The following is a 57,157-nucleotide window of genomic DNA, read 5'->3' as shown; positions in this document are numbered from 1 at the left end:
TCGAAAACCGCGCGCGTCGCCTTCGGGCGGCATGGGCTCGAGTTTTCGGCTAGCCTCCGGCTGGTAGACCTACCTCGGTTAACCGGTGCAAAACGGACGGTAACAAGCAGGTTGGGCCGGCATTGCCGCCGGCCCGAGACATATTTTCAGGCCGCCGCCGGGCCCGTTCGCGGTTCCGCGAACGGGCCGAGACAGAGATCCTTCATCAACTGGGTGCCTCGCGTGGCGTCGGCTGGCCGCTGGGCGCTGGCGAAAATATTCGTCGGATAGTTGCTGGGTTGGACGAGAACCACGTCGATGCCAAACTTCGACAACTCATAGCGGTAGCTGTCGGTTAATGCTTCGATTGCGAATTTCGACGCGCCATATACACCGAAAAACGGGAAGGTCACCCGGCCGAGGATCGATCCGATATTGACGACCAGGCCGTCACCCTGTGCCCTGAAAGCCGGCAAGACTGCCCGCAGGGTCCGTTGGATGCCGAATACGTTGACGTCGAAGAGCGAGCGTAGCGCGAGAGAAGACAGCTTCGCTTCTGTCGATCAACGTGGTGGCCAAATAACCGATGGTTAGCCCATTTCGACCTTTCGCTAAATGGACTTAGGAACTGAAGTCGAAAGCGAATCTGCATGTCCGACGCGGGTAAGGTGGAACGTGCGGCGCAATTCGAAGCCAAGCCGCTCGTACAACCCAATCGCGGAAATGTTGTCACTGAACACATGGAGAAACGGCGTTTCCCCGCGTTGCTCGATTTCTTTACGCAGGATATTTACGAGCCGGCCAGCAAGGCCTTTTCCCCGATAGTCTTCATCGACGCAAACGGCGCTGATCTCGACGTATCCGTCGACGCACATCCGTTCGCCAGCCATCGCAATTAGACGCCCCCGCTCGCGAATCCCAATGTAGTTGCCCATCTCGCGAGTTCGCTTGCCGAAGGGGCCGGGCTTGGTCTTCTGGACCAGGTCGAGCATGTCGTTCGCATCCGCGTCACCCATCCGGCTTACCGCGCGGTCGTCCGTGCCGCTTGCTTCGCGGTGCCGGGCGATCATTTGATGGATCTCTCCCACGCGCGTCATTTGAAGCCCGTCGATTGGACCGATCGGTTCATCGGATTGCAGGACAGCTACCTGCTCGTGAGGCAACAGAAGCTGAAGGAGCGCCTGGTATGCCGCAGGGGTTTCGAATGCCAAGGCAGCGAAGGGCGCCACATCGGGGTGGTATCGACGGGCAAGCGTGTCTCCGTATCCAAGGTGCGCCTGCTTCGTTGCGAGGGCCGTCCAGATCGGACGGTCGAGGTCAGCTTGTATCGAACCACTCATATCTTCTCCTTTTGCAAGCGCAGCTATGTGCCAGCGGATTGCTTGAATGTTCAACCGGCGCAAGCGCATTACCGCGGCCGCATTGCTGTGCAGTCTAGACGTCCGATCCGAGCGGGGCTATAGTCGCAAATGACATTAATAGAGTTATTTGCGACATGAGACTCGTCATCTTCGCGCTTGACGGCCTATTCGACACCGGGCTCACGGTACTGCTGGATACTTTCGCGACGGCCAACGAACTGGCCGCCGCCCAGGGGTTCGCCGCACCGCCCTTCGATGTGAGGCTCGTTGGCGTACGCAGACGCATTCGTACCGCGCATGGATTGTCGACTCCAGTCGAACCGGCAAGCAACGTTCCCCGCCCGGATTGGGTGGTGGTGCCTGCGCCGAATGTCAGGCAACCGGAGCGCCTGATCGAGGCGCTGGGGCGTCCCGACGTGCGCGAGGCGATGGCGTATCTTCGTAACTGGCATGCTGACGGCGTCGGCATCGCGGCCGCCTGCATCGGTACTTTCCTGCTGGCCGAAGCCGGGCTTCTGCATAATCGCGAAGCGACGACCACATGGTCGCTGGCGCCTTTCTTCCGCCAACGCTATCCGGCCGTCAATCTGGATGATTCACGCATGGTCGTCGCGTCGGATCGCGTGGTGACGGCGGGTTCCGCGATGGGCCATCTCGACCTTGCGCTATGGTTGTTGCGTCAGGCAAGTCCCGAACTCGCGACGCTCGTTGCCCGCTTCATGCTCATTGACAAGCGTTCATCCCAGGCCGAATACATCATTCCCGATCACCTCGCCCACGCCGACCCATTGGTCGCGCGATTCGAGCGATGGGCTCGCGACAATCTTTCCTCGGGGTTTTCGCTTCAGGCGGCAGCGGCTGCATTGTCCGTCGGACCCCGCACGTTGCAACGCCGCACCGAGGCAGTGCTGGGTAAGTCGCCACTGGCGTTCTTCCAGGACCTGCGAATCGAGCGGGCGCAAAACCTCGTTTCGATTGGCTACGACCTCGAGAAAATTGCGAGCGAGGTTGGCTACGCCGACTCGGCGACATTGCGGACTTTGCTGCGTCGTAGGCTCGGCCGTGGGGTACGCGAGCTTCGCGCCGAAATGCGTTAGCGTCCCGAGCGGATCACAGCGGACATATGTCGACCAGCCGCGAGCGGTGCAAGCGGGTCGACCTGAGGCGGCCGTCATCCGTCAGAGTGCGACCGCTCTGCTGGACCTTCCTATGTGCAACCCGGCACGCCAATAGTCATCATGTACCCGAGCCTTCGCTATCGCCCGCTGGGTGGCTCTTCACATGATCGATGAAGGCGCGCAGTTTCGGCATGATCTGCCGGCGGCTTGGATAGTAGAGAAACACGCCGGGTATCATCGGCGCGAACGGTTCCAGCACGTGCACCAGTTTCCCCGTTCTCAACCCTTCAGCCGCCATCGGCTCAGGGAGTTGCGCAAGGCCTACCCCTTCGACTGCCGCGCCGAGCAAGGTGGGAAAATCGTGGGCGATGAGCGGGCCGGATACGGCGATCTCGATCGGCTGGCCGTTGCCGTTGAAAGACCATAGCGCGAGCGCGCCGCTGGATCGCCGCCATCGCAAACATGCGTGTTGACGCAGATCGTCCGTGTGCATGGGCCGGCGGCGCGCCGCAAAGTAGGCAGGGCTGCCGACGACGATGAGGCGTAACGGTGGCGTCAACGGTACCGCGATCATGTCGGCGTCGACGAACTGACCCAGCCGGATACCGGCGTCAAATCCTTCCGCCGCAAGATCGACCAGCTCCTTGCTTGCGGCGATCTCCACTTCGACCTCGGGATAAGCGTGGCAGAAGGAGGCAATCAGCGGTTCCAGCAGGATTGGCACCACCGCGCGCGGCACGGAAAGGCGTAACAACCCGGCGGGCCGCTCGCCAAGTCCGCGCGCAACTTCACTAGCGGCGACAAGCGCCTCGAAGGCGGGCTGTGCGTGCGAAAGAAATCGTTCGCCCGCTTCGGTCAGGCCGACGCTACGCGTGGTGCGTATGAAGAGGGCGGCGCCAATGCGTGCTTCAAGTACACGCACAGTCTGGCTGACGGCCGACGGCGTCACTCCGAGTTCAGCGGCCGCCCGGCGAAAACTGCGATGCTGGGCAACGCTCAGAAACACCTCCACGCCATCGAGCGCGCCTTGTCTGACTGTGAAGTTCTGCTTCATAGCCCGTCAACATTGTGAGGAATAGTTGCTCGCGAGAGGCCATGGTACACCTACGCCTGCAGATGAGGACTCGGGCCGGTGTCGGCTCGCGAGCCCTGAACAATCCGCTGAGATCGTGGAGGAACCTTGCAATGACTGATGCACTTGATGGCGTACGAGATCACTATTACGCGACCGGCCTGACCGACCGGTTGAAGATCGCGCTCGCAGTTTTTGGGCCGGAGGATCAGCAACTCACGCCGCAGCAACTAGGCGCCCTTGACCAGTTTCACACCCGTGGGCTTGCGGCCACCGCCGAACTTGCCAAACTCGCCGGGATCACCGCCGACATGGCGGTGCTGGACGTCGGTTCCGGCGTTGGCGGGCCGGCTCGTTTTCTGGCTGCAACCTATGGCTGCCGGGTGACGGGTATCGACCTGAGCGAACCGTTCGTGGATGCCGCACGCTATCTCACCCGACGCACAGGGCAGAGCGAACAGGTGTCGTTCCATGCCGCCAGCGCGCTGGACCTTCCCTTGGACGGCAGCCGCTTCGACGCCGTATTGCTGCAGCACGTCGCGATGAACATTGCCGAACGCGCACGGCTTTATCGGGAGATCCGACGCGTGCTGAAGCCATCCGGCCGGTTCGCGACGTTCGATGTCGTCGCAAACGGCAGCGAACCGTACTACCCGGTTCCCTGGGCGCGCACGTCGACAACAAGCTTTCTCCTGACTGCCGATGCAACGCGCGAGGCGATTGAACAGGCAGGCTTCCGCACGCTGGCATCGCAAAACGACACCGACGCCGCAAAGGCCTGGTTCACCCAACTGCGTGCGTCAGGACCACCGCCCTCGCCAAATCTCGGCGTGGTGATGGGGCCGGACTTCGCGCAGCTTTCCACCAACCTGGCGCGAAATCTCCTGGAAGGCCGACTCGGCATTCTCACCGCGGTGTTCGAGGCTGCATTGACCACGACCCGAATCAACCTGGAGAACCACTGATGACCGCCGCCTCTATTCCCGCCGGCATCGTCCTGCCGCGTCCCGCCTGGCGCAGCCTGCTTTGGCTGGTTCCGTTGACCGTGCTGTGGATTGCGTTGATCTACTGGAAGCCGATTATCCCAACCAGCGGCGTTGCGATCACCGCTCATCAGTTGATGGTCCATGGGCTTATTGCAGTCGGTTTGTGGCTCGGGCTCGAAAACGCGGAACTGACGCCGCGCCAACGCCGCACGACCTGGCTGGCGGTCATGATTCCAGACACGCTGTGGTTCGCTGTTGTCTGGAGCGCGGCGATCAATGGCGTCTTTCGCACGAGCGCCTCGGCGTTGCCGTTGTTGCCGTTGGCGATCTTCCTGCCCGTTATGCTCGGCGCGCCGCTGCTGCTGTTGTCGAGGCGGGTCGGGCAGGTGCTCGATGGAATGCCGGCGACCTGGCTTGTCGCTCTTCAGCTTTATCGGGTATTTGGCGGTTGGGCTCTCGCCGCCTGGCTGCATGGGGCGCTGCCAGGCGTGTTCGCGTTGCCGGCGGGCGTCGGCGATGTCTTGACCGGCCTGTTCGCCGTGCCGGCGGCAATCGCCGTGGCGAGCGGCACAGCTCAAGGGCGGAAGGCGGCGATCGGCTGGAACATCTTCGGCCTCGCCGATTTCGCCGTCGCGATTACCTTGGGGATGATCACTTCGCCTGGGCCCTTCCAGTTGCTCGTTCCGAGCGTGACGAGCATCGGCGCCGGCACTTATCCGGATGTGCTGACCCCTGCTTTCGTGGTCCCAGTTTCGATCCTGCTGCACGCGCTGTCGCTGCGGCAGTTGGTCCGACGACGCGCCGGCTGAGCTCCCGCCTGTCAGGTCGATAGATGCGGCAACTTGCCGGGCTCTCTAGATGTTGTGCGAGCCCGGTCCTGCTGTAGCAATGGGCATCCGTTCGTCCGTACGGTCAAACACCTTTTCCGGCTCGTCCGCCTCTTCCGGAGTCTCTTTATCCAGGACCCGGCGCATTCTGGGTTCGTCCAGTTCATGGGTCCACTTGGCGACCACCAACGTAGCCACAGCATTGCCGATGAAATTCGTCAACGCGCGCGCTTCGGACATGAAGCGGTCGATGCCGAGGATCAGCGCAAGGCCTGCAACGGGTACATGTCCGACCGCGGACAGCGTTGCCGCCAGCACGATGAACCCGCTGCCCGTAACGCCCGCAGCGCCTTTGGAGGTCAGCAGCAAGACGGCCAGCAAAGTGATCTGATGCGTGAGGTCAAGCGGCGTATTCGTCGCCTGGGCGATGAAGACGGCAGCCAGGGTGAGGTAGATCGACGTGCCATCGAGATTGAAAGAGTACCCGGTTGGAATGACTAGTCCGACCACGGACTTCTTCGCGCCGAGATTCTCCAGCTTCACCATGACACGAGGCAACGCTGCTTCCGACGAGGAGGTTCCAAGAACGATAAACAGTTCTTCCTTGAGGTATTTGATCAACTTCCACACGCTGAAGCCATGGAACCGGGCAATCAGTCCTAGCACGACGAAGATGAAGAACAGGCAGGTCGCATAGAACGTGAGCATCAGCATTCCAAGCGAGACCATGCTGCCGATGCCGTATTTGCCGATGGTAAAGGCCATCGCGCCAAAGGCGCCGATCGGCGCCGCTTTCATGATGAAGCCGACGATGCGGAAGAACACATGGGAGATCTTCTCGACGAAGTCGAATATCAATGTGCCTCTACCGCCGAACGAGTGCAACGCGAAGCCGAACATGAGCGCGAACAACAGAACCTGAAGTATCTCGCCCTTGGCGAACGCGTCGACCACGGTCGAGGGGATGATGTTCATCAGGAAGTCGGTCGTGCTCTCCATCTTCCGCCCGCTGGTGATCGTAGCCACGGCCTTCGCGTCCAGCGTCTTCGGGTCCACGTTCATGCCGGCGCCGGGCTGTACCAGGTTGACGATCACCAATCCGACCACCAGCGCGAGAGCGCTGACGATCTCGAAGTAGAGCAACGCCAATCCCCCGGTCTTGCCCACCTTCTTCATGTCTTCCATGCCGGCGATGCCGACGACCACCGTGCAGAAGATGATGGGGGCGATGATCATCTTGATCAGTTTGATGAAGGCGTCGCCGAGCGGCTTCATCGCCTCGCCAGTGTGCGGGGCGAAAATTCCCAACACAACGCCGGCGATGATCGCGACGATTACCTGAAAATAAAGTGATCGGTAAAGCGGTTTGTGCGAAGCCATTTGAGCTCCAAAACAATCACTTCAGTCGTCAATCAGAGCATTGTTTGATACGCCAGCGTGACCCGTATGACGGCGGGGAAGTATCCCGGCGCCGAACTGTGCGGCGCGTCGTGACACCTGTGCATCCTGCGCAGATCGCGGGAACGGCTGGCTTATCCGGCAACCTGCGAATAACACTTACCAAAGTATTACAAAGCCTATGCTTCGCATCCGTCCGCGGCAACCGGGCAAACCCGAGCGTGCAGCGCAGCAAACCGTTTTGTGATCGAACGCTGTAACTGCGCCGGGGTTGATACGGGGCGAGGTTGCGAACCTCTGATTCGCGTTTCAGCGCGCCATCGGAACGGGCCGGGGGTGAATGGCCGTGTCCGGCGTTCGTAGTGGGCCCGCAAGCGGTCGTTAGCGGCGGAGCGCGCTCGCAGCCGTCAGCGCTTGTCGGCGGGATCGCGTTTGAAGCCGGACAGCATCGCGCCGATCAGATTGTCACGTGTCCAGATGCTCATGACGACGGCCGCGAAGATATGGACGCACACGCAGACTTGCAGTGCGATTGACAAATACGTGTGAAGCTCATGCGGCCAGTCGTCACCCCAGAAGGCGTCGAGGCGCATCAGCCAGCCGCTTGCCGCCAGTGCGAGAATCAGCAGCCAGAGTGCGATCGCCATCAGGCCGCCGAGCGGATTGTGCGACAGATGACGCAGTGGCTTGCCGGCGCCCAGCGAGCGCACGTAGTCTTTCACATGCGCCGGCGTCGGCCACCAGGCGGAGAATCGCGCGTACGGCGTGCCGATAAACCCCCACACGATGCGCCACGTAACGAGACCCGCAGCGATATATCCCAGTACCCGATGTGTCTGATCAGTCGGCCCGAACAGATTCCACACGACGATGCCCGCAACGGTCCAATGCGTGAATCGCACGCCCATGTCCCAGGTTTTGACGGGCATCGCGCGCGCCAGAGCTTAGTCGATCTCGGACTTCACGACGGCAAGCGTCTTGGTGTCGTAGTAGATCTCGACCTTTTTGCCCTCTTTGTTGTGGCCGTAGATTTCGTAGCAGTTGCCGTCGACCTTGAACTTCTTGATCTTATAGCCCTCTGCTTCGAGTTGAGCGCGCGCATCCGATTCCTTCATCCACTCGCTCTTCGGATGGGCCGGGCAATCGGCTTTAGCGAACGCCGTGCCGGAAACACCCAATGCGACACATAACGCCAGGAACTTAAGCATCCATCACCTCATCTGCTGATTTGTCGAGCGCTCACTTTACGTCCAGCCAGATTGGATCGCAAGCTTATTGTAGGCTTCGAATGGGAGCTAACTAGCGTGGATCAAGGAAGCGCGGGGGTAGCGAGAAACACAAGTAACGGCTGCTGCTCACGCCCAATAGACTATGTCTAGCTCACCAACCAACAGGAGGATTGACTATGAAACTGACCGACTTCGATACGCTGACTTTCGACTGCTATGGCACGCTGATCGACTGGGAAACGGGCATCTTCGAAGGCTTGCGTCCTCTGCTCGAGCGCGTGAGTCCGCCGCTGACGCGGGATCAGGTTCTCGAAGCGCACGCGCGTCACGAGTCGTCGCAGCAGGCCTACACGCCCGCCAAGCGTTACCAGGAACTGCTTCCTATCGTGTACAAGCGACTGGCCGAAGAATGGCAGGTGCCTTTCACGCACGAGGAGTGCGTCGCCTACGGCAAGTCCATACGTAACTGGCCGGCATTCGAGGACTCGGCGGCTGCGCTGCAGTACCTGAAGAAGTACTACAAGCTGGTGATCCTGTCGAACATCGACAATGAGAGCTTCACGCACAGCAATGTGAAGCTTCAGGTCGAATTCGACGCGATCATCACCGCGGAGGACGTCGGCTCCTATAAGCCGTCCCCGCGTAACTTCGAGTACATGCTGGACAAGCTGAGCGCCCGCGGTATCGGGAAGGAGACGATTCTCCATACCGCGGAAAGTCTGTTTCACGACCACAAGCCCGCGAACGCGTTCGGGCTGGCATCGTGCTGGATCTATCGCCGCCATTCGCAGACCGGTTTCGGCGCGACGATGAACCCGGGCGAACAACCTGCCGTGAACTTCCGCTTCAACAGCATGGCAGACCTCGTGAAGGCTCACCAGGAAGCGCTGCTGCAGAAGTAAGCGGCCTCCGTCATGCACCGGCGTTCATGTCGGTTTGATACGCCGCGCCGGTGGCGGCGATCTTCATTGCTCGCGATTTCACACTCGAAGAGATTCAGGGCGCCGCTTCGACGTTCGAGTTGGCGTGGCGCGTTTTACGCAGCGAGCGATGCTCAGATATCCTCTATGAGTTGGCAATCTCTCCGATTATCCACTCGCGAAAAGCAGCCACCAAGGGTCCATAGTCTCCATCGGGCAAGACCAGATGATAGGCATAGTCCTCGGGCCAATCAAAATCCCAAACCTTGACTATCCTGTTGTCGCCGAGGGCCGGCGCTGCCATCGCCGCGGGGACGAGACCAGCCCCTTGTCCAGCAACAATCGCGGTTAGCATCATGCCGCAGTCATCGAACGCCGTTCCGCTTGGCAGGCTCATACCTTGCACGGATTGCGACTGAAACCAGAGATGCCAGTTCATTCGCTCGACCTCATGTAGGAGCGGCCAGCGCGTCAGATCCGAAGCCGTTTCGGGCATTCCGAACTGCGCGATCAAGGTCGGACTGGCGACCGGAATGAGATCCACCGCGCACAGCCGCTCGCGGTAGAACTTCCCGTGCTGCGCGGTGCCATGACGGATCGCTACGTCCATCACGTCGTGGGCAAAGTCGACGGGTTCCTTGCCGGTCATGACCCGAAGGTCGATGTTGCGATGTTTGTCGTGAAAGCTTTGGAGACGAGGAATCAGCCAGTAGGAGGCGAACGACGGCGTCACGCTGACTGTGAGCGTCCCCGTTTCCGCAATTTTGGCGATACGGCGAGTTGCATCGCCAATCTGTTTGAACGCGTTTCGAATTGCCGGTAGATAGTCGACGCCCGCTTGGGTCAAACGAATACCCCGGTTGGCACGGACGAACAGCGCGACTCCAAGATAGCTCTCGAGGCCCTTCACCAGTTGGCTGACCGCTGCGGGAGTCACACACAGTTCGTCGGCTGCCAGCTTGAGTGACAGATTACGCGCTGCTGCTTCAAACGCGCGAAGCCCATTCAATGGCGGTAGCCGCTTTTCCATAGATAAGAATTTCTAATCATTAACCTTCAGAAATGGTAACGCGTGACGGTTTCTGCCGCGAGTACAATTTCACCACGAAATCGGGAAAATTTCTGCTTCAAACGCATGGTGAGACGTAGGCGCTATTACGCCGGCGTTGGATCAGATTTTCTAATGAAAAAGAGAAGTTTGCCGAAACCACTTGCGGAGCGGGTCATCGGCGCAAATGAGGGTGCCCATGATCGGGTGTGGACGTCGCAAACCCAGGCGGCTTAACTGAAGAGGTAGGCGCAGCGTTTAGTGCCGGAGGATGAAATTTTCATGTCGTTGCGAGTGATACAAAGTCCCATATCGGGGAGTGCTCAGATAGATGGTAAGAAGATCATCGTGCTCGGCTCCAACAACTACCGGGGTTTGGCAAACCACCCCGTTGTGCTGGCCGCGTTTCATGAGGGCTTGCGGCAATATGGCGCCGGCACCGGGATGAACCCGCCGCTTGCAACCACGAACGCGCATCGGCGACTCGAAGAGGCTTTGGCCGAATTTCATCAGGCCGAGGCGGCGATGGTCTTCAATTCCTGTACAGCAGCGAATCTCGCTCTACTCGACACCGTTACAACCGCGGGTGATCTGATTTTCAGTGATGAGTTGAACCACGCGAGCATCATCGACGGGTGTCGATTAAGTCGGGCGCGAGTCGTGAGAGTGAAACACCGTAGCGTGGCGAGTTTTTCGCAGGCATTGGAACAATCGTCTTCAGGTGAGCCGCAGCAACGCAAACTCTTTATTACCGATGGTGTTTTTAGCATGGAGGGATACACCGCGCCGCTACCTGAGTTTCTTGAAGCGACGACCCGTTCCAACATTATGTTCGCCCTCGATGAGAGTCACGCGGCGGGAGTGGTGGGCAACACGGGCCGAGGCAGTGCCGAACTCCATGACTGCATGGTCAAAATTGACTATGTCACAGGGACGCTCTCGAAGGCGTTTGGCGCCGTCGGGGGAGGCTATATCTGCGCGAGCAATGAGCGCATCGCGGAACTCAAAGGGAAAGCGCGCTTGGCGCTTTTCAGCAGTTCGATAAGTCCGGCAGCGGCAGAAGCGGCGGCGGCCGCCGTTTCGCTGGCACGCTCGGATCTGGAGTCGCTGGAACGTATGCGCTACGTTGCCGAGAAATTTCGCAGCGGCGTAGCGCAACTCGGATTCAAGACGGTGAACAGCGAAAGCCCGATCACTCCGGTGCTGATCGGAGACGCCGAAATGACACAGGTGTTCTCGCAGTTGCTTGAGCAAGGGGGCGTCTACGTTCCGGCTTTGGCGTTTCCGGTCGTGCCCGAGGGTACTGCTCGCCTGCGCGCGCAGACTTCCGCGGCACACACGGACGACGATATTGACTTTGCGCTGAGCGTTTTCGAGCGCGTCGGCCGCGATCTGCGCCTCATCTAGCCGTAGAGGAATTCGATGCCCATTCAGACCATATCTTTATACAAAGGTCGTACTCCAGCGGAAAAGCGGCTTATTGCCGACTGTATTCAGGACGCGCTTTCTTTCGCTGGTTATCCCAGCAATGATCGCTTTCAGAAAATCCACGAGTACGAAGACGACGACTTCATTGTTGATCCCGTTTTCCCGAACTTCTCCGCGACACCCCGGACTCGCGACTTCGTGCTGGTTCAAATCTGGATTAGCACGGGTCGTCCTGACTCGATGAAGCACGACATGATCGAACAAATTCAGCACAACCTCGGCACTCGCGTTGGCTTGAACGCGGCCGACGTCATGGTCGTTCTCCAGGAAACGGCACGGGAGAATTCATCGCTGTATCGAGGAGTACCGCCGGAACTGTTGCCGCGTATTGTGCCGAGGGCCGGTAACGCACAGTAGTGGACTGTGTGCTGCGTCGAGTTGATCGACGACATCAATACGGCGCTAGAAGGCGCGGAGCGCGCGCTGTAAGCGGCGAAACGCGCCGGCAGGAACCGCGTCGTCTCGCGTCGGCAGCGGATGATTGAGTTTCACGAAGCGTAGCCAGGCGCGCGTGCGCCTCTAGCGCCGCCGCTCGCCGCGATTTCAGCGCGACAGCAGCGACACCGTCGCGATGCCGAGAATGGTCATTAGAAGCGAGGCGGCCACGTGAATCACGATCTCGCCCGCCGCCCAGCCGAGCCGGCCGTCCTGCAGGCGCTGCACCACTTCCGCTGAAAAAGTCGAGAAAGTCGACAGTCCACCCATCAGGCCGGTGATGACGAAGAGCCGCCATTCGGGCGCGATCTGCGGCGCCCGCGCGAAACCGGCGACCGCGACACCGATGACGTAGCCGGCAATGACGTTGGCGGCGAATGTGCCGAGCGGCAAGCCGCTGAAGATGCCGTTCAGGCGGATGCCCAGAAACCAGCGGAACAACGAACCGAGCGCGCCGCCGATGCCGACAGCGAGAATGGACCAATACATGGAGGAGGCCTGGCAAAACCGGCGTGTCGACAAACCGGACAGAGCGAGGAGCGCGATGCCGCCTCCGCGTTCATCCGGACGAAGCAGGCATCATCAGCCACGAGGGCGGTTAAAGGAGAATGCCATCTCCAGCGCAGAAGTCTAACATTGGCAGTGCATGTGGGGACAGGTCGGCGCGGTCGCGGACGGGGCGCTGGCAGGTGCTGACCGAAGCGATGCCACAAGTTCCGCGCTGGCGAGATTCACGGGGCGGATCTCGCGCGTCACCAGCGCTCCCCGCCGAACCTCACTCCGACGTCGCCGAAATCTTGTGAATCGACAGATCGGCGCCGTTGTACTCGTCTTCCTGATCGAGCCTCAGCCCGACCGTCAGCCGGATCGCGCCGTACACGAGCGTGCCGCCGAGCGTCGCCACGACGATTCCGCCCAGCGTGCCCACCAGTTGCGCGCCGAACGAAACGCCGCCCAAGCCGCCGAGCGCGCGCAGGCCGAAGATGCCTGCCGCGATACCACCCCACGCGCCGCATAAACCGTGCAGCGGCCATACGCCCAGTACGTCGTCGATGCGCCAGCGGTTCTGCACGCAGGTGAACATATGAACGAACAGCACCCCGGCGATGCCGCCCGTCAGCAGCGCGCCGAGCGGATGCATCACGTCGGAGCCGGCGCAAACCGCCACCAGTCCGGCAAGCGGCCCGTTGTACGTAAAGCCGGGGTCATTGCGGCCCGCGAGCCACGCGGTCAGCGTGCCGCCGACCATCGCCATCAGCGAATTGACGGCGACGAGGCCGCTGATCTTGTCGATGGTCTGCGCGCTCATCACGTTAAAGCCGAACCAGCCGACCGCCAGCACCCAGGCGCCCAGCGCGAGGAACGGAATATTCGACGGCGGATGCGCGGCAATGCCGCCGTCGCGGTGATAACGGCCATGGCGCGCGCCCAGCAGCAGCACGGCCGGCAACGCGACCCAACCGCCGAACGCATGCACGACGACCGAGCCGGCAAAGTCGTGGAAGGGCACGCCGAACACGTGGGCGAGCCGGTCCTGGATGCCGAAGCGGTCGTTCCACGCGATCCCTTCGAAGAACGGATAGATGAAGCCGACCAGCACGAACGTCGCGAAGAGTTGCGGGTTGAACTTCGAACGCTCGGCGATACCGCCGGACACGATCGCCGGAATCGCGGCAGCGAACGTCAGCAGGAAGAAGAATCGCACCAGCGCGTACCCGTTGTGAGCTGCCAGCGACTCGGCGCTGCCGAAGAACTGCACGCCGTACGCAATCGTGTAGCCGATAAAGAAATACGCGATCGTCGAGACTGAGAAGTCCACCAGAATCTTGACCAGCGCATTGACCTGATTCTTTTTGCGTACCGTGCCGAGTTCGAGAAACGCGAACCCTGCATGCATGGCCAGCACCATCGCGGCGCCGAGCAGAAGGAAGAGGGTATCGGTGCCGGTTTTCAGACTTTCCATCGATGTGTCCTGCTTGTGCCAAAAAAGCGGGCAGTGAATGCAAGAAGTGGGCCAAACTTGTGCCGAAACGCGTCTATACGGTGCAAGCCGGCACCGGGATGGAATTTGGCGTGTATTTTGAGCAACGAGCCCTTAACCCGTCTGCACCTGAAACCGCACGAGAACGCACAAATAATGTGCATGAATTTTTCGTCGCGAACTGCGCGACCCAAAGCGGGGCGAATTATTCGATTTGATTTACGTTTAATTCAAAAGCCTGACGTTTTGCGTGCGCCCGTTGTGCACGTTGGCGGCGCATGCCTGGCCGATGGCGTGCCCTCTTTGTTTTCCTGCACAATCGCCGACATAATGTCCCGTCCCCGCGCATGATCTGCCGGGCCACCGACCTCCAATGCGCACGCATGAGACTGACCACTAAAGGGCTGTTGCTGATCGCGATTCCGGCCCTCTTCGAGTTGGCGCTATTGTCCGGACTGGTCAAGGCGCAAGCAGATGCGACACAGGCGGAGCGCTGGGCTATCCACAGCGAAGAGGTGCTGCGCCAGACCACCGCGATCCTCGACCCGGTGCTGGGCGAGTCGGTGGCGCTGCGCGGCGCGGTGCTCGCTAACGACGCCCGTTTCTCCACGCCGGTGACCGTTTGGATGGACGTCGACCGGCGCATCGATCAACTGGCCGAACTGGTCGCCGACAATCCGGCCCAAGTCGAACGCGTGGTTCAGGTGCGCCAGGCGGTGCAGGCTTACCGGCAATGGTCGGATCGAATTCAGGACATGCTGCATTCGGGCCGGCGGCGCGACGTGCTCGCGCGCTTCCGCGACCTCGCGCCGTCCGACGTGCTCGACCGGTTTCGTCAGCAACTCGCGGCGTTCCAGGCGGAGGAGCGGCGTCTCGACACACTGCGTTCGAATGCCGCCGACGCCGCCCGCGAACGGCAGCAGACCCTGGTGGTCGCGGCCGTGTTCGGCTCCCTGCTGTTCGTGGCGCTGGCGGTCTGGTTGTTCACGCGCGGCGTGCGCGGGCGGCTCGCGGTCCTCGCCGACAACGCCGGGCGCCTCGCGGGCAATGAGCCGCTGGCGCCGATCGGCCCCGGACGCGACGAAATCGCGCGCCTCGATCTGACCTTGCACGAGACCAGCCGGCGCTTGCTCGAAGCCGAGCGCATCCAGGCGCGCTTCCGGGCCGACCTTGCGCGCCGTACCGGCGAACTGGCGCGGATCAACGAGACCTTGCGTCAGCAGACCCAGGAAAACGAAATGTTCATTTACAGCGTGTCGCACGATCTGCGTGCGCCGCTGGTGAACCTGCAAGGCTTCTCGAAGGAACTGATTCGCTCGTGCGACGAACTGCGCGCCGCGGTGCGCGAGTCGTCGCTTGCGGCCGAGACGCGGCAGCGCATCGAACGGGTGGTCGACGAGGACATCGGCGAAGCGCTGCACTATCTGCAGACGGCGGTGCTGCGCGCTTCGCACATCATCGACGCGCTGTTGCGCCTGTCGCGCGTGGGCCGCGTGGAATATCGGCAGCAGAAGGTCGAGGTGCGCGATATCGTGCCGCGCGTAGTCGATGCGATGCAAGGCTCGATCCGCGCGCGCCGTGCTCATGTCAGCGTGGATGAATTGCCCGCGGTGTGGGGCGACCCCACCGCGCTGGAACAGGTGTTCGCGAACCTGATCGGCAACGCGGTGAATTATCTGGACCCGTCGCGGGAAGGCAGGATCGAGATCGGTACGACGCCGGCGCCGCCGGGCGTGCACTCGCTGCGGATTTTCTACGTGAGGGACAACGGCCTGGGTATTCCGGCGGTCGCTTTGCCGCGGCTATTCAACGCATTCCAGCGCTTGCACGGCAATGTGGCGGCGGGCGAGGGCATCGGCCTCGCGCTCGTGCGCCGCGTAGTGGAGCGGCATGGCGGACGTGTGTGGGCGGAGTCGAGAGAAGGCGTGGGCACGACGTTCTACCTGTCGCTGCCTGAAGCCGAAGCGCGGATCGCGCAACAGGCTGTCGGCACGCAAGCGCCACTGGAGGTGGCGAGTGTTCAAGCCATTCGCGATGCCCGCCCGGGGCTGGAAGATCGCGATCGAAAGAGTGGCAGCGGCAGCGCAGCGCATGCCGCGGATGCCCAGCCCGGCATCACTGCGCCGTAGCCGTTACGCGGTAAAGAGACGGCGTGGTTTGAGCATTCTGCTGCCGCGAATCGACCAGTAGCAGCCGCAGGCTATCAGGATCGCGACGCCCGTCAGGGCTTCCAGCGGCGCCGGGCGCAGACCGAGCAGGCCGTCCAGCGCAAAGAGGCCGCGCGCGGCGATCAGCAGCGCGGCCCATACCGAACACGCGGCTTGTGCCAGCATGCGCGTGCCTGCCAGACGACGCGCGCGGTTTTCGCGCGACCAGTTGGCCGGCGTACGTCTGCAGAAAAAGGCAATTGCCATCAACACGACGGCGAGAATGACGATCCAGTCGGTCAGTTGCATTGAAAAACTCTCCCAAGTCAGCCGGCGACTATAGGAAAGCCTTCCGCTACGTACTATCGGACTAGTCTCAAATAAGGGGAGCGTTGGCGAGCGCGACGGCGCGCGCCGATGGATCAGCCAGACGGATCAGAGTTCGATGCGCGTGCCGAGCAGAACGAGGAATTGGCGCAGCCACTCGGGATGCGCGGGCCACGCCGGCGCGGTGACGAAATTGGCGTCGGTGATCGCGGCGTCGACGGGAATGTCGGCGTATTCACCGCCTGCCAGCTTCACTTCGGGCGCGCAGGCCGGGTAGGCGGAAATGCGCTTGCCGCGGATCACGTCGGCGGCGGCCAGCAGTTGCGCGGCGTGACAGATAGCCGCGATCGGCTTGCCCGCTTCGGCGAATTGCCGCACGAGCTCGATTACCTTGTGATTGAGCCGCAGATACTCCGGGGCGCGACCGCCGGCGATCGCGAGCGCGTCGTATTGGCGCGGGTCGGCGTCGTCGAAGGTGGCGTTGAGCGTGAATTGATGACCGGGCTTTTCAGTGTAGGTCTGATCGCCTTCGAAATCGTGAATCGCGGTCTTGATCCGGTCGCCGGCCTTCTTGTTCGGACAGACCGCGTCGACCACGTGGCCGACTGCCTGCAGCGCCTGAAACGGCACCATCGTTTCGTAATCCTCGGCGAAGTCGCCGGTCAGAAACAGAATCTTCTTTGCCGCCATCGTATGCCTCCAATTGATCAACGGAACACAGCGAATGCTCTTTGACGCTCACGTCATTGACGTTCATAAGCTCAGGCAGTCTACTCCACTACGTTTGACAGAACCGCGACGGCTCACGCAATGGACACATTCGAATGGCGCGCGTTTCGCGCCGAAGATGCAGCAGCGCTCGCCGTGCTGTTTCGCGCTGCGATCAGCGCGCTTGCCGCCCCAGACTACGACGCGGCGGCGCGCGACGCATGGGCGTCGGCCGCCGACGACGTGCCGGCTTTTGCCGCGAGGCTCGCACGCGGCGTGACGCTGGTGGCTTGGCGCGAAGGCAGGCCGGCTGCGTTCGCACAGCTTTATCCAGCCGACCATGTCGAGATGCTGTATGTGGCGCCGGCTCATGCGCGGCAAGGCCTCGCGGCAGGCTTGCTGATGCGTCTCGAAGCCGCGGCGCGCGCGTCCGGCGCAACGAAACTCAGCGTCGACGTAAGCCTCAGCGCGCGCCGCAGCTTCGAGCGAGCGGGCTTCGAGATGCTCATTGAGGAGCGCGTGCAGCGCAACGGCGTATCATTGGCGCGTTTTCGCATGCGGAAGCCGCTCGACGCGGCTCACACTCAATCATGATTTCATCGATACGTTCATCTTTGCTGCGCCGTGCCGCGTTCGTGGCCATCGTGTTCGGCGGGCTTGCAGCCTGTCAGAAGAATGACGCGTCCGCCGGGCAGGTTGCCGGCAAGCTCAACGACGCAGCCCAGGTCGCCGGTCAGAAGCTCGATCAGGCCGCCAGCTACGTCGGCCAGCAGGTCGACGCGACCAAGTCCGCTGCGCAGCAGAACCTCGATTCCGCCTCGGCGCCCACGATCAATATCGACCCCAACGCACTGGCTTCGACCGCGCAGGCCAATCTGCAGAGCGCGGCGAGCGCCACCAATGCGCAACTCGGCAAGGCCGCGTCGCTGACCGGGCAAAGCCTCGAATCGGCGGGGCGCAAGCTCCAGGAATGGTCGGCGCAGAGTTCGGCATCGTCGACGAATGCTGCGGCTTCGTCGTCATCGGGCGAGTCGAGCGATGCACAGAAGCAGATGGACAAGTGATATGCCGGCCGGAGTGCGTCGTCGTTTGACAGTCGGATTAAATGTAATTACTATGGTTACACATTGTCGTCGCCGGGCGGGTTTGCTGTGAACACGAGTAGCCGGTTTGCATTCGCGGTGCATGTGCTCGCGCTGCTGTCGTTGCAGGAGGGCGCGCCGCTCTCGTCGGACATGATCGCGGGCAGCGTGAATACGAATCCCGCGCTGATCCGGCGGCTTCTGAGCATGCTGGCAGAGGCGGGGCTCACTACCTCGCAGCTCGGCGCGGGCGGCGGCGCGCTGCTGGCCCGAGCCCCTGACCAGATCACGCTGCTCGAGGTGTACCGTGCGGTAGACGACGCGCAGTTATTCGCGTTGCATCGCGAGGAGCCGAATCCGGCATGCATGGTCGGGCGCAACATCCAGGGCGTACTGCGCGGCATCATCGACGAAGCGCAGCAGGCCATGGAGGCGGCGCTCGGTGCGCGCACGCTGGCCGACGCCACAGCTGACGTGGTGCGTGCCGAGAAGCAGCGCGAACGCAAGAAGCGCTCGCACGGGTGACGTAGCAAAATAGCAGTACGGAAGGGCGCGTGGTGGTCGATCGAAGCACGCGCCTCGCAACGAACGGGGGCTCAAGCCCCTCTTTTTTCCGCGTTATATGTAATCGATGTGGTTACATATATGCTAACGACAGGAGCATTGAAAATGAGCAAACAGTTGAAGATCGCGTTGTTCGGCGCCACCGGCATGATTGGTTCGCGGATCGCCGCCGAAGCCGCCCGCCGCGGGCATCAGGTGACAGCTCTGGCGCGCAATCCGGCGCGCGTGCCGACCGATGTGGCGAACCTGAAAGCGGCGCAAGCCGATCTGCTCGACGCCGCGAGCGTCGGCGCGGCGGTGCGCGGCCACGACGTGGTGGCGAGCGCCTATGCGCCGCCGCCAGACGATCTCGCGGCGCTCGACAAGGCGACTCATGCGCTCGTCGAAGGCGTGCGCGCGGCGGGCCTGAAGCGCCTCGTCGTGGTGGGCGGCGCGGGTTCGCTCGAAGTGGCGCCGGGCAAGCAACTGGTCGATACGGAAGGCTTTCCGGACGCCTACAAGCCGATCGCGCTCGCGCATCGGAAGGTATTCGACTACTACCGCGGCGTGACCGACCTCGACTGGACTTGCTTCGCGCCGGCCGCGATCATCGCGCCGGGCGAGCGCACCGGCAAATTCCGCACGGGCGCGAACACGCTGCTGGCCGACGCCGAGGGCAATAGCCGCATTTCCGCCGAAGATTACGCGATTGCCTTCGTCGATGAACTGGAGCAGGGCCATTTCATCCGTCAGATCGCGACCGTCGCCTATTGAGCGTGAAACGAGGCTGAACCGGCCGCGCGCGGCCGTTACAAGCGCGACGTCAGGACCCACGCGCGGTCCTCACAACGTTTGAGCGCGCGCAAGCGTCCTAACATTCGGTTACGCAAGTTCGGTCGCTCCCGATAAAACTGCGGATACACTGGCGTCTCCCGTTTTCTTACGGATTGCCATGCAGTCATGCCCGTTGCGGCGTGAGTCCGAGGCTGCGCCGTCCAACGGCGGGCAGCCGGCGACCCACGCCGTCTTTCATTTTTCTTCCGACCGTGCCGCATGCGACGCCCGTCGCGGCGCGCGCCCGCAACTCGCCGCGCGGCTCGGCGCATGGGCGGCCGCGGTCTTTGTCGCGCTGATCCTGTGTGTCGGCTGGCTGCCCGCGAAGGCGCTTGCCGCCGGCGCTGCCACCGGCACGCCCGTCATTCCGGCCTTGCAGAGCCTGATCAACAGTGCGACGGTGACGGCGACGCCCGCGTCTTCGGCCTCGGGCGCTTCGGCGGCGGAGGCGGCGTCCGCGCCGTCGCCGGCGAGTCAGGCGGAACTGGCGCGCTCGCTCGACAGCGTGATCTCCACGCTCGACAACGACCGCCAACGCACCGCGCTCGTCGCCCAGCTCAAAAAATTGCGCGACGTCTCGCAAACGGTCGCGCCGCCCGTGCCCGCACAGCCGAGCCCGGGCTTGCTCGGCGCGATCGCGTCGGGCATCGCGTCGTTCGAATCCGATGTGCATCAGGGCCGCACGCCGGTCCGCTATTGGGGCGGCCGCTTCAACGCGGCCGGCAATGAGCTCTACACGATCATCTCGGGGCAGGGGCACGAGAGCTTCGGCCGCATTCTGTTTTCCATGTTCGCGATGCTGGCCGGCTGGGGCGCATGCGCCGGCGCGCTGATCTATGTGCAGCACCGGCTGTACCGGCGCTTCGGCATCGTCATGGGACTCCAGCCGAATCCCACCACGCGCGAACTGTTGATTTTCGCGCTGCGCCGTGTCGGACCCTGGATCATCGCCTTCCTGGCCGCGCTATTGTTCGTGCGCGCCATGCCCGATGCGCTTGGCCGCACGCTCGGCATGGTGGTCGCGTATGCGATCGTCGCGGGGGCGGTGTTTTCGGCGATCTGTCTGATCATGTTTTCGCTGTTCGGCTCGGGGCATCGGCGGATCGCGGTGCGCCTGCTGATCGATCATGCGCGGCGCGTGCTGTTCGTGGTCGGCGTGTGCGGTGCGCTCGGCGACGCCGCCGTCAATTACGACGTCGCGCATCAGCTCGGCTCGAACCTCGCCGCGTTGATTTCGACGGCGGCCAACATGACGGCCGCCGTCCTCACCGGCTATTTCGCGCTCGCGTTTCGCCGGCCGGTCGCGCATCTGATTCGCAACCGGCCTTACGAACAGCGCACCAATCACAAGGCCGCGACCGACGCCTTCGAAGTGCTCGCCGCGTTGTGGCACGTGCCCGTGCTGGTGCTCGCTACCGCGTCGGTGGTCGCCACGCTCGGCGGTTCGGGTTCGAGCGAAAACGTGCTGCAGATTTCGGTGGTGACCGCGGCTCTGCTGGTGCTGGCGTTCTTCCTGTCGGCTATCGTGTTGCGCCTGACGCGTCCGCGCAGTGCGCGCGCGCGTCGCCGCTCGCCGTATCTCACGCGCTTGCTGCGCTTTTTCGGCACGCTGGTGACGCTCTTCATCTGGCTGTTTTTCTTCGAACTCGCGGCGCGTTTGTGGGGTGTGTCACTCGCCGCGGTGATCGAGGAAAACGTCGCGGCGCGCGGTATCGCGCACGCGGTGACGGCGATCGTCGCCACCGTGTTCATTGCCTGGCTGCTGTGGATTCTGGTCGACACGGCGATCACCGAGGCACTCAATCCGGCCGGGCCGCGCAACAAGGCGCGCGCGCCGAGCATGCGCGCCCGCACGATGCTGCCGCTGGTGCGCAACGTGCTGCTGGTCTCGATCATGACGATCGCCGGCATCGTCACGGCGGCGAATCTCGGCATCAATGTCACGCCGCTGCTGGCGGGCGCCGGCGTGATCGGCCTCGCAATCGGCTTCGGCGCGCAGTCGCTCGTGACCGACCTGATCACGGGGCTGTTCATCATCATCGAGGATACGATTTCGGTGGGCGACTGGATCGACGTGGACGGCGGCCATGCGGGCACGGTCGAGCATCTGTCGATCCGTACGGTGCGGTTGCGCGACGGCCAGGGCGCGATTCACGCGATTCCGTTTTCGCAGATCAAGATCGTCAAGAACCTGTCGCGCGACTTCGCCTATGCGGTGTTCGAAGTGCGCATGTCGTTCTCCACCGACGTCGATCAGATCACGCAACTGATTCGCGAGGTCGGCGCCGATCTGATGGCCGACTTCCGTTACCGCCGTGAGATGCTCGGACCAATCGAGGTGTGGGGACTGGACCGTTTCGATCCGAACTGGATGGTCGTGAAAGGGCAGATCAAGACGCGGCCGTTGCAGCAGTGGAGCGTGGCGCGCGCCTTCAATCTGCGTCTGAAGCGCAAGATGGACGAAGCCGGCATCGAGATTCCGGTGCCGCAGATGCGTGTGTACACGTCGTCGAAGGATAGCGAAGGGCAGCCTTTGCAGGACGACGAGGTGTCGGGATTCGCTCCGCACCCGCATGAGCATGCGCAGACCGGAGCGGCGTCGGCGGCGCGGGCCGTGCATGCGCCGCTGGCCGTGGCGCGCGATGTGTCGCATGAACCGCGGCCGGCGCCGCCGCCGACCGGGCAAACGGCGCCGATTCCGCCGCAGATTCCGACGGCAGGCGAGGTGAGCGGGAAGACTTGATGGCGCACGCGGTGCGTGGCTTTTGCGGGAGGGCGCGAGGCGTCGGCCTCGCGCGTCACTGCGTCACTAGATCGTCAGGCACGGAGTGCGGGGCAGCCGCGCCGCATCGTTTCAGGTCAGCGCCGGCACATCCGCCGCGCGCACGATGTCGTTGACGTGCGTCGCGATCTGCGCGCCCGCGACGCCGTAAATATGCAGCGAAACGGCCGGGGCATCGCTGCGATTACCCAACTGATGAATCCCGCCGCGGCCGCCTCGCACGAACGACACCGCGCCTGCGTTGCGCGCTGACGTACGCGTGGCGCTCGCGCAATGCTGCGCGCCGTTCCATTCGAATACCGTCTCGCTCAGCGCGCCATCCACCACCGCATAACCGCACCACGTGTGATGCGCGTGCACGGGGCTCGCCTGTTGCGGCAGCCACACCAGCGCCGCGATCGCATAACGGCCGTGCGGATCGGCAGCCAGCAGATGGCGCCGGTACTTCTCGACCGAGCCCTCGCGTTGCGCCGCCGTGAGCAAATCGGGGTTTGCCGCGGCGTCGGCGAGCGCGGTGCGCATGCTGCGGGCGAAGAACGTCGAATCCGACGGTTCGCGGAAATGGGCGCAGGCGTCGAATATCGCATCCAGGGCACCGCACAGGCGCGTGAGCGGCGCGTTGCGCCCGGCGCGCAACAGCATGTCCACCGGCTCACGCGAACCCGCCTGAGCCGTTTTAACAGGCTGCACGCGTTGGGCTGGGAGGCCTTCGGGGGACGCAGAGCGGAGGTCTTGACTCATGATCGTTGGGCAGCGGCAGACTGCTTATCGGTTATTTTCGGATAGCGATATTTATACCGGTTTGCCCGGAGAAAGAGTTTCCATATAATTCCCCTTGGAATCTGAAAAGTAGAATAATTTCCTATGGGGGTGTCACGATGGGAATGGATATCATCGACCGGAAGCTGCTGGAGTTGCTGCAGGAGGACGCGACCATGCCGATCGCCGAACTGGCGCAACGCGTGAACCTGTCGCAAACGCCTTGCTGGAAGCGGCTGCAGCGTCTGAAAGAGGCGGGCGTGATCCGCGCGCAGGTCGCGCTTTGCGACGCGCGCAAACTCGGCGTGGGCACGACGGTGTTCGTCGCGGTACGCACCAACCAGCACACGGAGGAGTGGGCGCGAACCTTTACGCATGCCGTGCAGGAGATTCCGGAAGTGGTGGAGGTGTACCGGATGAGCGGCGAAACCGATTACCTGCTGCGCGTGGTGGTGTCCGATATCGACGACTACGACCGCGTCTACAAACTGCTGATCGCCGCCGTGCCGCTGTACGACGTGAGTTCGAGTTTTGCGATGGAGCAGATCAAGTATTCGACGGCGCTGCCGGTCAGGCCCGCCGTGGTGAGGTAGGGGGACAGGAGGCGGGTGCATCGTTTGCCGTTCGTCAGACAGCGAACCGTACGGCACGCCTGGTCAGCCGTTGAAGCTTCCGGCAAGCTCGCGCGCCTAGGCCACCGAGCATGCCCACTGCAAGCCGTGTGCAAGCTCAGTGGGCGTAGAATGCCGCCTTCCCAGACACCATCCGCGACTGCCTCGCGAACCGAGCCCGCCTCATGAACAAACCGCCGCGCAAGAAGAACCCGACCTTTGGCATTGCCGTCTTCATCGTGGTCGCGGTATTGCTGGTGATCGCCACACTCTTCTATAACGCCATCAAGGAAAAGCACGATTTCGAGAGCCAGAACGCACCGGCGCCGTCGATTTCGTCCGAAGCGGCGGCAGCGGCCAACGCCGCGAAGCCGGCAAGCGGCGTGGCTCAGTAAGACAGCGAGTACATCGGTTGGAGCGTCGCGCTCAATGTGCCGGCGAGACGCTCGCCGTCATGCAGACGGCCAATCCATCTAAAAAGCTAAAGGCACGCCGACCGCACGAGGCGCAATGTCGGCCCACGCAGTTTCACTCGTCCGGCAGGCGAATCACGCTCGCATCCTTGCGAATCTGCGCTGCCGCCGACAGCATCTGCTTACATTGATGCGCGAGCAACTTCATGTCATGCACGGCATCCGCCGAATAGCCCGGCGACTTCTCCGTTTCGACCACCATCGCATCGAGTTCGCGGCCCAGCAGTTTGATCTGCTCGTTCTGATCGGCGGCCGGCGCGGTGCCGGTTTCAGCTTCGGTAAGATTGTCGCGCACGACACTCAGCGCACGTTGCAGAGGCTGTAGCGAGACGCCTTCGACCTGCTGTTGCGCCGAGGTGCGCAAGAGCGGCGCGGCCGCGGTGATCTGCGAGGCGAGCACATGGCTGCGCACCAGCAGGCCGTTCAGTTCCGGTACGAACTTCTGCGCGGACTTCGGCTCGAGCATCATGCGCTGAAAGGCCTGGCCCAGATTGGCGAACGCGACGTGAACATTCTTGCGAGCGAGCCGGTAGCGATAATCGCGATCGAGCGCGGTCGCCGCGGCTGCGGCGGCAGCGGAGGCGCCGGCGGCCGGCTTCGCGGTCGGGTTGCTGACCGTGGTCGTGCCCGCACTGGCGCCGGCGTCGGCAATGGGTTTGGTTGTTGCATCGGTAGTCACGGCGGTCGCGGCGTTTGCGCTGCCGCTCGCAACGCTGCTTGTGCCACCGCTTGCACCTCCGCTTGCACCTCCATTAACCGTCGCCAGCACCGGCTTGGCAAAGTCGATCGCCGGATCGGCCATCGCCGCCGCCGGGGCCCGCGCGCCGGCTTCGGTCACGGTGGCGACCACGGCGGCGGCCGGCTTGCCGCTCCACCACCAGCTTGCTTCCAGATACTGGCGAGTCGCGTTGATCATGTTGTTGACGAGCTTGCCCATCAAACGATATTCCCAGTACGGGAACAGGTGGCTCGCCGCGATTGCGATCGCGCAACCCACCACGGTATCGATCGCGCGTTCGCCGATGATGCGCATGCTGCCCGGCGCGAGCAGATGGAACATCAGCAGCACATACGACGAGGTGAACACCACGCTCGCCGTGTAATTGAACAGCAGCAGGCTGTAGCTCATCACCATCGACGCGAACATCACGACCAGCAGGATGTGCGGTTCCTTGACGAAGATCATCAGCGCGATGCTCGCCGCGCAGCCGATCAGCGTGCCGACGATCCGCTGCCCGTTACGCTGTTTGGTCAGCGAATAGCCCGGCTTCAGAATGATGACGGTGGTCATCACGATCCAGTAGGCGTTGGTGAGCGGCAGCAGGCGCCCGAGCCAGAAGCCCACGGCGACGGCGATCGTCACGCGCAACGCATGGCGGAAGCTCGGCGAGGCCATCGTCAGGTTCGAGAAAATCTGCCCGAACGGCACGCGCCGGCTCGACACGAATCGTGTGAGCGCCTGGTCGAGGCGCAATTCGGTCTCGGTCGTGCTGGGTTCGCTTGAGAGACTCTTGCGCATCTTGTCGATCAGACGCGTGGCGCTCCAGACGCGCCGGAAAGTCGATGAGATGGCCGAATAAGCCTCGTGGTTTTTTGCCGGCAGATCCTGCTTGCGCATCAGGTCGATTTCGAATTCGATGGCGCGCAATTCCGCCTTGACGTTCACGCGCCCACGCGGCGCATGGTTTTGCAGCACCGCAAGCCCGATCTCCTCGAGATCGGCTGCCGCCTTGCGGATCAGATCACGGTAGAACACCAGCAGATCGGAGCCGCCGAACGTATTGCGCACCAACGGGTAATCCGTATGCGCGCCGACGAACAGTTCGTGCAGATCGACCGTATTGATGAACAGATTGAACAGCATGGCGCGGCGCGGTTCGAGCTTGCCGCTCTTGAACTTGGGCAGATTGCGCAGCACGATGTCGCGCGCGGCGTCCTGGCGATCCACCGCGGTGATCTGCTTGTCGACCAGATTGCGATAACACTCGTCAAGATCGTTATCGAGGTCGTAGAACTCGGCGCGCGCCAGCAGATAGTCGGCGCACGCGAACACGCTTTCGGCCAGCGCCTGCTGCTCGATGCGATGCATCATCCAGCGGCTCACGAAGGTCGACCAGTAGGTGTACCAGAGGCCGCCAACCAGAATCCACGACGCATTGACGAGCGCCTGCATCGGCGTGAAGCGCTCTTCCAGCGTCATGATCATCATGAACAGCGTGGCAAAGCTGATCTGCGGCCAGCGGTTGCCGTACACGACGATCAGAGACAGCAGAAAGGTGAGCGGCACGACCGTGCACCACAACGCCACCGCGTTCACCGTGGCGAGCCCGGTGGCGAGCGCGGACAGGAAGCCGATCACCGTGCACGCCAGCATTTCGTTGTGCTTGTACTTGAGCGGGCCCGGCATATCGACGACACAGGCGCCGAGCGCGCCGGTCGCGATCGTGAAGCCGAGTTCGCGATCGTGAAACACGATCAGACACAGTACCGCCGGTAACGACACGCCGACTGCGATGCGCAGGCCGCCATAAAAGTACTGGCTGTAGAGGAATTTTTTTATTTCAACCGAATAGCGCATCGACTGCCTGGATTCCATTCACTGAGAAAACCGCGGTTGAAGGGGCAGACCCAAACTGCCGTCGAGTCTAACTGATTTTATGGCTGATCTGACCTCGTCCGTTCGGCCAGGTTCTGCCCTGGGGATGCGTTTGTTATGCTGTCGCTTCAATGTCAGTCGCGGCCTGGGCGTTCCGCCCGCGCCGCCCGCAAGCCCCGGGATCCATGCTCCAGCTCTTCTACTCGAATCGCTACGAAACCCTTGTCGGCGCGCTGCTCGACGACCTGGCACAAGCGCCGTCCGATCCCTGGACCGCGCAGCCCGTGATCGTCCCGAGCGCGGCGGTGCGGCGCCGGCTCGAGCTCGATATTGCCGCGCGCCAGGGCATCTGCGCGAATGTCGACTTTGGTTATCTCGCGCAATGGCTGTGGGCGCAGATCGGCGGCGTGATCACGGTGCCGAAGCATTCGCCGTTCGCGCCGGACCGGCTCGTGTGGCGCTGCTACCGGCTGCTGGGCCAAGTGGACGATGTGGACGAAGCGCTGCCCTGGAGTGCGTCGCCGCGTCTGCGCACGTATCTCGATGCGGCGGACGCTTCGATGCGCTACGAACTCGCGCGGCGCGTGGCGACCGTGCTCGACCACTATCTGACCTATCGCCCGGAGTGGCTGCTGCAATGGCAGAAGGGCGGCTCGATCTTCGCGAGCGGCGCGGCTGACGATACCGGTCCGCGCCTTGTCGGCGCGAGCGAAGCGGCGCGCGAGGACGAGCGCTGGCAAGCGGCATTGTGGCGAGCGGTGCTCACGGAACTGTCGGGCGACGCGCAAACACCCGCGGCCGCCTTGCCGCCTGCTTACCGTTTTCTCGACGAAATCGGCACGCTCGATCTCGAGGCGATCTCGAACGCACAGTGGCCCGAAGCGGTCAGCGTGTTCGCGCTGCCGACCATGCCGCCGTTGCACGTGGCGCTGCTGCGCGCGCTCTCGCGCTGGGTCGACGTGCGGCTGTACGTGATGAATCCGTGCCGCGAGTTCTGGTTCGACGTCGTCAGCGCGGGGCGCGTCGAAGCGCTCGACGCCGCCGGCCAGCTCGACTATCAGGAAGTCGGCCATCCATTGCTTGCCGAGTGGGGCCGCCAGACTCAGGCGCAGTTGCACATGCTGCACGAGTTGACCGAGAGCGCCGCTTCCGGCGAGACCGGCGATTTCACCGGGAATCCGCAACCGAGCTGGCTTGCCGCCGTGCAGAACGGCATTCTCGATCTGCGCGACGAGACCGATGCCGACGAACTGCCGATCGAACGCGGCATCGAAGTGCACGTCTGTCACAGTCTGTCGCGGCAACTCGAAGTGCTGCACGATCGCCTGCTCGGCTGGTTCGATGAGTTCGACGATCTGCAGCCGTCCGACGTACTGGTCGCCGTGTCCGATCTCGCGGCGGCCGGCCCCTTGATCGACGCCGTGTTCGGCACCACGCCGCCTGGCGACACGCGCCGCATTCCGTACCGGATCACCGGCTTGCCGCCGTCGCAGGCCAATCCGGTTGCGCGGTTGCTGCTCGATTGGCTGGCCTTGCCCGAGCGCAGCGTGGGCGCGCCGGATCTGATCGAATGGTTGCGCGTCGACGCGATTGCCGTGCGTTACGGAATCGACGCCAGCTCGCTCGAAGCCGCGCAGGAATGGCTCGCCGCAGCCGGTGCGCGTCGCGGGCTCACCCCGGTCGAGCCGACGGGCGAACACGTGCCGATCGCCCGTCATACGTTCGCGGATGCGCTCACGCGCCTGTATCTCGGCTATGCGATGCCGGAGGGCGGCGAACCCGTGGACGCCTGGCTGCCGATCGAAGGCGCCGGCGGCTCGGATGCGGAATTGCTCGGCCGCCTGTCGCGTTTCGTCGACGACATCGACAGCTTCGCGGCGAATTGCGCAATCGAGCGCGCGCCTGCCGAGTGGACGCAACTGCTGCTCGAAACGCTCGCGCAATGTTTCGACGGCGGCGTCGAGTTCGCCGATTCGCTCGCCGCCGTGCGCGACGCGATCGACAAGATGGGCGACGCGATGCAAGCCGGCGCGCAAGAAGTCGCGCTGCCCGCCGCGGTGGTGCGCGGCGCGCTCACCGAAGCGCTCGACGACCCCGCGCGCGGCGGCGTGCCCTGGGGCAGCGTGACGTTTTCGTCGCTGACCAGTTTGCGCGGCTTGCCGTATCGCGTCGTCTGTCTGCTCGGCATGGACGACGGCGTGTTGCCGAGTCTCGCGCGCGCCGACGAGTTCGATCTGATGGCCGCGTTCGGCAAAGCCGGCGACCGTCAGCGCCGCGACGACGAACGCAATTTGTTCCTCGATCTGCTGCTCGCGGCGCGCGATCGTCTCTTCATCGCTTATACGGGTCGCAGCATTCGCGACAACGCGCCGTTGCCGCCCGCCGCGCTGGTCGATGAATTGCTCGACCATCTCGCGCAGGTGTCGGCGGGCGAGGGCGCGAGTCCCGCCGAAGTCGAGAGCGCGCGGCATGCGTTCATCGTCGATCATCCGTTGCAGGCGTTTGCGTCGGACTATTTCTCGTCGCAATCCGAGCTGTTCAGCTACGACGCTGATCGCGCCGAGCTGGCCACGTTGCTGGCTGCGCCCACGCATGCCGCTGCGGCTCCGTTCTTCGATCGACCGTTGCCGCCGGAAGAGCCGGCGCCGATTGCCTTCGACGAATTCGTGCGTTTCTGGCGTCATCCGGCGCGGGCGCTGTTGCGCGACCGCCTGGGCATCGTGTTGTCGGAAGCACAAGGCGAATTGCTCGATACCGAGCCGTTCGACCTGGATTACGCGGGGCGCGATGCATTGGCGGACCGCCTTTTGCCCGTGCTGCTCGACGTGGATACGGACGACGACGTCGTGTTCGAGCGCGTGCGCCGTGTGGCGGCGGCGAGCCCGGAATTGCCGGGCGGCGCGACTGGCGCGGTGTGGCGAGCGCGCGAGCTCGGTGCGTTGCGTCAGCTCGCCGACAGCGTGCGTCGCGAGGTGGCTTCGGGTGTCGAGCGTTTGCCGTTCGTGCTCGACATCGCGCCGCGCTGGCCCGCGAGCGAGGAGCTTGCCGGTGCGCTGTTCGGCCCGCATGACGCGCTGCTTCGGCAAGGCGCCGAAACGCCATTGCAACTGCACGGCAGTCTGAACCTGCTCACCGAAACAGGACAAGTGATTTTCCGCTACGCCAAACCTACCGCACGCGACTATCTGTCGGCATGGCTCGCGCATCTGGTCTATTGCGCCGCGCAGCCGGACGGCCCGCGCCGCACCGTATGGCATGGCAGCGGCGAGAGTTTCGAACTCACGCCGGTCGCTGCGCCGCTCGACGAACTGGCGCCGCTCGCCGCGTTGTTCAAGGCAGGCCGCATGCTGCCGCTGCGCTTTTTCCCGAAGAGCGCGTGGACCAAAGTCAGCGAAAGCGATTCGGCCGCGCAGGGCGTCTGGATCAACGACCGCGTGCGTGGCGAGTCCGACGATCCCGCCTTGCGGATCGCATTGCGCGGCACGCCGCTGTCGCTCGACGAGCCTTTCGGCAGCCTCGCCGCGATCGTGTTCAAACCACTCATGCAACATCTGCGGAGCGCGTCATGAGCGGCGCCACGAAGCATTACGCGCTGGTCGCCGAAGAACTCGACGTGTTCGCCTGTTCGCTCGACGGCGTAAATCAGATCGAGGCTTCGGCGGGCACCGGCAAGACCTGGAATATCTGCGCGTTGTACGTGCGCCTGCTGCTCGAAAAGAACCTGAACGCGGACCAGATTCTCGTTGTCACGTTCACGAAGGCGGCGACCGCGGAATTGCATGAACGCATTCGCGGGCGTCTGGCCGAACTGCACCGCGCCATCGAAATGGATGACGACGGCGGCGATCCGTTCGTCCGCCGTCTCTTTGAAACGACGCTGGGGCCGGAGCGGGGCATCGAGCGCGAGGACGCCTTGAAGGTGGTGAGGCGTGCGTTGCGCACCTTCGACCAGGCGGCGATCCATACCATCCACGCATTCTGTCAGCGCGCGTTGCAGGAGGCGCCGTTTGCCGCCGCCATGCCGTTCGCCTTCGAAATGGAAGCCGACGACGCGGCGTTGCGCTTCGAAATGGCGGCTGACTTCTGGCGTGAGCAGGTGGAACCGGTAGCGCATGCGCATCCTGCGTTCGCCGCGTGGCTGGTGGCCAAACGCGCCGGTCCCGCTTCACTCGATGAACAACTCGCGCGGCGTCTGAAGAAACCGTTGGCGCAGTTGCGCTGGGGCAAGGTCGACGCGAGCGGCAATGGCACCGATCCGCAAGCTGGTTTCGAAGCTGCTTGCGACCTCTGGCAAGCGGAGCGCGATGCGATTGTGAGTTTGCTGACCCAGGCGCAAGACCGTCTGAGCAAGACCTCGCATAAGCCCGATCATGTGAGCGCCGCGATCGCTGCATGGACTGAGTACTTCGCGCAGGGCGACTGCCATGCGCCGCCGCCGAGGGCCGCGTTGAAGCTGACGGCCTCGGCGTTGAAGAAGGCCACCAAGGTCAAGTTCGAGCCGCCCGAACATGCGTTCTTCGAGCACGCTGAAGCGCTGGCGGCAGCCGTGATCGCGGCCGAAGCCGCGCAACGCGCGCGCTGGCTCTCGCTCGTGCAAACCTGGCTCGACTACGCGCCCGCCGAGCTGGTGGCGCGCAAACGCACGCGCCGCGTCGTCTCGTTCGACGATCTGCTGTCCAATTTGTACCGCGCGCTCGCGGCGCATCCGTGGCTTGCCGATGCGTTGCGCACGCGTTACCCCGCAGCGCTGATCGACGAGTTTCAGGACACCGATCCGCTGCAGTTCGCGATCTTCAGTCGTATTTTCGCGCCGGCCGGTCCGCTGTTTCTGGTTGGCGACCCGAAGCAGGCCATCTACAGTTTTCGCGCGGCGGATCTGCACACCTATCTGGCGGCGCGTGAGGCGGCCTCCGCGTGCTACACGCTGGCCGTCAATCAGCGCTCGACCGCGCCCATCGTCGAGGCTTGCAACCGGCTCTTCGAAGCGAATCCGCAAGCGTTCGTGCTGGATGGCCTCGACTATCAACCGGTGCGTGCGGGCGAACGGCGCAGGCTGCCGTTTTCCGATCCGGACACGAGCGCCGGCGATTTCCGTATCTGGACCTTGCCGCAAGGCGACGCCGCGCTGACCAAACGCGAGGCTCAGCGCGAAGCGAGCGAAGCGTGTGCCGCCGAGATCGTGCGGCTCCTGCGCGGTGCGCGCGAAGGCGTGGTGACGATCGGCGATGCGCCGCTCGCGCCGGGCAACATCGCGGTGCTGGTGCAAACGCATAAGCAGGGCAGTCTGATCAAACGCGTGCTGGCCGCGTGGGGTGTCGGCAGCGTGGAGCTGGCGCAGGCGTCGGTGTTCGCGACGCTCGACGCCGAGCAGATCGAACGGGTGCTGGCCGCCGTCGATACGCCTGGTGATCTGCGCCGTCTGCGCGCCGCGCTGGCGACCGACTGGCTGGGCCTCGACGCCGCGGCGCTGTGGCGTCTCGAGCAGGTCGCCGACGCGCCATCGGTCGCCGACGATCCCGCGCACGCCGCCGACGCGATGGGCTGGGTCGAACGTTTTTCGCGCTACCGCACGCTGTGGCATGAGCGCGGCTTCGCGGTGATGTGGCGCACGCTGATGCGTGAGCTGCGCGTCGCGCAACGGCTGGTTGCCGCAGCGGACGGCGAGCGGCGCCTGACGAACGTGAACCACCTGGCCGAACTCGTGCAGGCGCGCGCCGCGACGCAGCCCGGTATCGCGCCGACCTTGCGCTGGCTCGCCGCGCAACGCACCCAGGGCGGTGGCGACGACGCGCAGTTGCGGCTCGAGTCGGATCGCAACCTCGTGCAGATCGTCACGGTTCACAAATCGAAAGGGCTCGAATACGCGGTGGTGTTCTGTCCGTTCCTAAACGACGGCGCGTTGCGCGAACCGCCGTCGTCCGGTTTGCCGGATGCGCGCGAGTATCACGACGAGACCGGCGATGCGGTGCTGCACTACGGTTGCGACGACGCGGAGGCCGAGCATGCGTCGCGTTACGCGGTGCGCGAACAGGCGGCGGAACGGGCGCGGCTCGTCTACGTTGCGTTGACGCGTGCGGTGTACCGCTGCTATCTGGTCGCCGGCACGTATCTGTCGTCGCGCTCCAGCAAGGAGTCACGCCGCAGCGTGTTGAACTGGCTCGTGGCCGGTGGTGGTCATGATTTCGGCGACTGGCTCGCCGAGCCGCCCGACGAAGCCGCGTTGTCGGCGCGCTGGCAGGCGCTGGCGGGTGGCCCGATCACGTTGCAGGCGCTGCCTAGGCCGCAGCGCCGCGTGCCGCTCGAAAGCCTTCAGGACCGCGGCGCGCGAATGCAGGCGCGAGCCAACCGCAGGCCGTTGCGCGATCAGTGGCGCATGGCGAGTTTCAGCGGCCTGATCGCCGCCGGCAGTAAAGCCGAAGAAATGCATGCGCCGGCGGAAGAGGTGCGTCCCGATCACGACGAGATTGCCGATGCGCTCGTCGTCACGCCGGCACCCATGCCACAGGCGCCGGCCTACGATGAAGACGACATCCTCGCGTTTCCGCGTGGCGCCGCTGCGGGCGATTGTCTGCATCGCATGTTCGAACTCGCTGATTTCACCGAGCCGCACACATGGACCGACGCCATCCGCGGGGCGTTGCGCGAGCGTCCGGCTCCGGCTGTGCCTGAACTCGCCGCACGCTTGCCGGCGATGATGCACAACCTGCTCAGGGACGTGGTCACTGCCGAACTGCATCCCGGCATGACACTCGCCAAACTGAACCCGCGCCGGCGGCTGAACGAACTCGAGTTTCTGTTCGCGGCGCCGTCGCTCGATTTCCCCGCGTTGCGTGAACTTCTGATCGAACACGGCTATCCCGACGTCGCACTGGAACCCGGCGTGTTGCGCGGGTTCGTCAAAGGATTTATCGACATGATCGTCGAGCACGACGGACGGTTCTGGATCGTCGACTGGAAATCGAACCATCTGGGCGACACCGCCGCCGACTACGCCGCCGCGCCGCTCGAAGCGGCCATGGCGAGCCACGCGTATCACCTGCAGGCGCTGCTTTATACGGTCGCGCTGCATCGTTATCTGAAAACGCGGGTGCGCGATTATTCGTACGACACGCACATCGGCGGCTATCTGTATCTGTTCGTGCGCGGCGTGCGTCCGCATTGGCGCGACGCCGACGGACCGGCGGGCGTGCATATGCGGCGCCCCGCATTCGAGCTGGTTGCGCTGCTCGACGCGGCCATGATCGGGGGTGTCGCATGAGCGCGTTCGAACAGAGCACATCGGCGCCGCCAGAGCTCGACGACATCGGCGTGAATCTGCCCGCGCCGGCGGATTTCAGTATCGCGCTCGCCGAAGGTTTCGCGCGCCGCATCGGCGCGCTGGCGCGGCGTGGCGGCGCGTCGGCTGAGGCGGTCAAGTGGGCGGCGCGGGGTGCATTCGCCGCGAGCCGCGCGACGGCTGAAGGGCACGTGTGCGTGCCGCTTGCGGTGCTGGCGCGACGCTTCGAGGCGTCGAGCGCCGAAGCTCGCGCGGCCTTGTTCGCTAGCGGCATGGCGAGCGATGGTTCGCAAAGCGCGGCGGCGTTGCGGCCGCTGGTGGTCGATGGGCAAGGGCGCTTGTATCTGGCTCGCTATTACGACTACGAGCGGCGGCTTGCACGCGCGCTAGTGGCGCATGCGGAGGCGGGGGCGGAAGCGGGCCAGCGGGCGGAGGCGCGGACTCGTGCGCTTGACACTGCGCACGACGATTCTCACGCGGGATTGTTTGCCGGCGCTGACGCCGATGCGCGTACAGGCGCGAGAGCGAGCGCTGCAGCCAACATTGCCGCCGACGCTGGCGCGGGTGCGGGAACCAGAGTGAACACGAGCGCGAGCCCCGACGCCCAACCCCTACACGAGCGTCTCCTACGCTATTTCGGTCCGCCCAAAGACAACGAAGTCGACTGGCAACGTGTCGCGGCGGTCATGGCGCTGTCTGGGCAACTCACCATCGTCAGCGGCGGACCCGGTACTGGCAAGACCACCACCGTGGTCGGCGTGCTTGCCTGCCTCCTCGATGCGCGTGCGGATTTGCGCATCGCACTCGCGGCGCCCACGGGCAAAGCCGCACAGCGCATGCAGGAGGCCTTGCTCGCGCGCGCCGGCGATTTACCGCCTGAACTCGCGGCGCGTTTGCCGCAGACGTCGTACACCCTGCATCGTTTGCTCGGCTCCGGGCCGGGAGGACGCTTCCGGCATCATCGGGACAATCCCTTGCCTTACGACGTCGTCGTGATCGACGAGGCGTCGATGATCGACGTCGCCATGGCCGCGCATCTGCTCGACGCCATTGCCCCGCAGACGCGTCTCGTGATGCTCGGCGACAAGGACCAACTCGCCGCCGTCGAGGCCGGCGCGGTGTTCGCCGAACTCAGCGCGCGTCCGGCTTTTACGCAAGGTGGTTTGCGGCGGATCGCCGAGGCGCTCGGCATCGACGAGACAGGGCTTACGCAGGCATTGCCGGGTGCATCGCGGGGCTTCGGCGCGGACCCTGCCGATATTTTCGCGCAACCCGATGCGCCGGACGACGATCTGTTCGCCTATACAGGTTCGCCGGATGCTTTCAATGAACCACCGGCGAGTGACCTTTTCGAAAGCGCAGCACCACCACCGACATCCGCCTCATCCACGCAAAGCCCGCTCGCCGATTGCGTCGTCTGGCTCGAGCGCAACTATCGGTTCGGCCTGGAGTCGCCGATCGGCCGACTGTCGCTCGCGATTCGTAACGGCTCGGCGAGCGCCGCGCTCGATGTCCTGCACACCGAACCCACGGAAACTTGCGCTGCAGCGCTTCACGAAGATACGCAAGCGACGCTTGCCGAGCGCACCGTCGCACGGCTCGCCGCAGGTTTCGCGCCCTACGCCGAGGCGCTTGCCACAGCGCTAGCAGCCGAAACGCCTGACCCATTGCCGCTGTTCGACACGTTGAATCGTTTCCGCATTTTGTGCGCGACCCGCTCCGGGCCACGCGGCGTCGATCAGGTGAACGCGGTGATGGCGGCGCAGGTGCGGCGCGCGGCGGGTGTGACGCTGGCAGTGGGCGCGCAGTGGTTCGCCGGGCGTCCGGTAATGGTGACGCGCAACGATTACGCGCTGGGTCTCTTCAACGGCGATATCGGCATTGCGCTGCCGGGCGCGAGCGGCGCGTTGCGTGTGTATTTCCGGACCGGCGACGGCGGTTTGCGAGCGGTGTCGCCGGCGGCGCTTCCACCGCACGACACCGCGTTCGCGCTCACGGTTCATAAGTCGCAAGGCTCGGAGTTCGAGCACGCGGTGCTGATGCTGCCGTCGGTATTCAGCCGGGTGTTGTCGCGCGAACTGGTGTACACGGCGATCACTCGCGCGCGAGAACGGGTGGAAGTGATCGGCGGGCGCGCAGTGCTGGCGCAGGCAATTGCGACGCCGACACAACGCGACTCAGGGTTGGCCGCGCGGATAGCGGAGGTGTGGCGCGGCGGTAAATAGTAGGTGCGGCTAGCGCGGGCTGCCTGGCAGCCCGATCACGCAAATTGAGCGGTAGAACGGCAGAACGGCAGAACGGCAGAATCGCATTTCGCGCCGAACCCGCTCAACTAGCAGCGCCACCCGACTGCACACGCGCCTCGACGCGCCCACGCATGCTCTTTCGATACCAGAACGTCCACAGCGTGAGGCCGCCATAAATGCCATAGCCGATAAACGGCGAGACCACCAGGAAGCGCTCGATCGGCCACGTTAGCGCCATCCACGCACGCAGCGCCGTTTCGCCAGTCAGGCCGATGCCCCACACCAGCGTCATCAGCCGCATCGCGCTGACGAGAGCAGGCCGCTCCTGCCACAGTGCTTCGAAGCGCGCCGCGCCGCCCTCCATTTCGCGGGCGACGGTGGCGCGCGCGAGATAGAAGATCAGCGGGCGGCGCATCGGCAACGAGAGCAGAAACACCACGCCGACCGCGCCGGACACCAGCGACTCGCGCAACAGCAGCATGCGCGGACTGCCACCGAGCGCCATCGCCGCAACCGAGAGCACGATGCCGGTCACCACCAGCACGCTCAGCGCGTCGACGCGCCGAAAACGCACGAGTTCGATCAGACTCCAGACGATCGGCGGCACGGCCGACGCGACCAACGCGCCGGTCTCGCCCAGGCGCGGCAGCGCAAGCCGGTACGCGAGCCACGGCAACAGAAAGTTGACGGCCAGTTCCAGCACAAAACCTGGACGGAGTTTCATGTGAATTTACGCTGTAAGCGAAAAACGCAGTATCGATGAACTGGCCGCGTGGACGCAAATAGTTTTTCGCATCGGCAGACGCGCTCGATAGTCCGTAGTCGGTGATCGGTCGCGCGCTGTGTACACTCATGTTTCCCGATTCAAGCTCGCGTCATGACATCCCGCTATCCAATCCCGCCGAACGAAATCGAACTGACCGCAGTGCGCGCGCAAGGAGCGGGCGGCCAGAACGTCAACAAGGTCTCTAGCGCCATTCACCTGCGCTTCGATGTGCAGGCTTCGTCGCTGCCCGAAGTGTTGAAAATGCGCCTGCTCGCGCTGTCAGATCATCGGCTTACGCGTGATGGCGTCGTGATCATCAAGGCGCAGGAGCATCGGACTCAGGAGATGAACCGCGCGGCGGCGCTGGCGCGGCTCGATGAACTGATCGAAAGCGTCAGCGTGACGCGCAAGCCGCGCGTCGCAACCCGGCCGACGCGCGCGTCGAACCTGCGGCGCCTCGACGGCAAGGCCAAACGCAGTGAGATCAAATCCGGCCGCGGCCGGGTGGACGACTAGCGCTTGCTGCCGCGCCCCGTCGGGCGCGCATCCGCGGTCGTGGCAGCCGGCACGAAGTCGACGCACAGCACATGCGTGCCGTCGTCGTACTCGAAGGCGAGGGCCGCGGTGTAGCAGTCCTGACCGTCGGCGAGCGAATAATGCGGACCCATCATCGCGACGCGCCCCGGTGCGGCGAGCGCATGCTTGAAATAGGCCCGCCGCGACCAGTTGCTGCGGGTATCGGTGTAGAGCGGCGCGAGCCGTAGCGGAGGCGGCGGCACCGAGGCGGCCGTGACCGAGGGCTGGGTCTGCTCGCCCTGTCCGTCGGTGATGAACACACGGCGTGCTTCGCGCAGATGCCAGACCTTTTGCGCCGCCTGGCGCAGATCGCCGGTGGACTTGTAAGTCTCGGCGGCCGCCAGCACTGCTTCAGCGAAGCCTTCGAAACCGAGCCGCTGATGGCCCGCATGCTCGCGTTCGTAGTTGGCGAACTTGCCCCACATCGATTCGATCAGCGCAGGCACCTTCGCGCAGGCCGCCTGCACGGAACTCTTCGGTTGACCGAGCCAGAAACCCTGGACGAAATCGACGTCGGCCTCCATCAGAATCATCAGCTCTTCGTCGGTTTCGACGCCTTCAGCCAGCACCAGCGTGCCGGACTGATGCAGCATCGAGACCAGGTGGCTGATCATCGAGTCGTCGCCTTCACGCTTGCCGGCGCGCGCGACCAGCGAACGGTCGAGTTTGACGATGTCAGGGCGGAAGCGCCACACGCGATCGAAGTTCGAGAAGCCGGTGCCGAAGTCGTCGATCGCGATCAGGAAGTCGCGCGGCTGTGACGCGGCGAGCATGCTGGCGACAGCGGATTCGTCGTCGGCGGGCTGCTCGAGCACTTCGATCACAATGCGCTCCTGCGGCAGACCGAAGTGCGCCGACAGTTCGTCGATGAACGCGCGTTGCGGCCAGCCGGTTTCGAACACCTGCGGGCGTGTATTCAAAAACAGCCAGCCGGTGCTGATGCCTTGCTCCATGAAATTCGCCACATGCAGGCAGCGTGCGATGCGGTCGAGCTCGCGGGCGTCGGCCGCCGAGCGGGTGCCGGAAAAGAGCACGTCAGGCGAGACCGGCAGACCGACCGGATCGAACGCGCGCAGCAACCCTTCATACCCGACCACGCGCTGGTGTGTCACCGACAGCACCGGCTGGAACACGCTGTGCAAAGTCAGCGCGCGCCACGTCGCGGTCCAGCCGGACTCGTCCCGGACCAGATGCGGGAGCAGGCCGCTCAGGGTCAATTCGCTGACGGATGGCATAAAGGCAGGCAGGAGAGCGGACATGGCGACATCGCGGCAAGCGGGTGACGGGACGCGCCAGGCCATTCGGCGCGCAACGGATGCACGGCCCACACGTGCGCTGGGCAGGTCGGATAAAGCCCGGAAACGCGGAGAGCGATGCCAGCCATGCTGGACTCCGGCGAACTAGTCAAAACCAGTCTAACAGTTTGCAATTCGCGTGAATGTGCGGGTAATCACAGACGCGGGGTCATATCCGCGGTGATGCCGATCTCCACGCCAATCGGCCGTCTGGCTTGAGTTTTGCGCCCGTTTGCCCCGCGCAAAACCGCTTGCGCCTGGCGCTCTCAATCGCCTGTATGAAACCGAGGGTAACAGGGCGGCAAGCGGACACCCGCCAAACTCCAGGCAAGGACGGTACTCGGACGTCTGGAGGTTCGAACGGGCGATCCGGTCAGCGCGGCCGAAACCTGAACAGGCACGCCGCTGCCTTGCGCGCAGGCCGCCAGCAGGTTCGGCGGGCGGCGGGTATGCTGCTGCTTTTCGTGAAAGGGAGGTCAGGCATGTCGGAAATCGCGGTGGTCGCAATCTCGGTGGCGAAGCCGGGCTATGAAGAGCAATTGCGGCAGGCGCTCGAAGGGCTGGTCGGGCCGACGCGCAAGGAGCAGGGAGCGCTTCAGTACGATTTGCACCGCGACGTGCAGCAGCCGCGCCGGTTCGTGTTTGTCGAGCGTTGGGAAAGTCAGGAAGCGCTCGCGGTGCATGCCAGATCGGCGCACATCGAGGCGTACAAGAAAGCGGTGGCGGATTGGGTGGAACACGCGGAAATTCGCGTCGTGTCGAAGATCGCCTGAACCTTCAGACGAGTTGCACAACGGCGAGCGAACTGCCGGGCGCGATCAGTCCGGCACGGTGCTCGCCGTTTGTTTTTAATGCGTGGCTTGCGGGACGTCGAGAATCAGGATGATGGTCCAGTCGGCGTCGCCATCATGGTGATACTGGCGTTCCGCGACGATGAACGGCTGCTGCTTGCCGTCCGGGCCGAGAAACAGCACGTCGCCTTCCATCGGCAGGCATTCGACGGGCGGCAGCGCCAGAAACGCTTCCTGACCGCCGCGCGGCATCAGTTTTTCGATTTTGCGAGATGCCGCTTCAGTCCATTCGATATCAAGCTGGATGTTGCTCATGCTGTCCTCCGCACCAAGGTGCGCACGGGTTAGGGGGAGTCCGGCCAGGCGCCGGTCGGTGCGCGACTTTAGCACACCGCCAGTTGGGCGCCGCCGGCCTTGAGCCGCCGGCGCGGGACAAGCCGGTGCGGTGCGCTGCTCCGCGTCTGGCGAGTCTTTCGCCAGTCCATTAAACAACAAAAAAGCCGAAGCCGGCGGTGCCGGCTTCGGCTTTTCACCTTCGCGGCGCGGCCGCGGGTGAGTCGGGTAACCGCGCTTAGGAGCCGGCGTCGGCCTTGGGGGCCTTCTTGTGAGGGGCCGACTTGTGGTGTTTCATCGGCTTGGCCGGTGCGCTTTCCATTGCTTGCTGGCGGTTTTGCAAATCTTGCGCGCGCTGCTCGACGTCGGCGGCCTTGGCCGGATCGGTGCTCATCATGACGCCGTTGTCCTGCGCATAAGCCGCACCCGTTACGGCACTGAGGGAAACCAGGATCGCCAGGGACACTTTCTTCATCGCTACCTCCGCAGAGTGGTTGTGGACCCGAGTACTTGCCTGTCCAAACGGAAAGACAATGCATTCTAGCCAGCAATATCCGCTCCAACAGACGGTTTTGTAACTGCAATGACAATTCGTTACATCTTGTTACGCTCAAACGGTGGTCGCGATGCGCGGTGAGTCGGGCGGGAAGTCACGATAACCCATTGTCGCTCAAGAGCATTCTTCGTATGTCTAAATAATCGGCCTGTAATGCAGTTTGAGTTTCAGTAGTGAATTTCAGAACCAGCCGATCGCGCGATAGACGTGAAATTGCGCGATGCCGATCAATTCGTGCAGCGCAGTCTCCGCGGACACCAGGTTGTCATATCGCGGCAGTACACCGAGACGTGCGCCTATCGCGTTCGAGATCAGCGGTTGTGGCGCGAGGCCGAAGCGATGGAAGTCGAGCAAGGCGCGCGGCATCTGGTAGGCGGAGGTGATGAGGATCAGCGAATCGTAATCTGAGCCCTGCAAGATGGTGGAAACGTTGCGCGCGTTTTCGTAGGTCGTGAGGCTGCTGTTTTCCAGCACGATGTCCGAGCGTGGCACCTGTCGGCGCAGCAGGTAAGGCAGATAGGTGTCGGCTTCAGTCGCGCGATGCCGCTGCGGATTGCCGCCGCTCACGATCACATGGCAGGTATCCGCCGCGCGTTTGCAGGCTGCGTAGTTCTCGGCGCTCGCCGCAATGCGCGCAAGCACGTCGCGCGGGGGCACGAGGACGTGGTCGTCGTCGTAGATCGTGCCGCCGCCCAGCATGATGATCGCGGTGCGCGGCGCGAACGTGGCGGGCGTCTCGGTCCGCCAGTGCGGCTGCGCCAATTTCAGCAAGGGCGCGGTGAGCCAGCCGGCGGCGAGCAGCCAGAAGACGGCGACGGTGCAGACGGCTAGAGGTCGGCGGGCGCCTTTCCATAGCACGATTGCTGCAAAAAAAAGCGCTAATAAAGTGAATAGAATCAATTTAAATGCGGTAACGTATGTCTTTCGGGACAAATCCACGGGCTTGCTATGGCGCCGCACCGGTTGCATCGCCAGTTCGTGGACAGAACGCTAACATGCCGTTCAGACGGGGGTTCCGAAAACGAGACCAGGCAGCACCTGGCGGAATTCGACTGCACGAGTTGCGGTCAGCTTCCAGCCAAGGGCGGGTGCTACGCGCGTCACTGGTGGCGCGGTGACGTGTTGGGCATAAATGTGTCATAGCTGCACTTTAAGAAAGAAGTGAGATGACCACGTATTCCAACGAAGCGGTACTTGAAGCGCTGCGGCGGGCGCAATATCGCCAGGTCCCATGGGCTAGAAGGCCGGGTGTTTTCCAATATCTTCGCGCACTAGGCTTGATGGACACCGTTCGGCAGCGCACTGTCGCGCCGGCTCCGGGTTTCCACGCACCTGTCGATATCGCCGTGCTCACTGAGCGGGGCAGAGCCGAGTTCGCGCGGCTCGCCCATGACGAACGTCTGCTCACCTGGACAGCACAGCGCATGAACGACTACGTTGTCGCTACAGCCGACACGCGGCCCACCGCCGCGCTCGAAGTCCGGCCTTAGGTCCGGCGGGCTGGCAGGCGTTGTTTTCCGGCCGCTTCGTGCGGCTGGCGGTGTCTCCATTGTTGCGTCCATCCGCGTCATGACACTTGCGTCGCGCCGTGCGTCTTTGCGCGCGCGCAGGTAATCGCGCGGCCATCGATCACGCAGCGAAAGCCTGAAAAAAAGCCCGTATCGCGAGGATACGGGCGTACCGGAATTACTACTGCCACGCTGTGCTAATGGCGTTAAATCAGACTGGCACAACGCGCGGTGGTTCCCCCAATTATTCAATATGCGCTACGGAGTTTCGCGAGTGAGCCCCGTGGGCTTTGCTCACGTTCGACTCCGCCTAACGTCGGTGCGTCGGATCCTGGCGAGGCGCCTCCGGTCGTGTGCGCACGTTGCTGGCGATATCACCGCGCAAGTCTCCGCGCGGCGCCGGCGGTGTGAAATCGCGGGCGCGCGAATCGCTTTGCTGCCAGGCTTCGATGGTTGCCGGACGATCCGGCCGCCAGTTCCAAGCCTGTTGGCGCTGCTGGGCAAGCGCCGGTGCGGCCATCGATGAAACGACAATGCCGCACAGAAGCAGTGACATTGGTTTCATGCTGAGCTCCCGTCAAGCCGATCGACTCAAGGCCTGTTTGCATACACATAAGGTATGCCCAGTCGCGAAAGCACGCTGTAAGTAATAGTAAATGGATGTTTCACCAGCAACTATCGCGCTGCTTCAGACGTCTGAAGCAGCGCGCAAGCAGGCTGGGTGTAACGGGAAGGGACGACTGTGTTGGGCGCGCCGAAGAGCGGTGCCCATGACAGGTACGGCGTGCGTCAAGACGCGTCGACCTGAGGATTGATACGCGCCGGGCGCCCGCAGGCGCCCGGAGGAAAAGCAATGTGCGTCAGGCCATCTTGACCGGCGCGCGCCACGATTCCGGATTGGTCCAGAAGGCGCCGCGCAGGCGGTCACGGCTCGGCGGTGCCGGCGGTTTCGCGGCGGTCGCGCCAATCCGGCCGCGCAGCGAAATTTCACGGCCGCTCGTGCCGAGTCGCTTAACTATTTCGGCGAGCGTACCATCGGCTTGCCACTCGTCGAAGCGACGGCGGCAAGTCGGTGGCGACGGATAGCGGCCCGGCAGTTTGGACCAGCCTTCGCCTGTCGATAGCACCCACAGCACGGCGTTGACAACCGCGCGCGCTTCCACGCGTGGCCGACCGCGCCGTTCGCTCCGTGCTGGCTCCGCACAGAACAACGCCTCGACCAGCGCCCACTCGTTGTCTCTCAAATCGTCGAACAGCATCATGTTTCACCTCAGCGAAGCTAACTCCGGTGCGCTGCCCCGCGCCGCGCACTCTCCATGCACTCGATAGGCGAGTGCCAAGGAGGGTCGGGCTTGCCACGGTCTGCTATGCAGTCAGAATCATGGCGCCGACCCTTGTCTGCAGATAAATGCAGGAAGTGTGCCAAGTTGAGTCCAACCGCCTGAAAGCCCTGTGACAGCGGGCCAGCGCGGGCGCTAGCTAGGGGCGTATAAGAATCCAAAAAACCCATCTCGCAAATCGGGACAATCACCAATCTTGTGCAATCAGGCCCGGCCAGCGTGCGTTTGCGCCTTATCGCTGCATTGCAGCGAGATTGCGAAAAGCGACTGTGGCGCTATCTTTAGCCTTACAATACGCATCAAATGATGCAATTGATGAGGTTGGTAAATGAATGTCACGCTCCGCCAGCTAAGGGTTTTCATCGAGGTGGCCCGTTTGCAGAGCTTCAGCCGGGCCGGCGATGAAATCGGCCTGACGCAGTCGGCGGTCAGCCGTTGCGTGCGCGAACTGGAGGGCGAGATCGGCCTCAAGCTGATCGATCGCACCACCCGCGAGGTGCAGCTCACGGATGTCGGCGGCAACCTCGTGTCGAGCGTGTCGCGTCTGCTGACGGATCTGGACGACGCGCTTCGCGAGATCCGCGAAATCGGCGAACAGCGCCGCGGACGCGTGGTGGTGGCCGCCAGCCCGACGGTGGCGTGCCGGCTCATGCCGCGCGTGGTGGCCTCGTGCGTGCAGCAATTCCCCTACATCGCGCTGGGGCTGCGCGACGACGTGCAGAGCGACGTGGTGCGCAAGGTCAAGTCTGGCGAGGTCGATTTCGGCGTGATCATCGGTCCGTTTTCCGCCGACGACCTGCTCAGCGAATCGCTGATGACCGATTCGTTCTGCGTCGTCTTGCGCGACGATCATCCATTGGCGGCGAAGGAACGCGTGGCGTGGGCGGACCTCGACGGCCAGCAGCTCGTGATGCTCGATTACGCGTCGGGCAGCCGGCCGATCATCGACGCCGCGATGCAGGAATATGGCGTGAGCGCCACGGTGGTGCAGGAACTGGGGCATTCCGCGACCGTTTTTGGGCTGGTCGAAGCGGGCGTCGGCGTGAGCGTGCTGCCGTGGCTGGCGTTGCCGTTGCCGGCGGGCGCGTCGCTGGTGGCCCGGCCGCTCGTGCCGCGCGCGGAGCGCACGGTCGAATTGGTGCGGCGGCGCGACCGGTCGCTGTCGCCGGCGGCGGAGGCAGTGTGGGGACTGATTCGTCAATTGCCGGGACGGGCGGAGGATTTGAGCTAGCCGGCGGTGGTGGGGCTTGCGTGATGGTCCCTAGGGCGGCAAAGGCGCCGTCGCGCGGGGAGTGCGATATCCCCGTGGGCAGTAAAGGTGCGGTCGCGTGATGCGCGCGACGCCGCATGGTCGGAGAGGGTGCGATGGGACGAATGTTGTCGTTCTCGAAGCACGGCGCCTGGCAGCAACCCGTCCGCGACCGCTCGTCCCGCCACGCATCTTATCCACCGACTTCGCCGTCCCAAAAAGAAGCACCAAGCTAAACTGTCGCCTCTGCTGAATTTCAACCCATGCCCTTTACCCGCCTGGAAGCCTCGATGAGCGAATCGGATCTGCCCGTGCCATCCATCCCGAACGCGCGCGACGCTGTGCGCGCACTGCGTCCTTCGCAGATCCGCGAAGTCGCCAACGCCGGTTTCGGCGTCGACGACGTGCTGCCCTTCTGGTTCGGCGAGTCCGACCGCGTCACGCCGGCCTTTATCCGCGACGCGGCCAGTGCCGCATTGGCGGCCGGTGCGACGTTCTACACGCACAACCTCGGCATCGCGCCGCTGCGCGCCGCACTTGCCGGCTATGTCGGCGACCTGCACGGCGCGACGTCGGCGGAGCATATCGCGGTGACGAGCGCGGGCGTCAACGCGCTGATGCTGGCGGCGCAACTCGTGGTGGGCGCGGGCGACCGCGTCGTCGCGGTGACGCCGCTCTGGCCGAATCTGGTCGAGATTCCGAAGATTCTCGGCGCGCACGTCGAAACCGTCGCGCTGGGCTACGGCGAGTGCGGCTGGCAGCTCGACCTGGAGCAGTTGCTGGCGGCGCTGACGCGCGACACGAAAATGCTGCTGATCAACTCGCCGAACAATCCGACCGGCTGGGTGATGAGCCGCAACGAGCAGCGCGCCGTGCTGGCGCATTGCCGGCGCCACGGTATCTGGATCGTGGCGGACGAGGTCTACGAGCGCCTTTACTATGCGGACACTTCTGCGGATGCGACTGGCGTGCCTTCGCGCACCGCGCCGTCGTTCCTCGATCTCGCCACCCGCGACGAACGCGTGATCTGCGTCAATTCGTTTTCGAAGGCGTGGTTGATGACAGGCTGGCGGCTCGGCTGGATCGTCGCCCCGGCCGCGTTGATGGACGATCTGGGCAAGCTCGTCGAGTACAACACCTCGTGCGCGCCGGCCTTCGTTCAGCAAGCGGGCATCGCGGCCATCGAGCAGGGCGAGCGCTTTACGCAGGAGCTGGTGCGCGACCTGAAGGCGTCGCGCGACCATCTGGTGCGTGCGCTCGCCACGGTGCCTGGCGTCGACGTCAAGACGCCGTCCGGCGCGATGTACCTGTTTTTCTCGATGCCGGGCGCCTCGCGCAGTCTGGAGCTTTGCAAGGCGATGGTGCGCGACGTCGGGCTCGGCGTGGCGCCGGGCAGCGCGTTCGGTCCGCAGGGCGAGGGCTTCGTCCGCTGGTGCTACGCCTGCGACACGGCGCGGTTGGACGCGGGCGTCGAGCGCCTGAAACGGTTCCTTGCGGAACACGCAACGGCGCAATAAGTGAGTGGCGGAAAAGGTGGCTGCGCAAAGCTATTGAACCAACCAGGCGAAGAACAACCGAAGAAAGCGGGTTTTTATCAAAATAAGCCCGCTTTTTCGCAAAAGCACGTCCGCCAAAGCATGGCTGGGCAATGCGCGGGGGATTTCGTCTTTACGCACTGATTGTTTTTGCGTAATATGGCGCTCAGTCACGCGGTTCCTTTCAGGAATATCGCTGCTCCGTCCGGCTGGGTTTGGCTCGATTGTCTGTTTCGCCGCCCCCCGGTGCGTGCTCCCATCAATATGACCGATCAGAATCGGGCGAGCGCGTCTTCAGTTCCACATCGTCTGTTTGATCCGGTTCTTTGACCACAGGGTCTGACCTAGCTGCATGAATACCCAAGAGGCGAAGATCGTCCTCGAGACTGCCTTGATCTGCGCGCAGGAGCCGTTAAAGCTCGGCGAGTTGCGCAAGCTCTTTGCCGACGGCGTGTCGGCAGACACCGTTCGGACTTTGCTCGAAGACCTCAAGCAGGACTGGTCTGGGCGCGGTGTGGAGTTGGTCGGGCTGGCGTCGGGGTGGCGGTTTCAAAGCAAGCCCGCGATGCGTTCGTATCTGGATCGTTTGCATCCTGAGAAACCGCCGAAATATTCGCGCGCGGTGCTCGAAACGCTCGCGATCATTGCATACCGGCAACCGGTGACGCGTGGCGATATTGAAGAGATTCGCGGCGTCACGGTGAATACGCAGGTCGTCAAGCAGCTCGAAGATCGAGGCTGGATCGAAGTGATCGGCCATCGTGATGTGCCGGGCCGTCCCGCGCTGTACGCGACCACGCGGCAGTTCCTCGACGACCTCGGGCTGACAGCGTTGGACGAATTGCCACCGCTCGCCGATCCGTCGGCGCAGTTGAACGCGGATCTGCTCGGTCAGCACGCGATCGAGTTCGCCGACGCCGATGCCGCACAGGCTTTGGTTTCGAAACAAGAGCTGGTGGATTCAGGCGTGGTAGTTGAAGCAGGCGCTGTTGCAAGCGAAGCTGTTGCGGATGAATTTGCGAGCGCAACTGCCGATGGCGAGTCGGAGAATGTTCCGCAAGCCACGGGCGAAGCGCCGCAACCCGACTCCGCTGACGCAGCCAGCCATGCCGTTGACAGCCAGCTTGAAGCAGTAGACGAGGCGTCAGGAACGGAAATCGCTGGCGAACTCGCTGAAGAAGAGCATCAGACGCAGCACACCGAGCCGGTGGAATCGGCGCAGGCGGCCGACAGCGCAGCGGAAGTCGCGGCACAAACCGCATTGGCATTCTCCGGGTCGCACTCGGACGCCGCTATTGCGCCGGCCGCGCAGGACCCGGCTGAAACGGCAAATGCAGCACACGTTGCACCGCAGGCCGGCGCCGCCGAGTCCGCACAGAATCACGATCCGGTCTCCCAGGCCGATCCGGCAATACCCGCGCACGACTCGGGCGTACTCCGCAATACGGAGCACGCCGCCGAGCCGAACCCGACCAAGGCGGCGCACGGCGATCCTCTGGATCGTCGCGATGCGGCGCAGGACGCAGGCATTCTGACCGACGACGAACCCGAGTCGCGCAGCGCCTGACGTAACCGAACTTTTTTTGCCACGCCCGCAACGGGCGTGCGCGACCTGACATTTTGAGGTTGTTTTGACACATACCCACGACACCGATTCGTCCGAATCCGAGCGCGCCGTGCCGTCGGCGCGCGCTGACGAAACGCGCACCACGCAAGCGTCGGCAGGCGAGGGCGAGCGCCCGGCGCAGACCACGGAAGCAGACGGTGAAGACCGTCCGCGCCGCGGCCTGCGTCGCGGCCCGCGCAGCCTGATCGCCCGGCGCCGCGCCGGCGCGAAGACGAAGGGCGCCGAAGGCGCGCCCGCGCAAGGAGCGCCGGTCGTCACCGAGGCGCCGCCGGACGGCGAGGTCGTCGCGCAAGTGCGTATGCCGCGCAAGGACGCGGGCGCCAAGGGTCAAGGGCCGCGCCGCAATGCGGGCGGCGCGAAGCGTGAAGGCGGGCAACGCGAGGGCGCACCGCGTGACGGCGCACCTCGTGAAGGTCAGCGCGAGCGTCAGCCGCGCGAAGGCGGGCAGCGTCAGAACAACCGCCGCGGTGGCGAAGCGCCGGTGGCAGCGGCAGCCGCCGGTCAGGACGACCTGTTCTCGTACGTCACATCGCCCGCATTCGACGCGGACAACAGCGCCACCGGCGGCGTGCGCGCACCGATGCTGCGCCGTGGCAAGCCGGCCGCGCCCAAGCGCGTGCTCGCAGCCGACGACGACGCGCCGAAGTTGCATAAAGTGCTGGCCGAAGCCGGCATGGGTTCGCGCCGCGACATGGAAGAGCTGATCGTCGCCGGCCGCGTGTCGGTGAACGGCGAGCCGGCTCACATCGGCCAACGCATCATGCCGACCGACCAGGTCCGCATCAACGGCAAACCGGTCAAGCGCAAGCTGGCCAACAAGCCGCCACGCGTGCTGCTGTATCACAAACCGACCGGCGAAATCGTCAGCCACGCCGATCCGGAAGGCCGCCCTTCGGTGTTCGACAATCTGCCGCCGATGAAAACCGCCAAGTGGCTCGCGGTCGGCCGTCTCGACTTCAATACGGAAGGTCTGCTGATGCTGACCACGTCGGGCGACCTGGCGAACCGTTTCATGCACCCGCGTTATAGCGTCGAGCGTGAATATGCGGTGCGCGTGGTCGGCGAACTGGCGGAAGGCATGCGTCAGAAGCTGCTGCACGGCGTCGAGCTGGAAGACGGCCCGGCGAACTTCCTGCGTATCCGCGATGGCGGCGGCGAAGGCACTAATCACTGGTATCACGTCGCGCTCGCCGAAGGGCGTAACCGCGAAGTGCGCCGTATGTTCGAAGCGGCTGGCCTGATGGTCAGCCGTCTGATTCGTACCCGTCACGGCCCGATTTCGCTGCCGAAGGGGCTCAAGCGCGGTCGTTGGGAAGAACTCGAAGACAACCAGGTGCGCGCGCTGATGGCATCGGTCGGCCTGAAGGCGCCGACGGAAGAAAAGGGTGGCCGCAGGGAAGCGCCGGAGCGCAAGCAGCCTGATCCGATGCAGACGTCGATGGGCTTCATCAGCCGTGAACCCGTGCTGATGTCGCATGGCCGGTTCGACCAGCAGCAGCCGCGCGGCCAGGGCCGGCGCGGTGCGGCAGGCGGTGGCTTCGGTGGCGGCGCGGGCGCCGGTTTCGGCGGTGGTTACGGCAATCGCGGCGCCGGCCGTGGCGCCGGTGGTTTCAGTGGCCCGATGGGGGGCGCGGCGGGCGGCCCGCGTGGCGGCAGTGAAGTCGATGGCAATCGCGCACCGTCGGGCAATGGCAACCGTGCGGCCGGCGGCGGCAAACGCGCCGGTGGCAGCGGCAGTCCCAATCCGGGCAGCGGCGGCGGCAACCGCGGGCCGGGTGGCAATCGCGGCGGCGCTGGCAACCGTGCGGGCGGCGGCAACGCCAACGCCGGCGGCGCCAATCGTGGCGGCGGCGCACCCCGCGGCCGTTCGCGCGGCCGTTAAGCAGCACGCCAGACATGCATGGCGGTCAGCCGTGGATCGTTCTTCAGCGATCTTTCGCCGGCAGCCGCCAGAATCGATCGACGAGCGCCATCGGTTTGGCGTCACGCGGTTTCATGTGACGCATAAAACCGCGACGTAAATGGAAGTGGGGGCGGATTTCATTTGCCCCGCCTGTCCAACTCGGGTTCGGGGCGGCATGAGCCGCCTTGCAAAAGGCCCGAAGCGCCGTCATATCGTTGAAAGATTCCCGTGAAATCAACCGGAAAAGCGCGTTGGGCGGCGTTCTGCGGTTTGCGTTTGTCCCGAAAAATGGCTACAATCGCGAAGTCGCTGGGCGTGCGGCTTTTTATGTGCGGCTCAGGTGCGACCACCGGCAATAAGATGATGGGCGTTTAGCCCATTTTTTTTTGCCGATCAGTTCTCAGTGGTTCGGCATCTCGGGTAGCACGAACGTGCGCCGGCTTGGCGCGCGGCCCGCATTGGTTGTTTGCATAACAAGCGGCAGGCTCGCTGCGCGAACATCTAAGAGGGCACTGTGCAACTGACGGAACTGATTGAAACCACGGTCGTGGGACTCGGCTACGAGCTCGTCGATCTCGAGCGCACCGGGCGCGGCATGTTGTGTATCTATATCGACCAGCCGGCCGGCATCGCGATCGAAGACTGCGAGAAAGTCACGCGTCAGCTCCAGCACGTTTTGACGGTCGAAAACATCGATTACGAGCGGCTTGAAGTATCGTCGCCGGGGCTCGACCGCCCGCTGAAAAAACTGGCGGATTTCGAACGCTTCGCAGGCAGCGAAGTGGTAATCACATTGAAAAAGCCATTGGACGGACGGAAATCGTACCGGGGCATCCTGCATGCTCCGCAAGGCGAGACGATCGGTCTGGAATTTGAAGGGAAGGAAGGCGCCGCGATGCTCGATTTCACGCTCGCGGACATGGACAAAGCACGCCTCGTTCCGAAAGTTGACTTTAGGAGCCGCAAACAATGAGTCGCGAAGTGTTGATGCTGGTGGATGCGCTGGCACGCGAGAAGAATGTCGACAAAGACGTGGTATTTGCCGCGCTCGAAGCGGCTCTCGCTTCGGCCTCCAAGAAACTCTTCGAAGAAGATGCGGATATCCGCGTCCATATCGACCGTGAAAGCGGCGAGCACGAAACGTTTCGCCGCTGGAAAGTGGTGCCGGACGAAGCCGGTTTGCAGGAACCGGATCAGGAAATCCTGCTGTTCGAAGCACGCGAGCAGAAGCCCGAGATTCAACTCGACGAGTTCATCGAAGAACCGGTGCCGTCGATCGAATTCGGCCGTATCGGCGCCCAGGCCGCCAAGCAGGTGATCCTGCAGAAGGTGCGCGACGCTGAACGTGAACAGATCCTGAACGACTTCCTCGAGCGCGGCGAGCACATCATGACCGGCTCGGTGAAGCGTCTCGACAAGGGCAACTTCATCGTCGAAACCGGCCGTGTCGAAGCGCTGCTGCGCCGCGACCAGCTGATTCCGAAGGAAAACCTGCGCGTGGGCGACCGCGTGCGCGCCTACATCGCGAAGGTCGATCGCACCGCGCGCGGTCCGCAGATCGAACTGTCGCGTACGGCGCCCGAATTCCTGATGAAACTGTTCGAGATGGAAGTGCCGGAAATCGAGCAAGGCCTGCTGGAAATCAAGGCGGCCGCGCGCGATCCAGGCGTGCGCGCCAAGATCGGCGTGGTCGCGTACGACAAGCGCATCGATCCGATCGGCACGTGCGTCGGCATTCGCGGTTCGCGCGTGCAGGCGGTGCGTAACGAGCTCGGTGGCGAAAACGTCGACATCGTGCTATGGTCGGAAGATCCCGCACAGTTTGTGATCGGCGCGCTCGCGCCGGCAGCCGTCCAGTCGATCGTCGTCGATGAAGAAAAACATTCGATGGACGTCGTCGTCGACGAAAACGAACTGGCGGTCGCGATCGGCCGCAGCGGCCAGAACGTGCGTCTCGCCAGCGAACTCACCGGCTGGCAGATCAACATCATGACGCCGGACGAATCTGCGCAAAAGCAGAATCAGGAACGTGGTGTACTGCGTGACCTGTTCATGGCGCGTCTCGATGTCGACGAAGAAGTCGCCGACATCCTGATCGACGAAGGCTTTACCAGCCTCGAAGAGATCGCTTATGTGCCGCTCAACGAAATGCTCGAGATCGAGGCATTCGACGAAGACACCGTTCACGAACTGCGTAATCGCTCGCGCGACGCGCTGTTGACGCTGGCGATCGCGAATGAAGAGAAGGTCGAAAACGTAGCGCTCGACCTGAAGAGCCTGGACGGCATGGACGCCGACCTGCTCGCCAAGCTGGCCGAACATCAGATCCAGACGCGCGACGAACTCGCCGAGCTGGCTGTGGATGAACTGGTCGAGATGACCGGAATGGAAGAGGATGCCGCTAAGGCGTTGATCATGAAAGCACGTGAACACTGGTTCCAGTGAGAAATGACCATGGCGCACTAAATTGAAGCGGCCGTCAGGCCGCATGACCCGATGCTAACCGCAAGGAATCGGTCCTTGCATTAAGAGGAATGAATGGCGAGTAACAACGTAGCCCAATTTGCCGCGGAACTGAAAATGCCTGCAGGCGTGCTGCTTGAGCAGCTGCAGGCGGCGGGCGTCACAAAAGCGAGCGAAGACGATAGCTTGTCCGAAACGGACAAGGCGCGTCTGCTCGACCACTTGCGCAAGTCTCACGGCTCGACTGATGCTGACAAGCGCAAGATCACGCTGACGAAACGGCATACGTCGGAAATCAAGCAATCCGATGCGACGGGCAAAGCTCGCACCATTCAGGTCGAGGTGCGTAAGAAGCGCACTTTCGTCCGCCGCGACGAAACCTCCGCTGAAAACGGGGATGCATCGAATCATGTGGCCGAGGCCGACGTCGACGATCTCGAACTCCAGCGTCGTGAAGAGGAAGCTCGTCACGAAGCCGAGCTGCTCGAAAAGCAGGCTCAGGAGTTGAAGGCGCGTCAGGAACAACTCGAGCGCGAAGAAGCTGAACGTCAGGCGCGCGAGCAGGCTGCTGAAGCCGAGCGTCGCCGCGCGGAAGAAGAAGCGGCGAAGAAGCGTGCAGCGGCTGCGGCCGAGGCGGCAGCTCGCGAGCAGGCGCAGACCGCCAAGCCGGCGCAAGCCGCGCAGCCGGCGGTCGCGAAGGCTGAACCGGTGGCTGCCAAGGCAGCGGAGCCGGCGGTCGCCAAGCAAAGCGAGCAGGACGACGAGCGCGCCGCCGCAGAACGCGCCGCGCAACGCGAAGCCGCGAAGAAGGCAGAAGACGCAGCGCGTCAGGCTGCCGAGAAAGCGCGTGCTGAGCAGGAAGAAATCGCCAAGCGTCGTGCGGCGGCTGAAGCCGAAGCGCGCGCGATTCGCGAAATGATGAACACGCCGCGCAAGGCACAGGTCAAGGCGCCGGAACCGGCACCGAAGCCGGCTGAGCCGGCCAAGGCCGTGGAAGCCAAGGGCACGCTGCACAAGCCGGCGCGTCCGGCGGGTGAAGCACCGGCGCGTCCGGCAGCCAAGAAGCCGGCTGCTGCGGCTCCGGCTGCCACGACCACGCCTTCCGCCGGCGACAAGAAGAAGCCGGGCGGCGGCAAGGGCGGCTGGCAAGACGACGCAGCGAAGCGCCGCGGCATCAAGACGCGCGGCGACACGAGCGGCGGTGTCGATCGCGGCTGGCGCGGTGGCCCGAAGGGTCGCGGCAAGCATCAGGATCAGAACACCACGTTCCAGGCGCCGACCGAACCGATCGTGCGTGAAGTGCACGTGCCGGAAACCATCACGGTCGCCGATCTGGCGCACAAGATGGCGGTGAAGGCGTCGGAAGTCATCAAGTCGATGATGAAGCTCGGCCAGATGGTCACGATCAACCAGATGCTGGACCAGGAAACGGCGATGATCATCGTCGAGGAACTGGGCCACCACGCGGTGGCGGCCAAGCTGGACGATCCGGAAGCCATGCTGGTCGAAGGCGAAGTGTCCGATGCGGAAGCACTGCCGCGTCCGCCGGTCGTCACGGTCATGGGTCACGTCGACCACGGCAAGACGTCGCTGCTCGACTACATCCGCCGCGCCAAGGTCGCAGCGGGCGAAGCGGGCGGGATTACGCAGCACATCGGCGCTTACCACGTCGAAACGCCGCGTGGCGTCATCACGTTCCTCGACACGCCGGGTCACGAAGCATTTACGGCCATGCGTGCCCGCGGCGCGAAGGCAACCGACATCGTGATTCTGGTGGTCGCAGCCGACGACGGCGTGATGCCGCAAACGAAGGAAGCGATCGCTCACGCGAAGGCCGGCGGCGTGCCGCTCGTCGTTGCGATCAACAAGATCGACAAGCCGGATGCGAATCCGGAGCGCGTGAAGCAGGAACTCGTCGCGGAAGGCGTCGTGCCGGAAGAATACGGTGGCGATTCGCCGTTCGTGTCGGTGTCGGCCAAAACCGGCGCTGGCATCGACGACTTGCTGGAAAACGTGTTGCTGCAAGCCGAAGTGCTGGAACTGAAGGCACCGGTCGAAGCGCCGGCCAAGGGTCTCGTCATTGAAGCGAAGCTCGATAAGGGTAAGGGTCCGGTCGCAACGATCCTGGTCCAGTCGGGTACGCTGAACCGCGGCGACGTGGTGCTGGCAGGTAGCGCTTACGGTCGCGTGCGAGCCATGCTCGACGAAACCGGTAAGCCGACCAAGTCGGCAGGCCCGTCGATCCCGGTTGAGATTCAAGGTCTCTCGGAAGTGCCGCAAGCGGGCGAAGAAGTCATCGTCATGCCGGACGACCGCAAGGCGCGTGAAGTCGCATTGTTCCGTCAAGGCAAGTTCCGCGACGTCAAGCTGGCCAAGCAACAGGCCGCGAAGCTCGAGAACATGCTGGAACAGATGGGCGAAGGCGAAGTGGCGTACATGCCGCTCATCGTCAAGGCCGACGTGCAAGGTTCGCAGGAAGCGTTGGTGCAGTCGCTGCTCAAGCTGTCTACCGACGAAGTCCGCGTGCAGATCGTGCACGGCGCCGTGGGTGGCATCAGCGAGTCGGACGTCAACCTGGCTACGGCTTCGAAGGCGGTCATCATCGGCTTCAACACCCGTGCGGATGCCCAGGCGCGCAAGCTGGCGGAAACCAACGGCGTCGATATTCGCTACTACAACATCATCTATGACGCAGTGGATGACGTGAAGGCTGCGATGTCCGGCATGCTGGCACCGGAGAAGCGCGAAGTCGTGACGGGTACGGTCGAAGTGCGTCAGGTCTTCAAGGTACCGAAGATCGGCGCGGTGGCCGGCTGTATGGTCACGGACGGTTTCGTCAAGCGCTCGTCGTCGGTGCGCGTGCTGCGCAACAACGTCGTCATCTTCACGGGCGAGCTCGATTCGCTCAAGCGCTTCAAGGACGACGTCAAGGAAGTCCGTCAGGGCTTCGAGTGCGGTATGTCGATCAAGAACTTCAACGACATCGTCGAAGGCGATCAGTTCGAAGTCTTCGAGGTCACCGAAGTCGCGCGTTCGCTGTAATTCACGCGGCACGGCTCAAGGGGCGGAGCGGGCTTTAACGCCCGCTCCGCCCGTTGTTTTTGGGGCCACGCGTTTGTCCGTGTCAGTCGCGCACCGCGTCCGCGGTCGAGTTTCTCCTGTTCTGGGCCGCCTGAATGCCGCCTCGACAAAAAAGCCCGCAGCGCGGCGGCGCGAACCACTTTTCTGCATCCGTTAGAACGGATCACATAACACCATGCCTAAAAAACGTTCTTCTCCCAATCGCAATGTGCAGATCGCCGATCAGATCCAGCGCGATTTGTCCGAGCTGCTGCGCGAGGTCAAGGATCCGCGCATCGGCATCGTCACGATTCAAAGCGTCGAGCTGACGCCGGACTATGCACACGCCAAGGTCTATTTCACGACGCTCACCGGCGATCCGCAGCAGACGCTCGAAGCGCTCACGCACGCGGCCGGCCATCTGCACAATCAGCTTTTCAAGCGCCTGCACATTCACACCGTGCCGACGCTGCATTTCCATTACGACAAGACGATCGAGCGCGCCGTCGAGATGTCGCGTCTGATCGACGAAGCCAACGCCAATCGCGCGAAAGAAGACTGAGCGCGCTGTTCGCCGCGGCGCTCGCTGCCATGCCTGAGTCGCCCTGCGCTCAGTGCTGTTTTCCGTATCCATCGAAGACTTTCGTCTTTCTGACATGACCGCACCTCAACGCCCCCGCGTGCCGCGTCGCGCGCTCGACGGCGTGCTGTTGCTCGACAAGCCGCTCGGCCTGTCGAGCAACGACGCGCTGATTCGCGCGAAGCGTCTCTATCTGGCGAAAAAGGCGGGCCACACCGGCACGCTCGATCCACTGGCAACCGGCTTGTTGCCGCTCTGTTTCGGCGAAGCCACCAAGTTTTCGCAAGACCTGCTCGAAGCCGACAAGACGTACGAGGCCACCATGCGCCTCGGCATTCGCACGACCACTGGCGACGCCGAAGGCGAAGCGATCGACACGCGCGAAGTGACGTGCGACGAGGCGGCGGTCCAGGCGGTTCTGCCGGCATTCCTCGGCGAGATCACGCAGGTTCCGCCGATGTATTCGGCGCTCAAACGTGACGGCAAGCCGTTGTACGAATACGCGCGCGCCGGTCAGACGGTGGAGCGGGAAGGGCGTGAGGTGACGATCCTCAAGCTCGAGATGCTCGCCTGCGCGTTGCCGGACGTGACGTTTCGCGTGACGTGCAGCAAGGGCACGTATGTGCGCACGCTGGCCGAGGATATCGGCGAAGCGTTGGGTTGCGGCGCGCATCTGGTGGCGCTGCGGCGCACCGGCGTCGGCGCGCTGACGCTCGACAATTCGGTGACGCTCGGCGCGTTGTCCGACGCGACTGAAGGCGAACGCGATGCGTGGCTGCAGCCGGTGGACGCATTGCTGTCGACGTTCCCGCTCGTGCAGTTGAACGAAGACGCGACGCGCCGCTTTCTGCATGGTCAGCGATTGAAGCTATCTGAGTTGACGATCACGGACGAAGCCGTGAATGCGCCGCGCGTCAGGGTGTACGCACCGGAAGGGCGTCTGCTTGGCGTCGCGAAGCAAGGTGAGGGCGTGCTGGCGCCGGAACGGCTGGTCGTCACGACGGCGAGCTGAAAGTCGCACAGACGGCGGAGCGCGACAAAGGCGCTGCAAAGAAAAAGGCGGGACCGCTACCGAGCGGTCCCGCCTTTTTTCATATCGTCTGCCGAATCGAAGCAGCGCCGAAAACTCAGTGCGCCGCAGCCGCCGCCGCACCCGCATCACCGCCTGCGCGTTCCGGCTTGGTAATCCAGATCAGCGCGATCAGCGCGATAAAGATGCCGGCGGACACGAAGAACAGATCATTCACACCGAGTTGCGCGGCCTGCTGCGTCGCCATCGTGTTGAACAGACCATACGCCTGCGGTTGACTGAAGCCCGCCGCGCCCATTTGCCGGATCGACTGGTCGAA

At 63.7% G+C, this 57,157-nt stretch carries 49 protein-coding genes, 2 pseudogenes and 1 riboswitch (2 of these 52 running past the window's edge); of the genes and pseudogenes, 30 read left to right on the top strand and 21 right to left on the bottom strand.

Annotation, left to right across the window (positions count from 1 at the left end; genetic code table 11):
• On the top strand, positions 1-53 hold the 3' end of the coding sequence (locus P0D73_RS05330; RefSeq protein ID WP_408430163.1) for a hypothetical protein. Its footprint begins 349 nt before the window's first position; only the last 53 of its 402 coding nucleotides appear in the window; its start codon lies off the left edge, out of view; it ends in the stop codon at positions 51-53.
• A 93-nt stretch (positions 54-146) separates the two neighbouring features.
• Here P0D73_RS05330 and P0D73_RS05325 read toward each other — a convergent pair whose 3' ends face one another.
• Entirely contained in the window at positions 147-527 is a 381-nt protein-coding gene (locus P0D73_RS05325; RefSeq protein ID WP_408430265.1) for an SDR family NAD(P)-dependent oxidoreductase, read from the bottom strand.
• A gap of 63 nt (positions 528-590) precedes the next feature.
• Positions 591-1,319, bottom strand: a complete 729-nt coding sequence (locus P0D73_RS05320) for a GNAT family N-acetyltransferase (protein WP_408430160.1) — start codon at positions 1,317-1,319, stop codon at positions 591-593.
• A 155-nt stretch (positions 1,320-1,474) separates the two neighbouring features.
• Between P0D73_RS05320 and P0D73_RS05315 the strand changes: the two genes are divergently transcribed.
• A complete protein-coding gene (locus tag P0D73_RS05315; protein WP_408179233.1) occupies positions 1,475-2,437 on the top strand; it encodes a GlxA family transcriptional regulator in 963 nt (320 codons plus the stop codon).
• A 139-nt stretch (positions 2,438-2,576) separates the two neighbouring features.
• Here the strand turns inward: P0D73_RS05315 and P0D73_RS05310 are convergent, their stop codons facing one another.
• Positions 2,577-3,512, bottom strand: coding sequence for a LysR family transcriptional regulator (locus P0D73_RS05310; RefSeq protein WP_408179232.1), 936 nt, complete (start codon positions 3,510-3,512; stop codon positions 2,577-2,579).
• A gap of 131 nt (positions 3,513-3,643) precedes the next feature.
• Between P0D73_RS05310 and P0D73_RS05305 the strand changes: the two genes are divergently transcribed.
• A complete protein-coding gene (locus tag P0D73_RS05305; RefSeq protein ID WP_408179231.1) occupies positions 3,644-4,495 on the top strand; it encodes an SAM-dependent methyltransferase in 852 nt (283 codons plus the stop codon).
• Positions 4,495-5,325, top strand: a complete 831-nt coding sequence (locus tag P0D73_RS05300) for a DUF8737 domain-containing protein (RefSeq protein ID WP_408179230.1) — start codon at positions 4,495-4,497, stop codon at positions 5,323-5,325. The genes P0D73_RS05305 and P0D73_RS05300 overlap by 1 nt, the downstream gene beginning before the upstream one ends.
• A gap of 45 nt (positions 5,326-5,370) precedes the next feature.
• Here the strand turns inward: P0D73_RS05300 and P0D73_RS05295 are convergent, their stop codons facing one another.
• The 3 genes from P0D73_RS05295 to P0D73_RS05285 all read right to left on the bottom strand — a co-directional run bounded on the left by P0D73_RS05295 (position 5,371) and on the right by P0D73_RS05285 (position 7,949).
• Complete coding sequence (locus tag P0D73_RS05295) at positions 5,371-6,723, bottom strand: dicarboxylate/amino acid:cation symporter (RefSeq protein WP_132374982.1); 1,353 nt, start codon at positions 6,721-6,723, stop codon at positions 5,371-5,373.
• 425 nt (positions 6,724-7,148) lie between these two features.
• A complete protein-coding gene (locus tag P0D73_RS05290) occupies positions 7,149-7,670 on the bottom strand; it encodes a cytochrome b/b6 domain-containing protein (protein WP_408179229.1) in 522 nt (173 codons plus the stop codon).
• A 15-nt stretch (positions 7,671-7,685) separates the two neighbouring features.
• A complete protein-coding gene (locus P0D73_RS05285) occupies positions 7,686-7,949 on the bottom strand; it encodes a PepSY domain-containing protein (protein WP_132374980.1) in 264 nt (87 codons plus the stop codon).
• Positions 7,950-8,146: 197 nt separating this feature from the next.
• Here P0D73_RS05285 and P0D73_RS05280 point away from each other — a divergent pair, with 197 nt between their 5' ends.
• Complete coding sequence (locus tag P0D73_RS05280) at positions 8,147-8,872, top strand: haloacid dehalogenase type II (RefSeq protein WP_408280405.1); 726 nt, start codon at positions 8,147-8,149, stop codon at positions 8,870-8,872.
• A 163-nt stretch (positions 8,873-9,035) separates the two neighbouring features.
• Here the strand turns inward: P0D73_RS05280 and gcvA are convergent, their stop codons facing one another.
• On the bottom strand, positions 9,036-9,920 hold the full coding sequence (gcvA, locus tag P0D73_RS05275; RefSeq protein WP_408430156.1) for a transcriptional regulator GcvA: 885 nt from the start codon (positions 9,918-9,920) through the stop codon (positions 9,036-9,038).
• 300 nt (positions 9,921-10,220) lie between these two features.
• Between gcvA and P0D73_RS05270 the strand changes: the two genes are divergently transcribed.
• A complete protein-coding gene (locus P0D73_RS05270; RefSeq protein WP_408430153.1) occupies positions 10,221-11,345 on the top strand; it encodes an aminotransferase class I/II-fold pyridoxal phosphate-dependent enzyme in 1,125 nt (374 codons plus the stop codon).
• Positions 11,346-11,360: 15 nt separating this feature from the next.
• On the top strand, positions 11,361-11,783 hold the full coding sequence (locus tag P0D73_RS05265; protein ID WP_132374976.1) for a tautomerase family protein: 423 nt from the start codon (positions 11,361-11,363) through the stop codon (positions 11,781-11,783).
• A gap of 186 nt (positions 11,784-11,969) precedes the next feature.
• Here the strand turns inward: P0D73_RS05265 and crcB are convergent, their stop codons facing one another.
• Together crcB and P0D73_RS05255 are read right to left on the bottom strand one after the other, a co-directional pair.
• Positions 11,970-12,350: a fluoride efflux transporter CrcB gene (gene crcB / locus P0D73_RS05260; RefSeq protein ID WP_132374975.1), complete on the bottom strand. Its 381-nt coding sequence runs from the start codon at positions 12,348-12,350 to the stop codon at positions 11,970-11,972.
• 77 nt (positions 12,351-12,427) lie between these two features.
• Positions 12,428-12,489, bottom strand: a riboswitch (Fluoride riboswitch).
• 147 nt (positions 12,490-12,636) lie between these two features.
• Positions 12,637-13,824 (bottom strand): ammonium transporter, encoded by a 1,188-nt coding sequence (locus tag P0D73_RS05255; protein WP_408430150.1) that lies wholly within the window; start codon positions 13,822-13,824, stop codon positions 12,637-12,639.
• Between the two features lie 401 nt (positions 13,825-14,225).
• Here P0D73_RS05255 and P0D73_RS05250 point away from each other — a divergent pair, with 401 nt between their 5' ends.
• Entirely contained in the window at positions 14,226-15,971 is a 1,746-nt protein-coding gene (locus P0D73_RS05250; RefSeq protein WP_408179222.1) for a sensor histidine kinase, read from the top strand.
• 3 nt (positions 15,972-15,974) lie between these two features.
• Here P0D73_RS05250 and P0D73_RS05245 read toward each other — a convergent pair whose 3' ends face one another.
• Positions 15,975-16,298 carry a hypothetical protein gene (locus P0D73_RS05245; RefSeq protein ID WP_408430147.1) on the bottom strand — a complete coding sequence of 108 codons (324 nt, stop codon included), beginning with the start codon at positions 16,296-16,298 and terminating at the stop codon, positions 15,975-15,977.
• Between the two features lie 126 nt (positions 16,299-16,424).
• Positions 16,425-17,006 carry a DJ-1/PfpI family protein gene (locus P0D73_RS05240; protein WP_132374971.1) on the bottom strand — a complete coding sequence of 194 codons (582 nt, stop codon included), beginning with the start codon at positions 17,004-17,006 and terminating at the stop codon, positions 16,425-16,427.
• A 120-nt stretch (positions 17,007-17,126) separates the two neighbouring features.
• On the opposite strand from P0D73_RS05240, the gene P0D73_RS05235 reads away from it, so the two are divergent.
• The 5 genes from P0D73_RS05235 to P0D73_RS05215 all read left to right on the top strand — a co-directional run bounded on the left by P0D73_RS05235 (position 17,127) and on the right by P0D73_RS05215 (position 22,226).
• A complete protein-coding gene (locus P0D73_RS05235) occupies positions 17,127-17,618 on the top strand; it encodes a GNAT family N-acetyltransferase (RefSeq protein ID WP_408280419.1) in 492 nt (163 codons plus the stop codon).
• Positions 17,615-18,088, top strand: a complete 474-nt coding sequence (locus P0D73_RS05230) for a BCAL1086 family glycoprotein (RefSeq protein ID WP_132374969.1) — start codon at positions 17,615-17,617, stop codon at positions 18,086-18,088. The genes P0D73_RS05235 and P0D73_RS05230 overlap by 4 nt, the downstream gene beginning before the upstream one ends.
• Before the next feature lie 87 nt (positions 18,089-18,175).
• Positions 18,176-18,631: an Rrf2 family transcriptional regulator gene (locus tag P0D73_RS05225; protein ID WP_408280423.1), complete on the top strand. Its 456-nt coding sequence runs from the start codon at positions 18,176-18,178 to the stop codon at positions 18,629-18,631.
• 144 nt (positions 18,632-18,775) lie between these two features.
• The gene (locus P0D73_RS05220; protein ID WP_408280425.1) at positions 18,776-19,423 is read left to right on the top strand and encodes an NAD(P)-dependent oxidoreductase; all 648 of its coding nucleotides are present in this window, start codon (positions 18,776-18,778) and stop codon (positions 19,421-19,423) included.
• Between the two features lie 178 nt (positions 19,424-19,601).
• Positions 19,602-22,226, top strand: coding sequence for a mechanosensitive ion channel domain-containing protein (locus tag P0D73_RS05215; RefSeq protein ID WP_408430144.1), 2,625 nt, complete (start codon positions 19,602-19,604; stop codon positions 22,224-22,226).
• Positions 22,227-22,337: 111 nt separating this feature from the next.
• Here the strand turns inward: P0D73_RS05215 and P0D73_RS05210 are convergent, their stop codons facing one another.
• Positions 22,338-22,907, bottom strand: coding sequence for a cysteine dioxygenase family protein (locus P0D73_RS05210; RefSeq protein WP_408315107.1), 570 nt, complete (start codon positions 22,905-22,907; stop codon positions 22,338-22,340).
• Between the two features lie 236 nt (positions 22,908-23,143).
• On the opposite strand from P0D73_RS05210, the gene P0D73_RS05205 reads away from it, so the two are divergent.
• Together P0D73_RS05205 and P0D73_RS05200 are read left to right on the top strand one after the other, a co-directional pair.
• The gene (locus P0D73_RS05205; RefSeq protein ID WP_132376926.1) at positions 23,144-23,617 is read left to right on the top strand and encodes an Lrp/AsnC family transcriptional regulator; all 474 of its coding nucleotides are present in this window, start codon (positions 23,144-23,146) and stop codon (positions 23,615-23,617) included.
• Between the two features lie 203 nt (positions 23,618-23,820).
• A complete protein-coding gene (locus tag P0D73_RS05200) occupies positions 23,821-24,030 on the top strand; it encodes a hypothetical protein (protein ID WP_408175779.1) in 210 nt (69 codons plus the stop codon).
• Between the two features lie 133 nt (positions 24,031-24,163).
• Here P0D73_RS05200 and P0D73_RS05195 read toward each other — a convergent pair whose 3' ends face one another.
• Positions 24,164-26,686 (bottom strand): FUSC family protein, encoded by a 2,523-nt coding sequence (locus P0D73_RS05195; protein WP_408430262.1) that lies wholly within the window; start codon positions 26,684-26,686, stop codon positions 24,164-24,166.
• 203 nt (positions 26,687-26,889) lie between these two features.
• Here P0D73_RS05195 and recC point away from each other — a divergent pair, with 203 nt between their 5' ends.
• Genes recC through P0D73_RS05180 form a run of 3 tightly spaced genes read left to right on the top strand, consistent with a single transcriptional unit; the run spans position 26,890 to position 36,205 of the window.
• The gene (recC, locus tag P0D73_RS05190; protein ID WP_408430141.1) at positions 26,890-30,273 is read left to right on the top strand and encodes an exodeoxyribonuclease V subunit gamma; all 3,384 of its coding nucleotides are present in this window, start codon (positions 26,890-26,892) and stop codon (positions 30,271-30,273) included.
• A complete protein-coding gene (gene recB, locus P0D73_RS05185) occupies positions 30,270-33,962 on the top strand; it encodes an exodeoxyribonuclease V subunit beta (RefSeq protein WP_408430138.1) in 3,693 nt (1,230 codons plus the stop codon). Before recC ends, recB begins: the two co-directional genes overlap by 4 nt.
• Complete coding sequence (locus P0D73_RS05180; protein WP_408430135.1) at positions 33,959-36,205, top strand: AAA family ATPase; 2,247 nt, start codon at positions 33,959-33,961, stop codon at positions 36,203-36,205. The genes recB and P0D73_RS05180 overlap by 4 nt, the downstream gene beginning before the upstream one ends.
• A gap of 103 nt (positions 36,206-36,308) precedes the next feature.
• On the opposite strand, the gene P0D73_RS05175 is transcribed toward P0D73_RS05180, so the two are convergent.
• Positions 36,309-36,950, bottom strand: a complete 642-nt coding sequence (locus P0D73_RS05175; protein WP_408175775.1) for a VC0807 family protein — start codon at positions 36,948-36,950, stop codon at positions 36,309-36,311.
• Positions 36,951-37,103: 153 nt separating this feature from the next.
• On the opposite strand from P0D73_RS05175, the gene arfB reads away from it, so the two are divergent.
• Entirely contained in the window at positions 37,104-37,508 is a 405-nt protein-coding gene (gene arfB, locus P0D73_RS05170; protein WP_012432640.1) for an alternative ribosome rescue aminoacyl-tRNA hydrolase ArfB, read from the top strand.
• Here arfB and P0D73_RS05165 read toward each other — a convergent pair.
• Complete coding sequence (locus tag P0D73_RS05165) at positions 37,505-38,827, bottom strand: EAL domain-containing protein (protein ID WP_408280445.1); 1,323 nt, start codon at positions 38,825-38,827, stop codon at positions 37,505-37,507. The two genes, arfB and P0D73_RS05165, sit on opposite strands and share 4 nt — an antisense overlap.
• A 518-nt stretch (positions 38,828-39,345) precedes the next feature.
• On the opposite strand from P0D73_RS05165, the gene P0D73_RS05160 reads away from it, so the two are divergent.
• A complete protein-coding gene (locus tag P0D73_RS05160; protein ID WP_408175774.1) occupies positions 39,346-39,636 on the top strand; it encodes a putative quinol monooxygenase in 291 nt (96 codons plus the stop codon).
• A gap of 75 nt (positions 39,637-39,711) precedes the next feature.
• Here P0D73_RS05160 and P0D73_RS05155 read toward each other — a convergent pair whose 3' ends face one another.
• The 3 genes from P0D73_RS05155 to P0D73_RS05145 form a co-directional block, all read right to left on the bottom strand.
• Complete coding sequence (locus tag P0D73_RS05155; RefSeq protein WP_007182306.1) at positions 39,712-39,969, bottom strand: hypothetical protein; 258 nt, start codon at positions 39,967-39,969, stop codon at positions 39,712-39,714.
• 256 nt (positions 39,970-40,225) lie between these two features.
• The gene (locus tag P0D73_RS05150; protein WP_132374959.1) at positions 40,226-40,462 is read right to left on the bottom strand and encodes a hypothetical protein; all 237 of its coding nucleotides are present in this window, start codon (positions 40,460-40,462) and stop codon (positions 40,226-40,228) included.
• Between the two features lie 261 nt (positions 40,463-40,723).
• Complete coding sequence (locus tag P0D73_RS05145; protein ID WP_408280450.1) at positions 40,724-41,443, bottom strand: YdcF family protein; 720 nt, start codon at positions 41,441-41,443, stop codon at positions 40,724-40,726.
• Positions 41,444-41,709: 266 nt separating this feature from the next.
• Here P0D73_RS05145 and P0D73_RS05140 point away from each other — a divergent pair, with 266 nt between their 5' ends.
• Positions 41,710-42,033: a hypothetical protein gene (locus P0D73_RS05140; RefSeq protein WP_132374957.1), complete on the top strand. Its 324-nt coding sequence runs from the start codon at positions 41,710-41,712 to the stop codon at positions 42,031-42,033.
• Between the two features lie 328 nt (positions 42,034-42,361).
• Here P0D73_RS05140 and P0D73_RS05135 read toward each other — a convergent pair whose 3' ends face one another.
• Positions 42,362-42,616, bottom strand: coding sequence for a hypothetical protein (locus P0D73_RS05135; RefSeq protein WP_132374956.1), 255 nt, complete (start codon positions 42,614-42,616; stop codon positions 42,362-42,364).
• A gap of 298 nt (positions 42,617-42,914) precedes the next feature.
• Positions 42,915-43,310: pseudogene (locus P0D73_RS05130) on the bottom strand (transposase); the annotation flags it as partial.
• A gap of 409 nt (positions 43,311-43,719) precedes the next feature.
• On the opposite strand from P0D73_RS05130, the gene P0D73_RS05125 reads away from it, so the two are divergent.
• From P0D73_RS05125 to truB, 9 genes are all read left to right on the top strand, one after another.
• On the top strand, positions 43,720-44,622 hold the full coding sequence (locus tag P0D73_RS05125) for a LysR family transcriptional regulator (RefSeq protein WP_408175771.1): 903 nt from the start codon (positions 43,720-43,722) through the stop codon (positions 44,620-44,622).
• A gap of 308 nt (positions 44,623-44,930) precedes the next feature.
• Entirely contained in the window at positions 44,931-46,157 is a 1,227-nt protein-coding gene (locus P0D73_RS05120) for a pyridoxal phosphate-dependent aminotransferase (RefSeq protein ID WP_408280455.1), read from the top strand.
• Positions 46,158-46,527: 370 nt separating this feature from the next.
• On the top strand, positions 46,528-47,742 hold the full coding sequence (scpB, locus tag P0D73_RS05115) for an SMC-Scp complex subunit ScpB (RefSeq protein WP_408430131.1): 1,215 nt from the start codon (positions 46,528-46,530) through the stop codon (positions 47,740-47,742).
• A 64-nt stretch (positions 47,743-47,806) separates the two neighbouring features.
• Positions 47,807-49,684: a 23S rRNA pseudouridine(2605) synthase RluB gene (gene rluB, locus P0D73_RS05110; RefSeq protein WP_408430128.1), complete on the top strand. Its 1,878-nt coding sequence runs from the start codon at positions 47,807-47,809 to the stop codon at positions 49,682-49,684.
• A gap of 535 nt (positions 49,685-50,219) precedes the next feature.
• Positions 50,220-50,678 (top strand): ribosome maturation factor RimP, encoded by a 459-nt coding sequence (gene rimP / locus P0D73_RS05105; RefSeq protein ID WP_007182297.1) that lies wholly within the window; start codon positions 50,220-50,222, stop codon positions 50,676-50,678.
• Positions 50,675-52,150, top strand: a complete 1,476-nt coding sequence (gene nusA / locus P0D73_RS05100) for a transcription termination factor NusA (RefSeq protein ID WP_091794906.1) — start codon at positions 50,675-50,677, stop codon at positions 52,148-52,150. Before rimP ends, nusA begins: the two co-directional genes overlap by 4 nt.
• A 93-nt stretch (positions 52,151-52,243) precedes the next feature.
• On the top strand, positions 52,244-55,210 hold the full coding sequence (gene infB, locus P0D73_RS05095) for a translation initiation factor IF-2 (protein WP_132374952.1): 2,967 nt from the start codon (positions 52,244-52,246) through the stop codon (positions 55,208-55,210).
• A 214-nt stretch (positions 55,211-55,424) separates the two neighbouring features.
• A complete protein-coding gene (gene rbfA, locus P0D73_RS05090; protein WP_042324072.1) occupies positions 55,425-55,790 on the top strand; it encodes a 30S ribosome-binding factor RbfA in 366 nt (121 codons plus the stop codon).
• A 94-nt stretch (positions 55,791-55,884) separates the two neighbouring features.
• Positions 55,885-56,820: a tRNA pseudouridine(55) synthase TruB gene (gene truB, locus P0D73_RS05085; RefSeq protein WP_408430125.1), complete on the top strand. Its 936-nt coding sequence runs from the start codon at positions 55,885-55,887 to the stop codon at positions 56,818-56,820.
• A 115-nt stretch (positions 56,821-56,935) separates the two neighbouring features.
• Here truB and P0D73_RS05080 read toward each other — a convergent pair.
• Positions 56,936-57,157: pseudogene (locus tag P0D73_RS05080) on the bottom strand (DHA2 family efflux MFS transporter permease subunit); its annotated part runs 1,374 nt beyond the window's last position; the annotation flags it as partial.

Source organism: Paraburkholderia sp. RL18-101-BIB-B (genome assembly GCF_046026985.1).
In the GTDB taxonomy this organism is placed as follows: Bacteria; Pseudomonadota; Gammaproteobacteria; order Burkholderiales; family Burkholderiaceae; genus Paraburkholderia.
This window is presented reverse-complemented; position numbering and strand designations above follow the sequence as displayed.

Coding starts and splice junctions, on each gene's coding strand:
- P0D73_RS05320 (WP_408430160.1), bottom strand. CDS start 1,319: ATGAGTGGTTCGATACAAGCTGACCTCGACCGTCCGATCTGGACGGCC.
- P0D73_RS05315 (WP_408179233.1), top strand. CDS start 1,475: ATGAGACTCGTCATCTTCGCGCTTGACGGCCTATTCGACACCGGGCTC.
- P0D73_RS05310 (WP_408179232.1), bottom strand. CDS start 3,512: ATGAAGCAGAACTTCACAGTCAGACAAGGCGCGCTCGATGGCGTGGAG.
- P0D73_RS05305 (WP_408179231.1), top strand. CDS start 3,644: ATGACTGATGCACTTGATGGCGTACGAGATCACTATTACGCGACCGGC.
- P0D73_RS05300 (WP_408179230.1), top strand. CDS start 4,495: ATGACCGCCGCCTCTATTCCCGCCGGCATCGTCCTGCCGCGTCCCGCC.
- P0D73_RS05295 (WP_132374982.1), bottom strand. CDS start 6,723: ATGGCTTCGCACAAACCGCTTTACCGATCACTTTATTTTCAGGTAATC.
- P0D73_RS05290 (WP_408179229.1), bottom strand. CDS start 7,670: ATGCCCGTCAAAACCTGGGACATGGGCGTGCGATTCACGCATTGGACC.
- P0D73_RS05285 (WP_132374980.1), bottom strand. CDS start 7,949: ATGCTTAAGTTCCTGGCGTTATGTGTCGCATTGGGTGTTTCCGGCACG.
- P0D73_RS05280 (WP_408280405.1), top strand. CDS start 8,147: ATGAAACTGACCGACTTCGATACGCTGACTTTCGACTGCTATGGCACG.
- gcvA (WP_408430156.1), bottom strand. CDS start 9,920: ATGGAAAAGCGGCTACCGCCATTGAATGGGCTTCGCGCGTTTGAAGCA.
- P0D73_RS05270 (WP_408430153.1), top strand. CDS start 10,221: ATGTCGTTGCGAGTGATACAAAGTCCCATATCGGGGAGTGCTCAGATA.
- P0D73_RS05265 (WP_132374976.1), top strand. CDS start 11,361: ATGCCCATTCAGACCATATCTTTATACAAAGGTCGTACTCCAGCGGAA.
- crcB (WP_132374975.1), bottom strand. CDS start 12,350: ATGTATTGGTCCATTCTCGCTGTCGGCATCGGCGGCGCGCTCGGTTCG.
- P0D73_RS05255 (WP_408430150.1), bottom strand. CDS start 13,824: ATGGAAAGTCTGAAAACCGGCACCGATACCCTCTTCCTTCTGCTCGGC.
- P0D73_RS05250 (WP_408179222.1), top strand. CDS start 14,226: ATGAGACTGACCACTAAAGGGCTGTTGCTGATCGCGATTCCGGCCCTC.
- P0D73_RS05245 (WP_408430147.1), bottom strand. CDS start 16,298: ATGCAACTGACCGACTGGATCGTCATTCTCGCCGTCGTGTTGATGGCA.
- P0D73_RS05240 (WP_132374971.1), bottom strand. CDS start 17,006: ATGGCGGCAAAGAAGATTCTGTTTCTGACCGGCGACTTCGCCGAGGAT.
- P0D73_RS05235 (WP_408280419.1), top strand. CDS start 17,127: ATGGACACATTCGAATGGCGCGCGTTTCGCGCCGAAGATGCAGCAGCG.
- P0D73_RS05230 (WP_132374969.1), top strand. CDS start 17,615: ATGATTTCATCGATACGTTCATCTTTGCTGCGCCGTGCCGCGTTCGTG.
- P0D73_RS05220 (WP_408280425.1), top strand. CDS start 18,776: ATGAGCAAACAGTTGAAGATCGCGTTGTTCGGCGCCACCGGCATGATT.
- P0D73_RS05215 (WP_408430144.1), top strand. CDS start 19,602: ATGCAGTCATGCCCGTTGCGGCGTGAGTCCGAGGCTGCGCCGTCCAAC.
- P0D73_RS05210 (WP_408315107.1), bottom strand. CDS start 22,907: ATGCTGTTGCGCGCCGGGCGCAACGCGCCGCTCACGCGCCTGTGCGGT.
- P0D73_RS05205 (WP_132376926.1), top strand. CDS start 23,144: ATGGGAATGGATATCATCGACCGGAAGCTGCTGGAGTTGCTGCAGGAG.
- P0D73_RS05200 (WP_408175779.1), top strand. CDS start 23,821: ATGAACAAACCGCCGCGCAAGAAGAACCCGACCTTTGGCATTGCCGTC.
- P0D73_RS05195 (WP_408430262.1), bottom strand. CDS start 26,686: ATGCGCTATTCGGTTGAAATAAAAAAATTCCTCTACAGCCAGTACTTT.
- recC (WP_408430141.1), top strand. CDS start 26,890: ATGCTCCAGCTCTTCTACTCGAATCGCTACGAAACCCTTGTCGGCGCG.
- recB (WP_408430138.1), top strand. CDS start 30,270: ATGAGCGGCGCCACGAAGCATTACGCGCTGGTCGCCGAAGAACTCGAC.
- P0D73_RS05180 (WP_408430135.1), top strand. CDS start 33,959: ATGAGCGCGTTCGAACAGAGCACATCGGCGCCGCCAGAGCTCGACGAC.
- P0D73_RS05175 (WP_408175775.1), bottom strand. CDS start 36,950: ATGAAACTCCGTCCAGGTTTTGTGCTGGAACTGGCCGTCAACTTTCTG.
- arfB (WP_012432640.1), top strand. CDS start 37,104: ATGACATCCCGCTATCCAATCCCGCCGAACGAAATCGAACTGACCGCA.
- P0D73_RS05165 (WP_408280445.1), bottom strand. CDS start 38,827: ATGTCCGCTCTCCTGCCTGCCTTTATGCCATCCGTCAGCGAATTGACC.
- P0D73_RS05160 (WP_408175774.1), top strand. CDS start 39,346: ATGTCGGAAATCGCGGTGGTCGCAATCTCGGTGGCGAAGCCGGGCTAT.
- P0D73_RS05155 (WP_007182306.1), bottom strand. CDS start 39,969: ATGAGCAACATCCAGCTTGATATCGAATGGACTGAAGCGGCATCTCGC.
- P0D73_RS05150 (WP_132374959.1), bottom strand. CDS start 40,462: ATGAAGAAAGTGTCCCTGGCGATCCTGGTTTCCCTCAGTGCCGTAACG.
- P0D73_RS05140 (WP_132374957.1), top strand. CDS start 41,710: ATGACCACGTATTCCAACGAAGCGGTACTTGAAGCGCTGCGGCGGGCG.
- P0D73_RS05135 (WP_132374956.1), bottom strand. CDS start 42,616: ATGAAACCAATGTCACTGCTTCTGTGCGGCATTGTCGTTTCATCGATG.
- P0D73_RS05125 (WP_408175771.1), top strand. CDS start 43,720: ATGAATGTCACGCTCCGCCAGCTAAGGGTTTTCATCGAGGTGGCCCGT.
- P0D73_RS05120 (WP_408280455.1), top strand. CDS start 44,931: ATGAGCGAATCGGATCTGCCCGTGCCATCCATCCCGAACGCGCGCGAC.
- scpB (WP_408430131.1), top strand. CDS start 46,528: ATGAATACCCAAGAGGCGAAGATCGTCCTCGAGACTGCCTTGATCTGC.
- nusA (WP_091794906.1), top strand. CDS start 50,675: ATGAGTCGCGAAGTGTTGATGCTGGTGGATGCGCTGGCACGCGAGAAG.
- infB (WP_132374952.1), top strand. CDS start 52,244: ATGGCGAGTAACAACGTAGCCCAATTTGCCGCGGAACTGAAAATGCCT.
- rbfA (WP_042324072.1), top strand. CDS start 55,425: ATGCCTAAAAAACGTTCTTCTCCCAATCGCAATGTGCAGATCGCCGAT.
- truB (WP_408430125.1), top strand. CDS start 55,885: ATGACCGCACCTCAACGCCCCCGCGTGCCGCGTCGCGCGCTCGACGGC.